The organism is Haloferax sp. Q22, assembly GCF_001482285.1.
In the GTDB taxonomy this organism is placed as follows: Archaea; Halobacteriota; Halobacteria; order Halobacteriales; family Haloferacaceae; genus Haloferax.
On the sequence record NZ_LOEP01000022.1, the window covers coordinates 1 to 53,306 of the forward strand.

At 68.0% G+C, this 53,306-nt stretch carries 59 protein-coding genes and 1 pseudogene (1 of these 60 running past the window's edge); 21 read left to right on the forward strand and 39 right to left on the reverse strand.

Annotation, left to right across the window (positions count from 1 at the left end; all coding sequences use genetic code 11):
- The 5 genes and pseudogenes from AM590_RS09510 to AM590_RS09530 form a co-directional block, all read right to left on the reverse strand.
- Window positions 1-289 (reverse strand): annotated as a pseudogene (locus tag AM590_RS09510) (o-succinylbenzoate synthase); the annotation flags it as partial.
- Between the two features lie 2 nt (window positions 290-291).
- Window positions 292-1,230 carry a 1,4-dihydroxy-2-naphthoate polyprenyltransferase gene (locus AM590_RS09515; protein WP_058827277.1) on the reverse strand — a complete coding sequence of 313 codons (939 nt, stop codon included), beginning with the start codon at window positions 1,228-1,230 and terminating at the stop codon, window positions 292-294.
- 179 nt (window positions 1,231-1,409) lie between these two features.
- A complete protein-coding gene (locus AM590_RS09520) occupies window positions 1,410-2,405 on the reverse strand; it encodes an NAD(P)/FAD-dependent oxidoreductase (RefSeq protein ID WP_058827278.1) in 996 nt (331 codons plus the stop codon).
- A 1-nt stretch (window position 2,406) separates the two neighbouring features.
- Window positions 2,407-3,624, reverse strand: coding sequence for an ABC transporter substrate-binding protein (locus AM590_RS09525; RefSeq protein WP_058827279.1), 1,218 nt, complete (start codon window positions 3,622-3,624; stop codon window positions 2,407-2,409).
- 126 nt (window positions 3,625-3,750) lie between these two features.
- Entirely contained in the window at window positions 3,751-4,668 is a 918-nt protein-coding gene (locus AM590_RS09530; RefSeq protein ID WP_058827280.1) for a 1,4-dihydroxy-2-naphthoyl-CoA synthase, read from the reverse strand.
- 120 nt (window positions 4,669-4,788) lie between these two features.
- Here AM590_RS09530 and AM590_RS09535 point away from each other — a divergent pair, with 120 nt between their 5' ends.
- Window positions 4,789-5,253 carry a hypothetical protein gene (locus AM590_RS09535; protein WP_058827384.1) on the forward strand — a complete coding sequence of 155 codons (465 nt, stop codon included), beginning with the start codon at window positions 4,789-4,791 and terminating at the stop codon, window positions 5,251-5,253.
- The gene (locus AM590_RS09540) at window positions 5,246-5,764 is read left to right on the forward strand and encodes a hypothetical protein (protein ID WP_058827281.1); all 519 of its coding nucleotides are present in this window, start codon (window positions 5,246-5,248) and stop codon (window positions 5,762-5,764) included. Before AM590_RS09535 ends, AM590_RS09540 begins: the two co-directional genes overlap by 8 nt.
- A gap of 21 nt (window positions 5,765-5,785) precedes the next feature.
- Here AM590_RS09540 and AM590_RS09545 read toward each other — a convergent pair whose 3' ends face one another.
- The 4 genes from AM590_RS09545 to AM590_RS09560 all read right to left on the reverse strand — a co-directional run bounded on the left by AM590_RS09545 (window position 5,786) and on the right by AM590_RS09560 (window position 10,254).
- Window positions 5,786-6,310 carry a hypothetical protein gene (locus AM590_RS09545; RefSeq protein WP_058827282.1) on the reverse strand — a complete coding sequence of 175 codons (525 nt, stop codon included), beginning with the start codon at window positions 6,308-6,310 and terminating at the stop codon, window positions 5,786-5,788.
- A gap of 38 nt (window positions 6,311-6,348) precedes the next feature.
- Complete coding sequence (gene menD / locus AM590_RS09550) at window positions 6,349-8,097, reverse strand: 2-succinyl-5-enolpyruvyl-6-hydroxy-3-cyclohexene-1-carboxylic-acid synthase (protein WP_058827283.1); 1,749 nt, start codon at window positions 8,095-8,097, stop codon at window positions 6,349-6,351.
- A gap of 77 nt (window positions 8,098-8,174) precedes the next feature.
- Window positions 8,175-9,506: an isochorismate synthase MenF gene (locus AM590_RS09555; RefSeq protein WP_058827284.1), complete on the reverse strand. Its 1,332-nt coding sequence runs from the start codon at window positions 9,504-9,506 to the stop codon at window positions 8,175-8,177.
- Window positions 9,507-9,660: 154 nt separating this feature from the next.
- On the reverse strand, window positions 9,661-10,254 hold the full coding sequence (locus AM590_RS09560) for a sulfite oxidase-like oxidoreductase (protein ID WP_058827285.1): 594 nt from the start codon (window positions 10,252-10,254) through the stop codon (window positions 9,661-9,663).
- A 182-nt stretch (window positions 10,255-10,436) separates the two neighbouring features.
- Between AM590_RS09560 and AM590_RS09565 the strand changes: the two genes are divergently transcribed.
- From AM590_RS09565 to AM590_RS09575, 3 genes are all read left to right on the forward strand, one after another.
- A complete protein-coding gene (locus AM590_RS09565) occupies window positions 10,437-10,649 on the forward strand; it encodes a ribbon-helix-helix domain-containing protein (protein ID WP_004043463.1) in 213 nt (70 codons plus the stop codon).
- Between the two features lie 58 nt (window positions 10,650-10,707).
- Window positions 10,708-10,986 (forward strand): UPF0058 family protein, encoded by a 279-nt coding sequence (locus AM590_RS09570; RefSeq protein ID WP_004969989.1) that lies wholly within the window; start codon window positions 10,708-10,710, stop codon window positions 10,984-10,986.
- 144 nt (window positions 10,987-11,130) lie between these two features.
- Entirely contained in the window at window positions 11,131-12,783 is a 1,653-nt protein-coding gene (locus AM590_RS09575) for a rhomboid family intramembrane serine protease (RefSeq protein ID WP_058827286.1), read from the forward strand.
- Between the two features lie 51 nt (window positions 12,784-12,834).
- Here the strand turns inward: AM590_RS09575 and AM590_RS09580 are convergent, their stop codons facing one another.
- From AM590_RS09580 to AM590_RS09590, 3 genes are all read right to left on the reverse strand, one after another.
- Entirely contained in the window at window positions 12,835-13,461 is a 627-nt protein-coding gene (locus tag AM590_RS09580; RefSeq protein WP_004977029.1) for an METTL5 family protein, read from the reverse strand.
- Window positions 13,461-13,856 carry a hypothetical protein gene (locus AM590_RS09585; protein WP_058827287.1) on the reverse strand — a complete coding sequence of 132 codons (396 nt, stop codon included), beginning with the start codon at window positions 13,854-13,856 and terminating at the stop codon, window positions 13,461-13,463. The genes AM590_RS09580 and AM590_RS09585 overlap by 1 nt, the downstream gene beginning before the upstream one ends.
- 222 nt (window positions 13,857-14,078) lie before the next feature.
- Complete coding sequence (locus AM590_RS09590; protein ID WP_058827288.1) at window positions 14,079-15,062, reverse strand: lamin tail domain-containing protein; 984 nt, start codon at window positions 15,060-15,062, stop codon at window positions 14,079-14,081.
- 141 nt (window positions 15,063-15,203) lie between these two features.
- On the opposite strand from AM590_RS09590, the gene AM590_RS09595 reads away from it, so the two are divergent.
- Window positions 15,204-16,157: a transcription initiation factor IIB family protein gene (locus tag AM590_RS09595; RefSeq protein ID WP_004043457.1), complete on the forward strand. Its 954-nt coding sequence runs from the start codon at window positions 15,204-15,206 to the stop codon at window positions 16,155-16,157.
- A gap of 71 nt (window positions 16,158-16,228) precedes the next feature.
- On the opposite strand, the gene AM590_RS09600 is transcribed toward AM590_RS09595, so the two are convergent.
- Window positions 16,229-17,872, reverse strand: coding sequence for a flippase activity-associated protein Agl23 (locus AM590_RS09600; protein WP_058827289.1), 1,644 nt, complete (start codon window positions 17,870-17,872; stop codon window positions 16,229-16,231).
- Between the two features lie 101 nt (window positions 17,873-17,973).
- Between AM590_RS09600 and AM590_RS09605 the strand changes: the two genes are divergently transcribed.
- The 3 genes from AM590_RS09605 (at window position 17,974) to AM590_RS09615 (ending at window position 19,238) form a co-directional block, all read left to right on the forward strand.
- Window positions 17,974-18,261, forward strand: coding sequence for a hypothetical protein (locus AM590_RS09605; RefSeq protein ID WP_058827290.1), 288 nt, complete (start codon window positions 17,974-17,976; stop codon window positions 18,259-18,261).
- A 34-nt stretch (window positions 18,262-18,295) separates the two neighbouring features.
- A complete protein-coding gene (locus AM590_RS09610) occupies window positions 18,296-18,778 on the forward strand; it encodes a universal stress protein (RefSeq protein ID WP_058827291.1) in 483 nt (160 codons plus the stop codon).
- A gap of 133 nt (window positions 18,779-18,911) precedes the next feature.
- The gene (locus AM590_RS09615; RefSeq protein WP_004969999.1) at window positions 18,912-19,238 is read left to right on the forward strand and encodes a 2Fe-2S iron-sulfur cluster-binding protein; all 327 of its coding nucleotides are present in this window, start codon (window positions 18,912-18,914) and stop codon (window positions 19,236-19,238) included.
- Window positions 19,239-19,358: 120 nt separating this feature from the next.
- On the opposite strand, the gene AM590_RS09620 is transcribed toward AM590_RS09615, so the two are convergent.
- Together AM590_RS09620 and AM590_RS09625 are read right to left on the reverse strand one after the other, a co-directional pair.
- Window positions 19,359-20,513: an MBL fold metallo-hydrolase gene (locus tag AM590_RS09620; protein WP_058827292.1), complete on the reverse strand. Its 1,155-nt coding sequence runs from the start codon at window positions 20,511-20,513 to the stop codon at window positions 19,359-19,361.
- A 63-nt stretch (window positions 20,514-20,576) separates the two neighbouring features.
- A complete protein-coding gene (locus AM590_RS09625) occupies window positions 20,577-22,325 on the reverse strand; it encodes a globin-coupled sensor protein (RefSeq protein WP_058827293.1) in 1,749 nt (582 codons plus the stop codon).
- A 137-nt stretch (window positions 22,326-22,462) separates the two neighbouring features.
- Between AM590_RS09625 and AM590_RS09630 the strand changes: the two genes are divergently transcribed.
- From AM590_RS09630 to galK, 3 genes are all read left to right on the forward strand, one after another.
- Window positions 22,463-23,098 carry a hypothetical protein gene (locus tag AM590_RS09630; protein WP_058827294.1) on the forward strand — a complete coding sequence of 212 codons (636 nt, stop codon included), beginning with the start codon at window positions 22,463-22,465 and terminating at the stop codon, window positions 23,096-23,098.
- Between the two features lie 76 nt (window positions 23,099-23,174).
- Window positions 23,175-23,756: an MOSC domain-containing protein gene (locus tag AM590_RS09635; RefSeq protein WP_058827295.1), complete on the forward strand. Its 582-nt coding sequence runs from the start codon at window positions 23,175-23,177 to the stop codon at window positions 23,754-23,756.
- Window positions 23,753-24,988: a galactokinase gene (galK, locus tag AM590_RS09640; protein ID WP_058827296.1), complete on the forward strand. Its 1,236-nt coding sequence runs from the start codon at window positions 23,753-23,755 to the stop codon at window positions 24,986-24,988. The genes AM590_RS09635 and galK overlap by 4 nt, the downstream gene beginning before the upstream one ends.
- A 119-nt stretch (window positions 24,989-25,107) precedes the next feature.
- Here the strand turns inward: galK and AM590_RS09645 are convergent, their stop codons facing one another.
- Window positions 25,108-26,346 (reverse strand): mandelate racemase/muconate lactonizing enzyme family protein, encoded by a 1,239-nt coding sequence (locus AM590_RS09645; protein ID WP_058827297.1) that lies wholly within the window; start codon window positions 26,344-26,346, stop codon window positions 25,108-25,110.
- A gap of 77 nt (window positions 26,347-26,423) precedes the next feature.
- On the reverse strand, window positions 26,424-26,870 hold the full coding sequence (locus AM590_RS09650; RefSeq protein WP_058827298.1) for a luciferase family protein: 447 nt from the start codon (window positions 26,868-26,870) through the stop codon (window positions 26,424-26,426).
- Window positions 26,871-27,276: 406 nt separating this feature from the next.
- Between AM590_RS09650 and AM590_RS09655 the strand changes: the two genes are divergently transcribed.
- Window positions 27,277-27,831: a hypothetical protein gene (locus AM590_RS09655; protein WP_058827299.1), complete on the forward strand. Its 555-nt coding sequence runs from the start codon at window positions 27,277-27,279 to the stop codon at window positions 27,829-27,831.
- A 29-nt stretch (window positions 27,832-27,860) separates the two neighbouring features.
- Here AM590_RS09655 and AM590_RS09660 read toward each other — a convergent pair whose 3' ends face one another.
- Window positions 27,861-29,084 carry an HAD family hydrolase gene (locus AM590_RS09660; protein WP_058827300.1) on the reverse strand — a complete coding sequence of 408 codons (1,224 nt, stop codon included), beginning with the start codon at window positions 29,082-29,084 and terminating at the stop codon, window positions 27,861-27,863.
- 142 nt (window positions 29,085-29,226) lie between these two features.
- Here AM590_RS09660 and AM590_RS09665 point away from each other — a divergent pair, with 142 nt between their 5' ends.
- Together AM590_RS09665 and AM590_RS21270 are read left to right on the forward strand one after the other, a co-directional pair.
- Entirely contained in the window at window positions 29,227-29,673 is a 447-nt protein-coding gene (locus AM590_RS09665) for a DUF5799 family protein (RefSeq protein WP_058827301.1), read from the forward strand.
- Between the two features lie 107 nt (window positions 29,674-29,780).
- On the forward strand, window positions 29,781-29,906 hold the full coding sequence (locus AM590_RS21270) for a hypothetical protein (RefSeq protein WP_256364940.1): 126 nt from the start codon (window positions 29,781-29,783) through the stop codon (window positions 29,904-29,906).
- Window positions 29,907-29,957: 51 nt separating this feature from the next.
- Here AM590_RS21270 and AM590_RS20840 read toward each other — a convergent pair whose 3' ends face one another.
- From AM590_RS20840 to AM590_RS09745, 17 genes are all read right to left on the reverse strand, one after another.
- Complete coding sequence (locus AM590_RS20840) at window positions 29,958-30,107, reverse strand: hypothetical protein (protein ID WP_004043442.1); 150 nt, start codon at window positions 30,105-30,107, stop codon at window positions 29,958-29,960.
- A gap of 203 nt (window positions 30,108-30,310) precedes the next feature.
- Window positions 30,311-31,303: a class II fructose-bisphosphate aldolase gene (gene fba / locus AM590_RS09670; RefSeq protein ID WP_058827302.1), complete on the reverse strand. Its 993-nt coding sequence runs from the start codon at window positions 31,301-31,303 to the stop codon at window positions 30,311-30,313.
- A gap of 164 nt (window positions 31,304-31,467) precedes the next feature.
- Window positions 31,468-31,944, reverse strand: a complete 477-nt coding sequence (gene ptfB / locus AM590_RS09675) for a fructose PTS transporter subunit IIB (RefSeq protein WP_058827303.1) — start codon at window positions 31,942-31,944, stop codon at window positions 31,468-31,470.
- Complete coding sequence (ptsP, locus tag AM590_RS09680; RefSeq protein WP_058827304.1) at window positions 31,941-33,638, reverse strand: phosphoenolpyruvate--protein phosphotransferase; 1,698 nt, start codon at window positions 33,636-33,638, stop codon at window positions 31,941-31,943. The genes ptfB and ptsP overlap by 4 nt, the downstream gene beginning before the upstream one ends.
- A gap of 3 nt (window positions 33,639-33,641) precedes the next feature.
- A complete protein-coding gene (ptsH1, locus tag AM590_RS09685) occupies window positions 33,642-33,911 on the reverse strand; it encodes a phosphocarrier protein HPr (protein WP_058827305.1) in 270 nt (89 codons plus the stop codon).
- A complete protein-coding gene (ptfA, locus tag AM590_RS09690; RefSeq protein ID WP_004970773.1) occupies window positions 33,911-34,375 on the reverse strand; it encodes a fructose PTS transporter subunit IIA in 465 nt (154 codons plus the stop codon). Before ptfA ends, ptsH1 begins: the two co-directional genes overlap by 1 nt.
- Window positions 34,376-34,419: 44 nt before the next feature.
- Window positions 34,420-35,547 carry a fructose PTS transporter subunit IIC gene (gene ptfC / locus AM590_RS09695; RefSeq protein WP_004977002.1) on the reverse strand — a complete coding sequence of 376 codons (1,128 nt, stop codon included), beginning with the start codon at window positions 35,545-35,547 and terminating at the stop codon, window positions 34,420-34,422.
- A 105-nt stretch (window positions 35,548-35,652) separates the two neighbouring features.
- Window positions 35,653-36,570: a 1-phosphofructokinase gene (gene pfkB / locus AM590_RS09700; RefSeq protein ID WP_058827306.1), complete on the reverse strand. Its 918-nt coding sequence runs from the start codon at window positions 36,568-36,570 to the stop codon at window positions 35,653-35,655.
- Window positions 36,567-37,334 carry an HTH-type transcriptional regulator GlpR gene (glpR, locus tag AM590_RS09705; protein ID WP_058827307.1) on the reverse strand — a complete coding sequence of 256 codons (768 nt, stop codon included), beginning with the start codon at window positions 37,332-37,334 and terminating at the stop codon, window positions 36,567-36,569. Before glpR ends, pfkB begins: the two co-directional genes overlap by 4 nt.
- 203 nt (window positions 37,335-37,537) lie before the next feature.
- The gene (leuB, locus tag AM590_RS09710) at window positions 37,538-38,512 is read right to left on the reverse strand and encodes a 3-isopropylmalate dehydrogenase (protein WP_058827308.1); all 975 of its coding nucleotides are present in this window, start codon (window positions 38,510-38,512) and stop codon (window positions 37,538-37,540) included.
- Complete coding sequence (gene leuD, locus AM590_RS09715; RefSeq protein ID WP_042664515.1) at window positions 38,505-39,113, reverse strand: 3-isopropylmalate dehydratase small subunit; 609 nt, start codon at window positions 39,111-39,113, stop codon at window positions 38,505-38,507. Before leuD ends, leuB begins: the two co-directional genes overlap by 8 nt.
- Window positions 39,110-40,531, reverse strand: a complete 1,422-nt coding sequence (gene leuC / locus AM590_RS09720; protein ID WP_058827309.1) for a 3-isopropylmalate dehydratase large subunit — start codon at window positions 40,529-40,531, stop codon at window positions 39,110-39,112. The genes leuD and leuC overlap by 4 nt, the downstream gene beginning before the upstream one ends.
- A complete protein-coding gene (locus AM590_RS09725) occupies window positions 40,524-40,790 on the reverse strand; it encodes a hypothetical protein (RefSeq protein WP_042664520.1) in 267 nt (88 codons plus the stop codon). The genes leuC and AM590_RS09725 overlap by 8 nt, the downstream gene beginning before the upstream one ends.
- Before the next feature lie 11 nt (window positions 40,791-40,801).
- Complete coding sequence (gene ilvC / locus AM590_RS09730) at window positions 40,802-41,848, reverse strand: ketol-acid reductoisomerase (RefSeq protein WP_058827310.1); 1,047 nt, start codon at window positions 41,846-41,848, stop codon at window positions 40,802-40,804.
- Window positions 41,845-42,501 (reverse strand): acetolactate synthase small subunit, encoded by a 657-nt coding sequence (gene ilvN / locus AM590_RS09735; protein ID WP_008093383.1) that lies wholly within the window; start codon window positions 42,499-42,501, stop codon window positions 41,845-41,847. Before ilvN ends, ilvC begins: the two co-directional genes overlap by 4 nt.
- A complete protein-coding gene (ilvB, locus tag AM590_RS09740; RefSeq protein ID WP_058827311.1) occupies window positions 42,498-44,261 on the reverse strand; it encodes a biosynthetic-type acetolactate synthase large subunit in 1,764 nt (587 codons plus the stop codon). The genes ilvN and ilvB overlap by 4 nt, the downstream gene beginning before the upstream one ends.
- A gap of 364 nt (window positions 44,262-44,625) precedes the next feature.
- Entirely contained in the window at window positions 44,626-45,870 is a 1,245-nt protein-coding gene (locus AM590_RS09745; RefSeq protein WP_241768238.1) for a LeuA family protein, read from the reverse strand.
- A 357-nt stretch (window positions 45,871-46,227) separates the two neighbouring features.
- Between AM590_RS09745 and AM590_RS09750 the strand changes: the two genes are divergently transcribed.
- The 3 genes from AM590_RS09750 (at window position 46,228) to AM590_RS09760 (ending at window position 47,824) form a co-directional block, all read left to right on the forward strand.
- Window positions 46,228-46,515: a DUF5779 family protein gene (locus tag AM590_RS09750; protein ID WP_058827312.1), complete on the forward strand. Its 288-nt coding sequence runs from the start codon at window positions 46,228-46,230 to the stop codon at window positions 46,513-46,515.
- 107 nt (window positions 46,516-46,622) lie between these two features.
- Window positions 46,623-47,309 carry a hypothetical protein gene (locus tag AM590_RS09755; RefSeq protein WP_058827313.1) on the forward strand — a complete coding sequence of 229 codons (687 nt, stop codon included), beginning with the start codon at window positions 46,623-46,625 and terminating at the stop codon, window positions 47,307-47,309.
- The gene (locus AM590_RS09760; protein WP_058827314.1) at window positions 47,309-47,824 is read left to right on the forward strand and encodes a hypothetical protein; all 516 of its coding nucleotides are present in this window, start codon (window positions 47,309-47,311) and stop codon (window positions 47,822-47,824) included. Before AM590_RS09755 ends, AM590_RS09760 begins: the two co-directional genes overlap by 1 nt.
- A 63-nt stretch (window positions 47,825-47,887) precedes the next feature.
- On the opposite strand, the gene AM590_RS09765 is transcribed toward AM590_RS09760, so the two are convergent.
- Entirely contained in the window at window positions 47,888-48,100 is a 213-nt protein-coding gene (locus AM590_RS09765; protein WP_004976972.1) for a ribbon-helix-helix domain-containing protein, read from the reverse strand.
- A 138-nt stretch (window positions 48,101-48,238) separates the two neighbouring features.
- On the opposite strand from AM590_RS09765, the gene AM590_RS09770 reads away from it, so the two are divergent.
- Complete coding sequence (locus AM590_RS09770) at window positions 48,239-48,565, forward strand: hypothetical protein (protein ID WP_008093396.1); 327 nt, start codon at window positions 48,239-48,241, stop codon at window positions 48,563-48,565.
- Between the two features lie 70 nt (window positions 48,566-48,635).
- Here the strand turns inward: AM590_RS09770 and aglJ are convergent, their stop codons facing one another.
- Complete coding sequence (gene aglJ, locus AM590_RS09775) at window positions 48,636-49,544, reverse strand: S-layer glycoprotein N-glycosyltransferase AglJ (protein WP_058827315.1); 909 nt, start codon at window positions 49,542-49,544, stop codon at window positions 48,636-48,638.
- 111 nt (window positions 49,545-49,655) lie between these two features.
- Between aglJ and AM590_RS09780 the strand changes: the two genes are divergently transcribed.
- Window positions 49,656-50,810 (forward strand): glycosyltransferase, encoded by a 1,155-nt coding sequence (locus tag AM590_RS09780; protein ID WP_058827316.1) that lies wholly within the window; start codon window positions 49,656-49,658, stop codon window positions 50,808-50,810.
- The gene (locus AM590_RS09785) at window positions 50,807-51,871 is read left to right on the forward strand and encodes a glycosyltransferase family 4 protein (protein ID WP_058827317.1); all 1,065 of its coding nucleotides are present in this window, start codon (window positions 50,807-50,809) and stop codon (window positions 51,869-51,871) included. The genes AM590_RS09780 and AM590_RS09785 overlap by 4 nt, the downstream gene beginning before the upstream one ends.
- A 12-nt stretch (window positions 51,872-51,883) precedes the next feature.
- Here the strand turns inward: AM590_RS09785 and AM590_RS09790 are convergent, their stop codons facing one another.
- The gene (locus AM590_RS09790; protein ID WP_058827318.1) at window positions 51,884-52,795 is read right to left on the reverse strand and encodes a glycosyltransferase family A protein; all 912 of its coding nucleotides are present in this window, start codon (window positions 52,793-52,795) and stop codon (window positions 51,884-51,886) included.
- 2 nt (window positions 52,796-52,797) lie between these two features.
- A protein-coding gene (locus tag AM590_RS09795) for a hypothetical protein (protein WP_058827319.1) crosses the window boundary here: on the reverse strand, window positions 52,798-53,306 show its 3' portion. The gene runs 457 nt beyond the window's last position; only the last 509 of its 966 coding nucleotides appear in the window; the start codon falls outside the window, past its right edge — the gene reads right to left on this strand; its stop codon occupies window positions 52,798-52,800.

Sequence of the window (53,306 nt, forward strand, 5' to 3'; positions counted from 1 at the left end):
CGACGGCGAGCGAGGCGGCGTGTCTCGCCGCGGGCGCGTCCGCGAGCGTCCCGTCCCCGAGCGCGGATTCGGGGTCCGTCTCGCCCGCGGCGTCGCCTTCGGCGAGGCCGACAAGCGCGTCGCGGCAGTCGGCGAGCGACTCGGTCCAGCCCGGAAGCGGCGTCGCCTCGCCGACGCCCGTCTCGCCCGCGACGTCGACCGCGACGAGGAGCCCTTCGCGGCGCTCGATATCGCCGCTGGCGGTCGAAAGCGGCGTTCGGAGGTCGACGGCGAACTCGCGGAGGCGCATCGTCACGCGAGGACGAGGCCGACCGAGAAGAGGACGGCGTAGAGCGCGAGGAGTTTGCCCGTGTCTTCGAGCGCCGGGTTGAGCTTCTCGCCTTTCGTCTCGGTCACGACCGTCCGCGCGATGCGGGCCGCGACGGGCATCGAGAACATGGGGAGAAGGACGAACCAGTCGAAGCCGGCGCGAGTCCAGAGGTAGGCGGGGACGACGTAGGCGAGCGCGAGCATGGCGATGTACTCGGCGCGGGCGAAGCCGTAGCCGAACCGGACCGCGAGCGTCCGCTTGCCCGTGGTCGCGTCTTCCTCCTTGTCGCGGACGTTGTTCACGACGAGGATGTTCGTGGAGATGGCCGCGATGGGGAGACTGGCGAGGACGGCGACGACGGTGACGGTCCCCTCCGGAATCCCGACGGTGAGCGGGGCCGCGAGGACGCTCGCGGCCTGCACGTAGAAGGTTCCGACGACGGCGATGAGGCCGAAGAAGACGAAGACGAACAGGTCTCCGAGGCCGTGGTAGCCGAGGGGGTACGGGCCGCCGGTGTAGGCGATGCCCGAGGCGACAGAGAGCAGGCCGATGACGAGGATGGGCACGCCGCCGACGTAGACGAGGTAGGTGCCGAGGAGGATGGCGGCGGCGAAGGTGAGGTACATCGCCCGCTTGACCTCGGCCGGCGGGATGAGTCCGCCCGCGGTGACGCGGGTGAAGCCCTCGCGGGCTTCGGTGTCCGCGCCCTGCACCGCGTCGTAGTAGTCGTTGGCGAAGTTGGTCCCGACCTGGATGAGAAGCGCGCCCACGAGCGCCGCGAGCGCGGGCAGCGGGGCGAACAGGTCGGCGTGGACGGCGACCGCGGTGCCGACGACGACCGGCGCGGCGGCCGCCGGGAGCGTCTGCGGCCGCGACGCCATCACCCACGCCCGCCTGCGAGAGATGTCCTGCGTGCTCATTGTCTGCATACGAGGGCCGAAGCAGTGAGTAAGTTCCTATCCGAAAGCGCGCGACGCCGAGGCGGTGGGTGGGAGAACACGGTGGCCCGGCGCGCGCGTCGGTCCTGACGAGACAGTCGCGCCCGACGTCGGCGACGACGTGGTCATCGCCGTCACCGACCGACTGGGGCGGTGCCTCGCTATTCGGAATCGGAGCCGGAATCCGAATCGGAGACGGGGGCGGAATCGGCGTCGACACCGAGATGGTCGGCGAGCCGCTCGCGACCCCGCTCGGCCCGGGTTTCGACCGTCTCCTCGGAGACGTACATCCCGCGTTGGCGCTCCACGTCGGCCTCGCGGAGTTCGCGGAGTCGTTCCTCGGGGAGGTCGCAGTCGTCGGGGACGCGGCTATCGAACCGCTCGCGCCAGTCGTCGCGGGCGGTCTCCTCGTCGGCGAGTTCCGCTTCGGGACGTATCCAGTCCCAGTGGCGCGCGAGGTCCTCGGGATAGCCCCGTTCGAGACGGTGGTCGGTGATGACCGACCGCCCGACTCGCGCGCCCTGCCCGGCCGACATGATTGCCTGCACGTTGACCTCGCTCACCGGCGCGGCGACGTACAAGCCGTCGATTGGTGTTCGGCCCTCGATGTCGGCGTAGTCGCGGTCGAACTTCGTCCGCGTCTCGCCGTCGTACTCGTAGGTGACGAACATCTCGTCGTCGCCGAGCGGTTCGAGGAAGTCACCGCCGTAGCGGGCGGCCGCGACGACCCGCCTCGCGGTGACGGTCTCGCCATCCTGCGTCGTGACCTCGAAGCCCGGCCCGGCGGCGTCCGCGTCGTCGGTGTCCGCCGTCTCGGTCCCGGCCGCGTCGCCCCCGACGGGTTCGACCGCCTCGACGAGGTCCGGAACGAGGTCACAGCCGGCCTCCTCGACGTGGTCGTGGATGAGTTCGTAGAACGTCTCGATGTCGACGCCGCCGGGGAAGCCGAGGTAGTTCTCCAGATAGGCACAGCGCTGGAGCGACGACCGGCCGCGGTCGAAGACGACGGTGTCGAGGCCGTACCGGCCGGTGAAGACGCCCGCCGAGCAGCCCGTCGGCCCGCCGCCGACGATGGCCACGTCGTAGTCGAACGCCACGGCATCGGGGCCTGTCGCGGTCTCCGTCGCCGTCTCTCCCGAGCGCTCGGCGTCCGCCATCTCAGAACTCCCCGTTGACGATGTCGGCGACGCGCTGGCGGTCGAACAGCTCGGCGTCGCCCGTCACGTCGCCGAACACGTCGGGGTACAGCTGCTTCGCGGCGCGCTCGGTCAGGAACAGGTTGTGAATCGGTCCCTGGAACAGGTAGCCGCCGCGGTAGACCCGGCCGTTCTGGACGGCCGCCAGTTCGCCGCCGACGGGGTGGTCTTCCATGTACGCGAGGACGGTGTCGCGGAACTCCGCGGGCGTCTTGCGCTCGTGGCCGCGGACGAGAATCACGTCGGGGTCGATTTCGAGGAGGTTCTCGTAGTCGAGTTCACCGCGGTTGGTCGTGCTGAGGTTCTCGATGTCGGTCCCCGAGAGCGCGTCGGTGACGCCGAGGTCGTTCCACTGCTTTTTGCTCGTCCCCTTGTCGTTGAGGCGGTACGGCGAGAACATCTCGGGTTCGGTCGTCCCCTCGAAGGTGAGAAAGACGTTCGGGCGCTCGTCCGCCGGCGGCAGTTCCGCCTGTATCTCCGCGATGAACTCGTCGTGGAGCGCCTCGAACGCCTCGTAGCGATCCTCGCGCTGGAACACCTGCGCTACCTTCTCGAACGCCTCGTAGAGCGTGTAGTAGCGGTAGTCGTGCCAGCCGTCCGAGCGGCGGAAGACGAGGTTGCCGACGAACGGGGCGACGTTCTCCGCGATTTCGTCCACGTCCGCCTGGTCCCAGTCGAACCAGTTGATGAGCATATTCGGGTCGTAGAGGTGGACGTCGTTGTCGAGTTCGTAGAACTCCTCTTTCGTCCGGACCTCGGGGTACGCCTCGACCTGCTCGCGGTCGACGCTCACGCCGGGGAGTTCGTCGTAGACGTAGGTGTAGTACCGCCCCGCGCCGCCGACCCCCGTCAGCCCGTCACCGACGCCGAGCGCGACGGCCATGTCGGCGTAGCCGCCGTCGTAGGCGGCCCACGACTCGGGGACCGAGTCGAACGTGACCTCGCCCATCGGCTCCATCGTCACCGAGTACGAGGAGTCCGCCTCGGTGGTCTGAGTCTCCGTCTCGGCGCTCGTTTCGGTGGCTACCTCGGTCGTCGTCTCGGCCGCGGTGGTCGTCTCGTCGCTCCCCGACGAGTCCGACGTACAGCCGGCCAGCATCCCGGCCCCGAGAGCCGTGCCGCCGTACCGAATGTAGTTGCGTCGCGTGAGTCCCTCCCGCCCGGTGGATTTCTCGTCCATGGGGTTTAGGCTAACCTAAATGTATAAGAGCGTTCCTATTTTTCGGCGTGCCTAAACCATGACACCCCAACGAGTTCCGGCCCGGTGGCGCGGCTGTGGCCCGATAGCGTCGGTTCCGTCAGGCCCTCAGTAGTGCCATGGGTAGTCGCGGAAGCGCGGTTCGCGCTTTTCGAGGAAAGCGTCGCGGCCCTCCTGTGCCTCTTCGGTCATGTAGGCGAGTCGGGTCGCCTCGCCGGCGAACACCTGCTGGCCGACCATGCCGTCGTCGGTCATGTTGAAGGCGTACTTGAGCATGCGCATGGCCGTCGGCGACTTCTTCGTCATCTCGTCGGCCCACTCCAGCGCCACGTCTTCGAGGTCCTCGTGGGGAATCGCCTCGTTCGCCATGCCCATGTCCACGGCCTCCTCGGCGGAGTAGGTCTTCCCCATGAAGAACACCTCGCGGGCCTTCTTCTGGCCGACCTGTTTGGCGAGGTACGCGGAGCCGAAGCCGCCGTCGAAGGAGGCCACGTCGGGGTCGGTCTGGAGGAACTTCGCGTGCTCGTCGGACGCGAGCGTCATGTCGCAGACGACGTGCAGGGAGTGGCCGCCGCCGACGGCCCACCCCGGCACGACGGCGACGACGGGTTTGGGCATGAAGCGGATGAGCCGCTGGACTTCGAGGATGTGCAGGCGACCGGCCTTCGCCTCGCGGACGAGCGGATCGTCGGAGGCGTCGGCCTCGTCGTCGTCGCGGTACTCGTAGCCCGAGCCGCCGCGGACCGACTGGTCGCCGCCGGAACAGAACGCCCAGCCGCCGTCCTTCTCGGAGGGGCCGTTGCCAGTCAGGAGGACGCAACCCACGTTCGCGCGCTTTCGGGCGTCGTCGAGCGCGGCGTAGAGTTCGTCCACGGTTCCCGGTCGGAAGGCGTTTCGGACCTCGGGGCGGTCGAACGCGATGCGGACCGCCGGCACGTCGACGGCGCGGTGGTAGGTGATGTCGTCGAACTCGTCGGACCCCGGGACGGGCTCCCAGCGGTCGGGGTCGAAAATCTCCGAGACCATACCGAGAGGCGGCGCGGGCGGCGCAAAAAGATTCGCTTGCGGCCGCGGTTCGGGGTCGAACCCCGCCGCGTTCTCCGCTCGGCCCGGAACTATTTGTCAATGCGCGAACGACTCTCGCGCATGTCGGCCGCAACTACCCTGCTCGTCAGATTCGTCCACGTCGTCGGGATGTCCCTCGTCTTCGGCGGCGCGGCGTTCGCGTGGGGCGCGCTCAGAGCACCCGATTCTGGGAGCGAGGACGCGGGTGGCTCGGCTGCGGTCGTCGGCGACCCGACCCCGCTCGCGGCCACCTATGAGTGGGTCTTCTGGGCGGTGATGGGCGCGATGGTCGTCACCGGCGTCGGCAACCTCGGCGCGCTCGGCCCGCCCGGACCGTCCGGGCGCTGGGGGACGCTCCTGACCGCGAAGCTCCTCGCGGTGACCGCGTTCGTCCTCGGGTCGTTCGTCCGCACGCTCGCCGTGTTCAGGCTCCGACGAGACCACCCGGCGGGTGCCGGGCGCTCACTCCTCGCGAAGAGCTACGGGGCGACCGCCGCCGCGCTCCTCGTCCTCGTCGCGCTCGCGGAGGTGTTGGCGCATGGCTGAGGCCGCCGCCGGCCGCTCCGAGGCGTGGATCGTCTCGTCGTTCAACCTCGTCGCCCTGAGTCTCGTCGGGCTCCTCCCGGCGCACGCGAGCGGCGCGCTCGAAGGCGAACTCGCCGGCTTCGGGACGGCTCAGGGCGTCGCCGTCTTCGCCTATCTGTGGCTCCTCACCGCGGCCGCGACCCGGTGGGCGCTGGCGGACGGCGGGCTGGAAGACCTACGAAACGGCCTCCGCGGACTGTGGCGACTCGTCCTCCGCGGGTTCGCGGCGGGCGCGCTCATCGGGGCCGCGTTCCTCTTCGGACTGCTCCTCGTCGGCGCGGTTCTGAACGGCGCGACACTCGTGTCGCTGGCGTTCATCGCGCTCATCGGCGTCGCGGCCGCGAGCGTCGTCGGGGGCGTCATCGGTGGCCTGTCGGTCGTCCTCGACGCCGGCTGTTACTGGGCGGCCGGTCGGCTCGTCGGGCGGTGGACGGAGTCGGACACCTCGGGGCGAGCCGCCGACGTGGAGTGAGTGAGTAAGTGAGTCAGCCAGTTAGTCAGCCAGTCTGCCCCGAAGCGGGCCGCGCGGACTCGTCAGCCACGACGCTAGCCCGACGAGTATCGCGCCCGCGATGCCGACGAGAAAGGCGGTCGCCCCGGCAAGCGACCCGTACGCGACGAGTCCGGTCCCAACGAAGGCGGTGGCGAGCGACCGACGGCGACCCATCGACTCGGGGTAGCCGACGGCCTTGAACCGCGCGAGTCCCCACACGGCCACCGCGACGAGCGGCGCGAGACCGACGCCGGTCAGGGGGCGCTGGACGACGAACCAGAAGACGGGAAAGACGACCACGACTGCAACGAGCGCGAGCGTTCCGCGGCGGCCGAGCGCCGAGGGGTAGCCGCGCTCGGCGAGGTCCGAGAGAAGCACCACGCCGAAGACGACGGTCGCACCGGCGAGAACCCCGGCGAGCGGTTCGTTCGTGACGACGGCCGCGTAGGCGAACACGAGGACGCCGAGGAACCCGGCCACGGCGTAGACGCTGCCGCGGTACTGGCGAAAGAGAGCGGAGGGCACATCGCCACGATTCGGAGCGCGGGAGAAAAGTCAGTCGGTCAGTCGGACAGTTGCTCGACGGCGCGCTCGGCGATGCGCTCGCGCACGCGGTGCGAGGACTCGGCGTCGGTGCGGGCCTCGATGACATCGGTGCCGTCGGTGGCGACCGACTCGGCGTAGGCGTCGCGGAAGCCATCCGGGTCGACCGACGCGAACGAGAGGTCGTAGAGGTCCTCGGTGGCTTCGAAGTCGAGGCCGTGGGGTGTCTTGAACTGGTCCGTAAAGGGCGGCTCGTACTCCTCGATGGGGAGCATGTGGAAGATGCCGCCGCCGTCGTTGTTGACGAGGACGATAGTCGCGTCCACGCCGAGGCGACCGAGCGCGAGCAGGCCGTTCATGTCGTGGTAGTACGCGAGGTCGCCGGTCAGAAGCGTCAGGTGGTCGGTCGCCGCGGAGCCGGCTCCGAGCGCCGAGGAAACGACGCCGTCGATGCCGGACGCGCCGCGGTTGCCGAGGACCGTCCGGGACTTCGTCGAGGGGCGCGCGAAGCGGTCGAGGTCGCGGACAGGCATAGAGTTCGAGACGAACAGCGTCGACGGCTCGGGCGCGAGGTCGGCCACGTCGGCCGCGAGCCGCCCCTCGAAGGCGTCGGTCTCGTCGTCAACAAGGCTCCAGTAGGCGTCCTCCGCATCGGTCCACAGCGCGTTCCACGACTCGTCGGGACGGTTGCGGATGAGTTGCGAGAGCCGCCACGCGAGCACCGAGGGCTCGGCCTCCACGAGGTCGGTCGCGCCGAACTCGGCCTCACGCCAGCGGCCCGTCGGGTCGACGAGATACTGTCGGGCATCGGTGCGCGCGAGGTACTTCCGGAGCGCCTTCGAGGTCGGCGACGCGCCGATGCGGACGACGACCTCCGGGTCGGGCCAGTCGGCGGTGACGCGCTCGTCGAGGTAGGCGTCGTAGCCGCCGAGGACAGTCGTCGTCCGGGTGTGGCCGCCGAATCGGAGCCCCGAAAGCGGGTCGGCGACGACCGGGAAGCCGGTCGCGTGGGCGAACGCCGCGACGGCCTCGGCGTTGAATCCCGGCGGGTCGGCAGGGCCGGCGACGATGAGTCCGCGGTCGGCCGCGAGGTCGTCGGCCAGCTTTCGGAGGTGGTCCTCGGAGAGTTCCGGCGCGCCCGCGGTCGTCTTGACGTAGGGTCGGCTCCCGCTCCGACCGTCGAGCGCCTCGGGGTCGAGGTCGGCGGGCACGTCGCCCTCGACGTACGTCGGTTCGAGCGGCTTTCTGAAGGGGAAGTTGAGGTGGACGGGGCCGGCGTCGACGCCGGTCGCCTCGGAGACGGCGCGGGCGGCGGTCGTCCGGAGGCTCCGGAGTTTCCTGTCTGTGGCCTCCGGTTCGGGCATGTCCTTGTACCAGCGGACAGCATCGCCGTAGAGCTTCTCCTGGTCGACGGTCTGGTTGGCTCCGCTGTCGCGGAGTTCCGGCGGGCGGTCGGCCGTGAGGACGAGCATCGGCACGCGGGCCTGCGACGCCTCGATGACCGCGGGGTGGAAGTTGGCCGCGGCGGTGCCCGAGGTGCAGACGATGGGCGTCACCTCGCCCGTGCGCCGGGCGCGACCGAGCGCGAAGTAGGCCGCCGAGCGCTCGTCGAGGTGCGAGAACGTCTCGATGTCGTCGTGGCGGTCGAACGCCTCCGTGAGGGGCGTCGAGCGACTGCCGGGTGCGATGCACACCGCGTCGATGCCGGTGCGTGCCAGTTCGTCGGCGAAGGTCCGTGCCCAGAGGGCGTTTCGGTTCGGTGCTGTCATCTCGTCTATGTCGTCAAATCGGATTGAATCGAATCAACGTCGGTCGTCGGCTCCGACGCCGGTCGTCGGTCCCGAACTCAGCCGTCGCGTTCGAGTTCGTCGAGGATGGGGCGGTACTTCAGTTGCACCTCGTCCCACTCGGCGTCGGGGTCCGAGTCGGCGACGAGGCCGACGCCCGCAAAGAGCGTCGCCAGCGTCTCCTCGACGATTGCCGAGCGGAGAGCGACCGCGAAACTGCCGTCGCCGTCGGCGTCGAACCAGCCGACCGGTGCGGCGTACCAGCCGCGGTCGAACGGCTCGGTGTCGCGAATCACGTCGAGGGCGGCCTCCGGCGGGAGGCCGCCGACCGCGGGCGTCGGGTGGAGCGCGTCCACGAGCGAGAGGACGTGTTCGTCGCGTTCGAGCGTCGCGTCGATGGGCGTCCAGAGGTGCTGGACGGTCGCGAGCTTCCGAATCCCGCGGTCGCCGACGCGAATGTCGGCCGACAGGGGCGCGAGCTGTTCCCGAATCGTCTCCGCGACGAGTTCGTGTTCGTGGTTGTCCTTCTCGCTTCCGAGCAGTTCGTTCGCCAGCCACTCGTCTTCGTCTTCGGTGTCGCCGCGGCCGGTCGTCCCGGCGAGCGCGCCGGTCTCCACCTCGCGGCCGCGGAGCGAGACGAGTCGCTCGGGCGTCGCGCCGAGGAAGCTCGCCCCGCCGTTCGGCTCGACAAGGAAGCGGTGGCAGTCGGGGTACGTCCGGCCGAGGCGGGCGAGCAGGTCGGGCGCGGCGGCGGGGCGGTCGAGTTCGACTTCGAGCGCCTGCGCGAGGACGACCTTCTGGAGGTCGCCGGCGCGGATGCGAGAGACCGCGGCATCGACGCTCTCGTGCCACGCCTCCACCGAGGTCGTTCGGTGACGGTCCGCGACGCCCGGCGGCCCCTCGGAGGGTTCGTCGTCGAGCGATTCGAGCGTCTCGCGGACCTCGTCGAGCCGGTCGCCGACGATCTCCGGATCGGCGTCCGCGCCGACGGCGGTGACCGTGAGCCACGCGTCGTCGCCGTCGAAGGCGACTTGCACCTCGGGGACGACGAAGCGCGCGGCCGGGAAGTCGGCCCACGGGTCGCGGCCGGTCGCCTCCTCGTGGAAGGCGAGGCCGCCGAAGAATCGCGGGCGGGCGGCGTCGGAGGCGTCAACGTCAGCGCCGTCGAACAGCGCCGTGGCCGACTCTCGAATGCGCGCGAGTCGCTCAGGGCCGTCGGCCTCGACGGCCACGGCGACGCCGCCACCGACGACTGTCGGCTCGTCGGGGGCGGTCCACAGCGCCCGCGGGCGGCGCATCGTCGCGAGCGACGCCGAGACGGGCGGCGCAGACAGTCGAACCGACCTGCTGACGAGATGGGTCCCCATCTCGTCTGTCCGCAACGGTTCCATCGACCGTGGGTCAGGACCGGGGACGCTTGAAACTCTCCCTTCTGTCCCGCCCGTCGCCCCGGAGGGAGACAGTGAGACGCGCACATCTGTCCACCGAACGACAACGCTGGTGGCTCGGACGCGAAGCGACCGCCGAAAACGCTGAAAAATCAGCTCAGCTGTACCGCTCTTCGTTCCACGGGTTCGCCGTGTTCGAGTACCCGCGTTTCTCCCAGTAGCCGCGTTCGGGCTCGGTGAGGAATTCGACGCCCGAGACCCACTTCGCGCCCTTGTAGGCGTACTTGTGCGGGGTGACGACCCGAAGGGGGCCGCCATGGTCGGCGGGCAGGTCCTCGCCGTCGTAGCCCCAGACGAACATGACCTCGTCGCGCATGCACTGGTCGAGAGGCAGGTTCGTCGTGTAGCCGTCCATGGCGTGGAACATCACGTGGACCGCGTCGTCGTCGACGCCGACCGCGTCTGCGAGCGTCGGGAACGTGACGCCCTCGAACTCGCAGTCGAACTTGCTCCAGCCGGTGACGCAGTGGAAGTCCTGTACCTGCATCTCGGCGGGGAGGTCGCGGAACTCGTCGAACGAGAGGTCGAGTTCGGTCTCGACCGCGCCCCACGCCTCGAACGACCACGTCTCGGGGTCCCACGAGGGCGTGCCGCTCTTGGAGAGCACGGGGAACCGCTGGGTCTCGCGTTGGCCCGGCGGGAGTCGGTCGTCGCCGAACTCCTCGTAGAGGTGGGTCACGTCGTTGGCCATGGTCGAATCTTCGGCCCGACGCACCTATCACTAACGACTCCGGACACCCGTCGACGACCGGGGGGACGGCCACACTAACCGAAGGTAAGCGGAGCTTCGCGTTCGCCGGAACGACCTTCGGAAAACCCGATTATTCCCCCGGTAGAGTTATATACGGCCCTTCCAAAGCGACGGACGTTCAGATGCCCAAAGTAGAGATTACCGTGCCGGAACACCTGGAGATGCAGATCGTCCAACTCGTCGAACAGGGCGAGTTCGTCAACCGCGACGAGGCTATCGAGGACCTGCTGTCGACCGGTATCCGCGCGTACAAGACCAGCGGTCCGATGTCCGACGAGGACCGCGCGTACGAAGACGACGGGATGATGGGTCACGAAGACGAGTACGTCTTCTGAGCCGAGTGACAGTATCCCCCAATAACGCTTAAACCGCCCTCGCGCCTAACCAACGCTCATGCACAAGGACGAACTGCTGGAGCTGCACGAACAGATGGTTATCATCAAGGACCACTTCTCGGCCCGCGAGCACGTCGATTCGAGCTTGTTCGACCCCTACGACGAGCTTGCCGTCGAGCCCTCCCACGTCCACAAATCGAAAAGCGAGCACAAACACGCCGTGTTCGTGCTCGGAAACGCCCTCGCGACTGCGATGAGCGACGACGAGTTCTCCAGCGCGGGCCGCGTCGGCAAGCGCATGGAGGAACTGGCCGACGACGCCGAAGGAAAAATCTGAGCGCCCGTCCGCCGCAGCGCGCCCCGCGACCGACCCCCCGGCGCTGAGCCGTCACTCGCCGTCGGATTCGTGTCGCTCGCTAGCACCTCTCAAGCAGTTCTCCGCGGGTTTCTTTATCACCCATTCGTACGACACAGGTAGCTAATGCTAGAGATACCGGGCTGGATACCGTTCCAGCGGTTGGCCGCGCTCCTCGCGCTCCTCGCGGCCGCCGTCGCGCTCGCCGTCGTCGACAGACCGACTCGGTTCTCGGCGGCGCTCCGGCGGCGCTTCCTGTTCGGTCTCCCGCTCGGAACGCTCGTCAGCGCCGGCGGCGTCCTCCTCGTCTATCTCGTCGTGCAGGACGGCTGGTCGTCGTGGTACCGGCCCATCGTCATCCCGTTCCGGGCGTGGTCGTACTTCTACCCGACCGGGATGCTGACCGCCGCGTTCGCTCACTCCAGCGCCGGCCACCTCGTCGGCAACCTCGTCGGCACGCTCACGCTCGCGCCGGTCGCGGAGTACGCGTGGGGACACTATCCGACGCGTCGGGGGTCCACGTCGTTCGGGTCGGCCCGCGAGAATCCCTACGTCCGGTCGCTGGTCGTCTTCCCCGCGGTCGTCGTCGGCGTGGGGCTTCTGACCTCCGTCTTCGCGCTCGGCCCGGTCGTCGGCTTCTCCGGCGTCGTGTTCGCGTTCGCCGGCTTCGCGCTCGTCTTCCGGCCGCTGACGACTATCTTGGCGTTCGTCTCGGGGCGCGTCGTCAGCCTGTTTTACAACGCGATGCTCTCGCCCGAAGTCGTCTCGTCGGCCCGTCCTATCTTCTCGACGCCGTGGTGGTCGCAAATCGCCATTCAGGGCCACGCAATCGGCTTCCTGTTCGGCGTCCTCCTCGGCGTGTGGCTCAGCCACCGCCGCGAGGGGTCGAACCCGCCCGCCCTCCGGAGCTTCGCCGGCATCCTCCTGTTTTCCGTGAGCGAGTCGCTGTGGGCGGTCTACTGGTACCGCGGCGGCGAGACCTACGTGCTGTTTCGCGCCGTCGGCTTCGCGCTCGTCGTCGCGCTCGCGACCATCGTCGCGCTGACGGTCGCGGCCTCCGACAAGCCGCTCCGAGAGTACGCGCCCGACAACTCGCTGTTTTCGGCCCGCCGCTGGCAGGTCGGCGTCGCCGTTCTCCTCGTCGTCGTCGCGGCCCTGTCGGGACCGGCGATGCTGTACAACACGTTCACCGCGAGCGGCGACGACCTGCCGGGCGAGAGCGTCTCGGTCAGGGACTACGACGTGACTTACGCCGAGGACGTGCCGAACGGGCTGACCGCCGTCTTCGACATCGAACTGTTCGGCGAGTCGACGACGACCAACACCTCCGGGGTCATCGTCAGAAGCGAGCGGCGCGGCATCTGGACCACCGCCGTCTCGACGAGTCGGCTGGCGTTCGACGGCGAGTCGACGGTTAGGCTCGGCGGCCTCGGCTGGCGCGAACGGGTGACGGCGGTCCGCGACGGCTACGTCGTCACGGGCGCGGGAACCGCCTACCGGGTGTTCCTCGTCGCCGACGGCGAGGCGCGGTTGGCCTACCAGACCGGTCCGGTCCGGGCCGAACCGGTGGTCTCCCGGCGGAACATCTCAGTCGTGCCGACGGCGACGGGCTACGACATACAGGTGTCGTCGGACAGCGGGACCGTCAGGGGGCCGATGCCGACCGAGAACGCGAGCACGACGCTCGACGGCATTCGGTTCGTCCGAGAGAAGTCGTTCGTCTTCGCCGAGTCGCGGGGGACGAAAGTCCGGGTCGCGCGACAGGAAACGTACAATTAGGTCAGGTCCGCGGTCGACGCGGGCGCTGACGACGGCGCGGTCACGACCGCCTCACCACTCGATGCGGAACACTTCGGCGTCGAGTTGTCGGCGGTCCTCGTCGTGGAAGTCGAACTGGCGGTCGAGGTCGAACGTCGCCCGGAAGGCGTCCGTGAGGTCGCCGCCGGCGTCGGCGACGAACGACTCGACGAACTCCTTGCTTCCCTCGTTGTGAACCGAGTAGGACACGTCGGCGACCGACGCGACCGATTCGAGGAAGGCGCGGTCGGCGTGTTCGTTGCCCCGCTGCGCGCCGAACGGCGGGTTCATGAGCACCGTGACCTGCCGGTCGTCGGGGAGACAAAGCGGCAGGCGGGTCGCGTCGGCGCGAATCCAGTCGATGGGGGCGCTCGCGCCGACGCGGCGGGCGTTATCGGTCGCGGTTTCGAGCGCCGCGTCGTCGAGTTCGACGCCGACGACGCGGGCGGGCGAGCGGAGCGCCGCGCCGAGTCCGAGCATGCCGGTTCCGGAGCCCAAATCGAGGACCGTCGCACCCTCGATATCGCCGCGGAGGTCCGCGAGGTGGACGAGGTGCGCGGCGAGGTCCGGCGGCGTCGGATACTGTTCGAGCGAGACCTTCGGGTTCTCGAAGCCGGCGACCACCGCCAACTGCGCTTCCAGCGCGGCCTTGGTTGCCATCAGCCGTCGATGGAACCTCGAAGCTCAAAAGCGACACCCTCGCGCCGGGCGCGCTCGCCGAGCGCGGCGAGCGCCGACTCGGCGTCGTCGGGGCGACAGCACTCCGCGACGTCGACGGCGACGCGCCCGACGCCGAGGAACGCGGCGGCGCGGACGTACTCGCGGAGGCGCTCGGACTCCGACTGCACCGCGAGGGGGTCGTCCTCGCTGAAACAGGCCTCCACGGTGAGTTCCGCCGGAAGGTAGCCCTCCTCGGCGAGTTCGGCCTTCAGGTCGCGGAGGTGCGAGGGGGCAGTCGACTCCAGCCCCGCGGCATCGAGGACGACAGGGGTCAGGTCAGCGGGACGGCCGGCGACGAGTGCGGCTTCGACGGACGAGGATTCGAGCGTGCTCATGTTGCACACACATTTCCTTTGGTTATGTATATATCTTTGTAAATGCGCAGTAGTAATCCGTCGGGGCGGGAAACAGCCGATGACGCGCGGATTCATCGCGCAGATATGACAGTCTAGAGAATGATGCCGATTGGTACCGTACTGCTCGTGGGGGCACACGCTCCACCCCCATTCCCCCTGACCCCGCGCGGGCAATTCCCGCAGTCGCCGACTTCTCGATCTCTACCCGTACGTGTACGCGAGCACTTCGACACCGGTGGCGTTCCGAATCGTGACCGTGTCGCCGCCGTTGTTCCACACCGCGCCGCCGCGGCCCCAGTAGACGTCCTCGTCGGTGTCGGTTCCCGACCCCGTGTGGAGCGTCAGCGACGCGCCGGGGCTGAGTTCGGTCCCCTCGGCGAACGTATAGGTCGCGCCCGCCGCGTCGGCGACGGTCCATCCCGAGAGGTCGATCGTCGCGTCGCCGTCGTTCCGGAGCGTGACGTACTCCTCGTTCAGGTTGTCGTTGTCGTTGCCGGGCGCGTCGGCGACGACCGAGACCGAGAGGCCGTCGTCGGTGGTCGCGTCCGCGCCTCCCGCGGCCGACCCCTCGGTCGCACAGGACCAGAGGCCGACCCCGCGCTCTCTAGCGTCGCGCTCGGCGCGCTCGTAGCGCTCGCGGTCCTCGAACGAACTCTCGTAGAACCGGGCGTGGCCCTCGGCGATGAGGTCGTAGTTGAACTCCGCGCCGTCGACGACGACGTACGCGAGGAGCCGACCGTAGTAGCCGCGCTCACCGGCTTTCTCGTCGTAGCGGAGCTCGACGGTTCGGTTGGCGAGCCGGGACTTCGCGTAGGCGCTCGCGTTCTCGCCGGCCGCCCGGAGGCAGGTCCGGCCGGCCTCGGTCTCGGGGACGCCCTCGAACTCGTCGGGCGTGTTCTCGGCGTGGACCTCGGGAGTGTCGACGCCGAGGAGCCGAACCGTCTCGCGCGCGCCGTCCGGCATGACGACTTTGATGGTGTCGCCGTCGACCACCTCGACCACCTCGACTGTCACGTCGCCCGCGGCGGTTGCGGCCGTCGGCGACCCCGACTGCGCCGTCGGCGACGCCGTCTCCGTCGCGGTCGATTCGACCGTCGCCGGCGCGTCCACGCCGCCCCCGCCGAGACAGCCCGCGAGAACCGCGAGAACGACGACAACGAGTGTCGTGGTAGCACGTCTGACCATTCGATTCACCGTTAGTCAGGGAACCGTATAAGTAGATGCGTCCCAATTGCCCGAATCCGAACTCGTCGAATCGCCAGACTGCGGCCTTTATCATATTTCTGTTACAAAGGTTTAAATTCACGCTCCACCAGAAACCTTTTAATGGAACGTCCGAGCCGGCAGCGTCAGCGAGAGGAGGAGGCAACGGCACAAGAGGACGAGCAAGTCAACTGTCCGGAGTGTGGGTCTGACCAGATCGTCACGGACGCGGACCAGGGGGAGCTGGTGTGTGACGACTGTGGTCTCGTCCTCGATGAGCGACAAATCGACCGCGGCCCGGAGTGGCGGGCGTTCAACCACTCCGAGCGGCAGTCGAAGTCGCGCGTCGGTGCGCCCATCACGGAGACGATGCACGACCGGGGGCTGACGACGACCATCGACTGGAAGGACAAAGACGCCTACGGTCGCTCGCTTTCGTCCGAGAAACGCTCGCAGATGCACCGTCTGCGCAAGTGGCAAGAGCGCATCCGGACGAAAGACGCCGGCGAACGCAACCTCCAGTTCGCCCTCAGCGAAATCGACCGCATGGCCTCGGCGCTTGGCGTCCCGCGGTCGGTCCGCGAGGTCGCCTCGGTCATCTATCGACGGGCGCTCAACGAAGACCTGATTCGCGGGCGCTCCATCGAGGGCGTCGCCACGTCGGCGCTCTACGCCGCCTGCCGTCAGGAGGGAATCCCACGGTCGCTCGACGAGGTCGCGGAGGTATCGCGCGTCCCGCAGAAGGAAATCGGCCGCACGTACCGCTACATCTCCCAGGAACTCGGTCTCGAACTCAAGCCCGTCGACCCCAAGCAGTTCGTCCCGCGGTTCGCCTCCGCGCTCGACCTCTCCGAAGAGGTACAGGCCAAGGCGACCGAGATTATCGACGTGTCCGCCGAACAGGGCCTGCTGTCGGGTAAGTCGCCGACTGGCTTCGCCGCCGCCGCAATCTACGCCGCATCGCTTCTCTGCAACGAAAAGAAGACCCAACGCGAGGTCGCGGACGTGGCGCAGGTGACGGAAGTCACCATCCGGAACCGCTACCAAGAACAGATCGAAGCGATGGGCTTCCGCTGAGCGTCGGCCCGCCAACCCGACCGACGACCCGGCTCACCGTCACCGACTGACGACGTCGGCGACACTCAGTTTCAGCTTTTCACGAACACCACGACCGACCGGCCCCAGAGGCCGGTGTCGTACTGGTGTGCGACGTACCCGTCGAGGAGCGGCGCGACCGTCCCGCGCTCGTCGGCGGGCGCGATGACCACCGGCGGCACCGACGACCGGGCTTCGAGCGCCTCGGGCGTCGCCGCCGCCGTCGAGTCGGCGCCGATTCGCTCGACGTACCACGCCATCGGGAGCTGTTCGCCCCACGCGTCGGGGACCGGCGGGTAGTCGGCCGCGCCGTCGGCGACGTACATCGAACTCCCGTAGTAGAGCACCTCTGGCCCCTCGTCGTCGGTCGGCCCGACCCACGCGGAGAGATTGTCGCGGAACGACGAGAACTCGCTGGACGGCTGTGCGAAGTGTGCGAGTTCGGTGTCGCGATCGCTCGGACCGTACACCTCGGTCGTCGCCACCGCGCCGGTCTGGGCGACGAGCGCGAGCAGGACGATGACCGCGGCCGCGACGCGGGGCACGTCCCGCGAGTCGAACGCGCTGCGACCCCAGCGGACGAGCGCCGCGAGGCCGATACCCGCCGGGAGCGCGAGCGGGACGACGACGTAGACGCCGAGCCACGACGCGGACACCTCGGTCAGCATGGGGACGAACACCAGCGACGCGCCGGCCCAGTAGACCGCCGCCGACACCTCCGACCGCGGCCCGCCGGCCGTGTAGCGGTCGACGAGGAAGACCGCCGCACCGAGGAGGACGACCGGGAGCGCCGCGAGCGCGAGCGCGCCGAGGAGGTCGCCGAAGTACGGGAGGTACTCGTGGGTCCCCTCCGGATAGCGGTCGACGACGCGGACGCCGACGAAGCGGCGAACCGAGCCGAACAGCGCCGCATCGATTGCGCCGAGAATCGTCCCCGGCGTGTAGAGACCCGCGCCGTCGGTGCCGCCCGCCCGCGGGGCGAACGCGAAGACGTAGAATGCGACGAAGACGAGGAGCGCGCGGGCCGCGGGGGTCGCCGCACCGCGGAGTCGGGCGGCGTACTCGCCGAGGCGCATCGCGGCCGGGCGCGCCGACGTGAGGAGCGCCGCGTGGTCGAACACCAAGAACCCGGCGACGGCGAGACAGCCGAGCGCGACGATGCCGAGCCCTGACGAGGCGACGGCGAGCGCGACGGCCGCGGCGAGTCCGTAGGCGTTGCGCCGCCCCGCGCCGTCGACGAGGCGGAGCGCGAAGCCGAAGGCGACGAGCGCGAAGCCGACCGCGAGCACGTCGCCGCGGGCGAACCGGCCGTAGTAGACGAGAATCGGGTTCGCTGCGAGGACGGCCGCGAACCCGACGGTCTCGTCGGCGGCGAGGCGGCCGCGGAAGAGGAGCGCCGCGAGCGGGAGGGCCGCGCCAAAGAGCGCGAACGGGAGGCGGAGCGCGAAGTCGGTCGCGCCGAACAGCGCGAGCGACGGTCGCGAGAAGTGATAGACGAGCGGGCCGCCGGCGACGGGGCGGTACGAGAAGAAGCCGGTTTCGAGCGACCGGAGGCTCCAGTAGCCGACGCGGGCCTCGTCCCAGTGGAGCGGTCGGTCGCCGAGGCCGACGAGGCGGACGACGAGTGCCGCGGCGGCGAGCGCGACGACGGCGAGCGTCGTTCGGTCGGGCCGCCGACCGACGCGGGAGGGAGTCATGAGGTGACGTGGCGCGCCGGACGGCAGAAAGGTTACGACTTGGAAGGCCGGCGGCCCGCCCCTTCGAAAGCGTCATCCCCGCCGACCGGTAGCACTCGGATATGTCGCTCATCGAGTCGCTACCCGCTCGCCCCCTCGAACCGCAGGAGTTGACCTCGCTGAACCGCGCCGACGCGTTCGAACTCGTCGTCGCCGTCGAGGACGACGGCCCCGCCCGCAGCCTGCTCGTCGCCACCGAGGGGTGGGTCAAGGCTATCGCCTACGAGGACGACGCCGGCTGGTCGGTTGTCGAGACGGTCGAACTCGACGAGGAGACCCAGCGAATCGACGGACTGCAGACGTGCGAGGAGGCCGTCCTGTCGTTCCGAGACGACGGGAACGAGGAGTAGTATTAACCGCGTTCCGAACTAAGTACAATTCGTCATGTACAGCGAAATCCTCGTCCCGACCGACGGAAGCAGGGCCGCCGAACGCGCCATCGACCACGCCCTCGACCTCGCGAAGACCTACGACGCGCGGATTCACGCGCTGTACGTCGTCGACACCAGCATCTACACCTCGCTCGACGCCGGCGCGGACGTGGTCATCGACGCCCTCGAACGGGAGGGCGACGCCGCGACCCGACACGTTCTCGCGGCCGCAGAGGAGGCCGGTATCGACGCGCAGGCCGAGGTCGTCACCGGGACCGCCTACCGCTCCATCCGGGAGTACATCGACGATCACGACATCGACCTCGTCGTCATGGGCACGCACGGTCGCACGGGGCTGAGCCACTATCTCCTCGGGAGCGTCACCGAGCGCGTCGTCCGCACCTCGCCGGTGCCGGTGCTCACCATCCGGTTGGACGACGAAGAAGACGAGGCAGACGCCGTGGACGAAGAGACGGACGCCGAAGCCGAGGAGTAGTCCGGACTCGGGCGCGAGTCGCGCGTTCGCGTGTTCGCGCCGCGCTCGGCAGCCTGCTTCGACCGCACGGTCGGCGGCGAGGTCGCCGCGGGTTTGATAAACAGTTTTGGTGCGGTCGCTCATACGCCGCGGTATGACCGAGTACACCGTCGAGTTCGTCGGCACGGGCGAGACTATCACCGTCTCCGACAAGCAGACTATTCTCAAGGCCTGCATCGAGGAGGGCATCGCACAGGAGTACTCCTGCCGCGTCGGGATGTGCCTCGCCTGCTCCGCCGAAATTCTCGAAGGCGACGTCACTCAGCCCGCCGCCCGCGGGCTGACCGACGAGGAAGCAGAGCGCTTCGCGCTCACCTGTATGGCCCGGCCGCAGAGCGACCTCAAACTCGACCGCGGCGTCTACCCGCCGAGTATCGAGGGTGACGCCGCGGCCGCCGGCACCGCCGCGGACGACGACTGACGACGGGTACTCTCCGGGGCCGGACCGCCGGCCCGCGTTCTCCGCTTTGCATCGCGCCACCGAGCCGATGCGCCGGCCCGACACAGGCGCTCGGCCCGCGGTCTCCCCGCAGACCGCGTCTCACGCCGTGCTCTCGCCTTCACTCGTCGCCGCGCAGTTGTTCGGCCCCAACTCGACTTCGAACGCCTCCTCGTCCGACAGCAAGTCGCGCCCGAGGTTCGTCTCGATGATTCGCTCGTAGTTGGCCGGTCGCGGCGGCATGTCCGAACAGACGAACGAGACGAACGCCGCCTCCTCCATCGAGAGCGCCCCAAGTCGCTTCCGGAGCGTCCCGAGCTCGGCGACGTACGCGCCGTTTTCGGTCGGAACCTCCCGTGGGCCGCGGTGGGCGGGCGCGACCAGCGTGTCGTCCGCGAACTCGCCGTACCGCTCCGTGAGCGTCGCGTAGAGCCGCCTCGCGGCCTCAGGTGCGCCCTCGTCGCCGTCTTCGAGGTCCGGTCGGGCGACGCTCTGTAAAAAGAGGCTGTCGCCGGCGAGAAGCAGGTCACCGAGGCGGAACGCGGTCATCTCGGTCGTGTGTCCCGGCGCGTGGACGACGACGAGTTCCGCGTCGCCGACGCTGACGGCCTCGCCGTCCGCGACGAGTCGCGCGTCGAAGTCGAGGCCGCGGTCGGTCGCGCCCGCCGGGAGGACGGCGGTCGCGCCGGTTCGCTCCGCGACAGCTCTGACGCCGCTGACGTGGTCGGCGTGGACGTGCGTGTCGACGGCGGCGACGACCTCCGCACCGCGCTCGCGGGCGTCTTCGACGTATCGGTCCGCGAACGCCCGAAGGGGGTCGACGACGACCGCCTCGTCGCCGGCGACGACGAGATAGGCGAGACAGCCACTGGAGGGGCGGTCGTACTGGAGGACCGTCGCGTCCGCGTCGCCGATGGGGAGTTCGCGGGCGCGGTAGACGCGCGCCCAGCCGTCCATGCCAGTTTCGAGATTCTCCGCGGGGACGCCGGCCTCGGAGAGTAGGTCGGCGACGTGGGCGCTCGACCGGCCCTCCGCGCAGACGACGACCACCGGCGAGGGGGCGTCTCGGAACTCGGCCGCGAGTTCGTCGACCGTCCCGCGAATCTCGGCCTGCGTGAATCGAATCGCCGGAATCTGCGTCGCGGTCACGGACGCGCCGTCGACGCGCCACGCCTCGAACTCGTCGCGGTTGCGTACGTCGAGCACCGCCGTCGGGTCGCCGCGGGCGAGTCGGCTCGCGAGTTCCTCGGGAGTCATACGGACACCATACGCGCGCCGGCCGCAAGAACGCTACGCGGACCGAAACGAGGAGAGCGTCCGCTACTCCGACGTTCCGCCGTCGTTGCTCAGGCGGTTCGAGGGCGGTTCGTCGAAACCGGATTCGTCGAGGACGCCGGCCGGCGGACCGTCAACACCGCCGGTTGTCGTGGTGTCGGAGTTCGATTCGAGGGGCGTGCCCACCGCGCCAGCGCCGCCCGTCTCGCCGCCGCCGAGTCGCGCGGCCGCGTCGCGAATCGAGAGCACCTGTTCGGTCTGCGAGCGGTTGGCGTCGGCGATGTCGCCGATTTGGTCCGAGACGGTGGTCGCGCGGGCGGTCGCGTCGTCGACCATGCGGGCGATTTGCTCGGCACTCTCGGCTTGGTCGTCGGTCGCCGAGGCGACTTCGCCGACGCCGACAGTTGCCTGTTCGACCGCCGCCGAGATGTCCGAGAGGCTCCCCATCACGTCCTCGCCGCGGTCGATGCCGTCGTAGAGTCGCCCGGTCGTCTGCGAGAGACTCTCGATGGTCTCCTGCGCCTCGGTCTGGATTTGGTCAACCGTGCCTTCGACCTCGGCGGCGCGGGCCTGCGACTCCTCTGCGAGGTTCTTCACCTCGCTGGCGACGACGGCGAACCCCTCGCCCGCGTCGCCGGCGCGGGCGGCCTCGATGGAGGCGTTGAGCGCGAGCAGGTTCGTCTGCTCCGCGATGTCGTTGATGGCGTCGAGCACCTCGTCTATCTCCGCGATTTGGTCGTGCAGTTGCTGGACGTCCTCGGAGGCCGTCTCGGCGGCCTCGCTCACGTCGCGCATCACGTCGATGGCCTCGTCGGCAGCGTCCTCGCCCTCGGCGGCGCGCATGGCGGCGTCGGCGCTGGTCCGCTCGACCTCCTCCGCGGTCGCCGCGATTTCCTCGACGGTCGCGCTCATATCCGACACCTCGGCGGCGACCGTCGCCATGTCGTCGGCCTGCGCCTGCGCCGTGGTCTCGATGTCGTCGGTCCGCTCGGTGACTTCCTCGGAGGTCTGCAGGAGCGACTCGACCGGTTCGCTCACGTCGGCTTCGACCTCGTTTGCGAGGGCGCGCCGACGCTCGGCGGCTTCCCGCGCGGCCCGGCTGTACGAGTGGATGTACGTCTCCATCGCCACCTGCTGGTCGAGAGACAGGAGCTTCAACACGGGGAGGATGCGCGCGACGACCTCGTCGACGGCGTCTTCGACCTGGTCGTCACCGCCGCGGAGACCGCTGGGGACGCCGGACGCGCTACCGAGAAGTCCCGAAAGGAGGCCGTCGGCGTCGTCGTCATCGGCACCGATATCGGCGTCGCTTCCGGCCGTGTCGCCGCCGGTGAACTCGGCTTTCACCTCGTCCGCGACAGCACCGAGAATGCCCTCGTAGTAGACCGAGTACGCCCCGAGGTAGAACTTCGGCCCGAGGCCTATCATATCGTGTAATTTCCCGATTCGCGCCCGCTTCGCGAAGTAGTCCTCGCCGTACTCGCCGCGGCCGAGTTCGCGGAGGTACGCCGCCTGGTCGGCCTGCAGCATCTCCGTGTTCTTCGTCGAGCGACCGAAGAACTTCGTCGTCGCGTGCTCGCCGAGGTGGTCGTAAAACTCCGCCGCGAACTCGTCCGCAAACTCGTCCAAGAGCGGTTCGAGGTCGCGCAGGCGACGTTCGTCTCCCTCCGAGAGGCGAACGAACGATTTCCGGCGGTCGATTTCCGCCGCGTCGATATCCAACTGCGAGAGCAGCGCATTCCCGTCGACGCGCGCTCGTGCGCTGGCGTCGACCGGTCCCGAGGAGTCCGTCATATACCGTTCTCAACAGACACCAGTATTTCAACCCTCTCCGCTCGATATCACGAATGATACCAGAACGGATTGCCATGAAAAGCCCACACTCGTGGACCGGTCCGAATGTTCAGGTGACTGGCGGACCGATGAACGGTATGGACGCCGATTCGTTCCGCGAGTCAGTCGAGACGGCGAAGCGCACGCAACTCGACCGACTCGGCTCGTCGAAGCTCCTGTTGGCGCTGACCGATGCAGACCTCTCCGAGCCGGCGGTGCTCCGCGCCGCCGCGTACTCCGAGCACGCGGCCCGCGGGACGTTCGAAGCGTGGGCCGCCGACGAGACGGACGCGGAAGCGAGAGCCGCCTTCGAGGCCACTGCGGCCCAAGAGGCCGAACACCTCGACCGCGTCCTCGACGCGCTCGGCGAGGAGGTCGACCTCCCGGATGAACCGGGCGTGATGCACGCGTACCTCCGCGGGCGCGAGGACACGGTCGAACGAGCCGCCGCCGGGATGGTCGGCCGCGGCCTCGTCTCGATTCGCACACACACGCAGGTCATCGGCTTCTTCGTCAACGAGGCGGACGAGCCCCGCGCCGACCTCTTTCGCGACCTGAAAGCCGAGACCGAGGAGACGCTTGCGACCGGTCTCGACCTCTTGGCCGACCGCTGTGAGACCGACGAGGACTGGGAGCGCGCCCGGATGGTCGCCGAGTACGTCGTCCAACTGGCCTACGACGACTACGCCGACGGCCTCGCCGAACTCGGCGTCGACCCGAAGCCGCTCTGCTGAGTCGAGCCGAGGACGCCCGGAACCGCCCCGCGTCGCCGACCCAACCTATTCGTGTCCCCGAGTGGTAGCCGGAGGTATGACTTCCGAGGTTCGCGGGCGCGTCGAAGCGCTGTACACCGCGCCGTCGAAGGGGGAGCCGATGGTCTCCCACGAGACCGTCGCGGTCGCCGAGGGCGGTATCGAAGGCGACCGCTACGCCGACGGCGACGGCTTCTACTCGGCGACCGACGGCTGTCAGGTGACGCTCGTCGACGCCGCGGTGCTGGACGACGCGAAGCACGAGTACGACCTCGACCTCGCTGACGGCCAACACCGACGGAACGTCGTCGTCCGCGGCGTCGACCTCGCCGACCTGCTCGATGCGACGTTCGAACTCGGCGGGGCCGAACTCCGCGGGACGAAGCTCAGGCCGCCCTGCGCGTACCTCGCGGACCTCGTCGGCGACGACGACGTGGGCGAGGCCCTCCGCGAGTCCCGCGGCGGCATCTGCGCGGACGTGCTCGCGCCCGGCCGGGTCGCCGTCGGCGACGACCTCCGCGTGACCGAGGCGAACCCGCGTGAACTGGGCCGGCAGATAGCCCAGCGACTCGGCGGTGAGCGAGTCGCGGACGATGAAGCCGCGACGAGCCACGAGGAACACGGAGACGGCCACGAATGACGAATGACGACGTTCTCGACGACGTGGTGGGCGACGACGACGGAAGCCCGGTGGAACGCGCGAAGGCCGCGCTCGCGTCGCTCCGGGACGAAGGCGACACCTCGGCGTCGGCCGTAGACTCGCCCGTGAGCGCGGCCCCAACGATCGCCGTCGCTCCCGGCCGCGTGAACCTCGTCGGCGGCCACACTGACTACAACGACGGCCTCTGCCTCCCGATGGCCGTCGACCGCCACGTCGCTGTCGCGGCCCGCCCCCGAAGCGACGACCTGCTTCGCGTCCGCGCCGCCGACTTCGGCGAGACGGCCGAACTCGCACCCGACGACGACCCCGACGGATGGGCGGCCTACGTTGCCGCGGTCGCGCGCGTCCTCCGCGAGGACGACCCGGTTGGCGGCGCGGATCTCGCCATCGCCTCGGACGTGCCCACGGGCGCGGGGCTCTCTTCGTCGGCCGCGCTCGAACTCTCTGTCGGCCGCGCGCTCCTCGCGGTCTCCGGGCGCGACCTCCCTACCGCCGACCTCGCGCTGGCGTGCTGGCGGGCCGAACGCGAGGGCGTCGGCGTCGAATGCGGCATCCTCGACCAGTTCTCCGCGGCGCTGTGCGAAGCCGACTCGGCGCTCTTTCTCGACTGCCGGAGCCGCGAGTTCGAGTCGGTGCCCGTCGGTGCCGGTGTCGGTGTCCTCGTCATCGACACCGGCGTCTCCCACGAACTGACCGAATCGGGCTACAACGACCGCGTCCGCGAGTGCGCGGCGGCGCTCGACCGACTCCGCGAGGTCGCCGACCGCGAACTCGACTCCCTGCGCGACGTGGACCGTGACCTCCTCGACGCCCACGCCGACGCGCTGGACCCGATGCACCGCCGCCGGGTTCGACACGTCGTGACCGAAAACGAGCGCGTCCGTCGCGCCCGCGACGCGCTTGTCGCCGGCGACCTCGACCGCGTCGGCGACGCGATGCTCACGGCCCACGAGAGCCTGCGCGACGACTACGAGGTGAGCTGTCCCGAACTCGACGCGGCGGTCGAACTCGCCGCCGAGACGCCGGGCGTCTACGGCGCGCGGATGACCGGCGGCGGCTTCGGCGGGAGCGCGGTCGCGCTGGTCGACGGCGACGCGCTCGACCGGGTGGCGCGGGCGATTCGAGACGCCGCTCCCGAGCGCGTCGGTCCCGACGCCGACGTGTTCGCCTGCCGCCCGTCGGCCGGCGTTCGGCTGGTCGGCGAGGAGTAAGCGCAAGCCGACGGCTCCGCGTGGAGTCTCGGAAAAATCGGAACGCGGGTCCGTGAGTTCGACTTCGGCTTACGCCTCGTCAAACAGCGCAGCACTCCGTGCTGCTGGCTCGACGAAGCTTACGCTTCGTCGAACAGCGTCTCGCCGTCGACCATGTGCGCTTCGACGGTGTCCATGTCCAGCGTCACGCCGAGGCCCGGCTTCTCCGGAATCTCGATGTAGCCGTCCTCGATGACCGTCTCCTCGACGAGGTCGCCCCACCAGCCCAGCTCGTAGGAGTGGTATTCGACCGCCAGCGAGTTCGGAATCGCCGTGCCGACGTGTGCGGAGGCCATCGTCGCCACCGGCGACGAGACGTTGTGCATCGCGACCGGCACGTAGTACTGGTTCGCCACGTCCGCGATCTTCTGCGTCTCGCGCATTCCGCCGACCTTCGGCATGTCCGGCGCGACGATGTCCACGGCCTGCTTTTCGATGAGGCGGCGCAGTTCCGTCACGCGGTAGCGGTTCTCGCCGACCGTGATGGGCGTGAGCGTGGACTTCGTGACCTCCTCCTGCACGTCGAGGTTCTCCGGCGGGACGGGGTCTTCGAGCCACCACACGTCGTAGTCTTCGAGCGCGGCCGCGAGCCGCTTTGCGCTGCCGCCCGAGAACGTCCAGTGGCAGTCGAACGCCACGTCCGCCTTGTCCTTGACGCGCTCTGTGACCTTCTCGACGATTTCGGCCTTGTGCCGAATCTCACCGGGTCGCAGGTGGCGGTTCGCGCGGTCCTTCTCGAAGCCCGACGGCACGTCGAGGTCGAATTTGAGGGCGTCGTAGCCGAGTTCGTCGACCACACGCTCTGCCTCGTCAGCGCACGCTTCGGGGTCGGCCTCCTCTTCGGTGTGGCAGTCGCAGTAGACCCGCACCTTGTCGCGGTACTTCCCGCCGAGAAGCTGATAGGCGGGGATGTCGAGAATCTTGCCCGCGAGGTCGTGCAGCGCGATTTCGATGCCCGCGATGGCGGTGACCGTGACGCCCTCGACGGAACCCTCACCGGACATCTTCTGGACGAGGTGCTCGTACAGACGGTCGATGTCGAGGGGGTTCTCGCCGATGACGAACGGCTTCATGCGCTCGATGAGTTCGGGGACGCCCGCGCCCCAGTAGGCCTCACCGGTGCCGACGATACCGGCGTCGGTGTAGATGCGGACGAGCGTCCACGGGAAGTTGCCGTCGACCATCGTCGTCTGCACGTCGGTGATTTCGACGTCGCGACCGCCGCCGCGCTTGGCCGTCACGCCCATCGTCTCCGCCGACAGCTCCCGCATCGTGTACTCCGCGTTCGGATCGTGCAACTCCGCGTAGTTCTTACCCATGCAGAGTGGTTTACTCGGACGTTAGTAAAGTTTTTCCGACCGAGACATGTCCTCGATCGGGGCTCGCCTAAGAGCGGTCAGACCGGCGCGCGTCGGTCGAGAGAGTCGCGGAACGTCTCTCGGACGAGCGCGTCGAGGTCGTCGGGGAGGCCGAGTCGGCGGAGGTCGGTGTCGGGGTCCGTCGCCGGGTTGAGGTCGACGCCCCGGCGGCGGAGCGCGAGAAGTCGCCAGAGATACGCGAGTCTGAGCAGGCGCATCGCGCCCGGCACGTCGGCGTCGCTCCGGACGCGATAGGTCACCCACGCCGAGTCGGGGAGCACGTGGTGCGGGTCCGCGAGGCCGTCGGTGAGGAGCACGTCGCGGACGCGCTTCGTGAGCGCGAGATCGACGACGCCGGCGTCGTGGACGTGGCCGATTTCCCTGCCGGCGACGAGGAACTCCGTTCCGCCGAAGCGGTGTGGCGCGGTCTCGACGCCGGGCCAGCGCGAGACGCGCGCAACGATTCTGTCGATGGAGGCAGTCATTCACCGAATATACGCGTTCCGAGGACATAACTGCAGAGTCGAATCAGCGCGAAGGCCGGCGCTTGACTCCCCGAGTTCGACACCGCGTAGTCGAGCGATAACCACAGGATTTCCGGACATTCAGTTCACGGTGAGTGTCCGCCGAAAATAGACACTCAGACGGGCGCGGTATTCGCGGATTAACACGGGTTAGGAACGCGAATTTTCGTGTCCCGCGACGACTTCGCGTCGGGGCCCCGTCGCGGGACGCGCTCTCCGACTGACGGAATCCCGAACTGTGGCGGTGTCCGGGGTAGACGATTCGTAACGAAACCCTCGGGACGCAAATAACGGGACGAACCATGTCTCTGACTGCCACCGATGTACCGACACAGGGTCCCGACTTCGACTCCCGGGAGGCCGCGCGATGAACCTCGGCCAACTCGGCGTCGGTGCCGTCGTCCTCGTCATCGTCGTGTTCGCCCTCCTCTCCGGCGGCGTGAATACGCCCGAGACGCCCGACCCCGCCGACGACGCCGACAGAAGTATCGGCGCCGACGTGACCGACCCCGGCGCTGACGACGCGCCGGACGAGGAATCTGAAATCCAAGAAGAGCCCGTCGTCGGTGACGACTCGGGTGACGCCGACGATACCGACGGCAGTTCGTCCGCGGACGACTCCGAGAACGCGACCGGCACGTTCGAGACGGTCGAAACCGACGCTGCCGACGACGACACCGACTCGACGACGAAGAAGTCCTCGAAGAAGCGCAGCAGTTCGAGCTCGAACGACGACAGCGACGACTCGTCTTCCGATGACTCGTCTGACGACACTTCGACCGATGAGAACTCGTCCGACGATTCGAGCGACGACAGTACGGACGACGCCACGAACGACGGTTCGACCACCGACGACTCGGGTGACGGTGACGGCGATACCGGTGATGGCTCGGGTGACGACATCGGGGTGTGCACGGTGTAGTCACCAGACGCCGGTACGGCGCGGCCACCTCAGTCGACTAAGAGATTGAGGGCGTAGGCGGTCCGGAGCACCGAGGCGGCGTCGCCGCGGGGAAACACCAGCTCGTCGGTCTCGCGGACGTGTTCGAGCACACCCGGAGAGGAGTGCTCGGGGGCGGCCGCGAGCCCACACTCGTTTTCGTCGGCCCACGTCATCACGTCGAGGTCGGACTTCGAGTCGCCCATCACGAGGACGAACGGGTCGTCCACCCCGAGCACGTCGAGCGCGGCGCGGACGCCCGCCGCCTTGTTCAGGTCGACCGCGGAGAGCTCCGCGGCGTCGGCGTGGTAGTACGCGACCGTCACGCGCTCCAGCGTCCGCCGCGCGTCCTCGGGAATCTCCGCCGCCTCCGAGTCGGGAAGCGCGTCGCGGTCGTCGAGCACGCCCGCTATCTCCGGGTCGCGCTCCGCGAAGTACGCCCGCGCCCAGTCGGGGCCGGCGGGGTCGTCGGTGAGCGCCTCGCCGAGGAGGTCCAACAGGTAGACGAGCGCGCCGTCGATGACTTCCTCGGCGTCGTCGCTGCCGGTCTCGAAGTTCGGTTTGAGCGTGACGTTGAACTCGTTGCCCTGCAGGTGAACGCCACCGCGGAGCGCGTCGGGGAGGTCGCTGATGACGCGCCCGCGAACCGACTCGAAGACCGACTGCACCGGGTCGTCGAGCGTCTCGTAGAGGAGCCGCTTCGTGTCGGAGCCGTGGCCGGGCGTGAAGACGCCGGTGCCCGCCTCGTAGACGATGCTCACGTTCCCTGAGTGGACGAGTTCGTTGCCCAATCCCTGGATGGCGAAGCCCTTGACGTTCTCCAGGGTCTGGCCGGTGCAGATGACGATGGGGACGCCCTCCTCGTGGAACTGCGTGAGGAGGTGCAGCACCTCGCGCGGAATCTCGTTGTCGGTCTGCCCCGCAGAGCGCAGCGTCTCGTCCACGTCCAAGACGAGCGCGTTCACCGCCCGGCCGTACTTCGTGTAGAGGTCGAGGGCGGTGAACGCCTGGTCCCGCGTCGCACGCGCGGCGAGTTCGGCGTAGCGGTCGCCGTCGGAGAGCGCCCGACGGATGCGGTCTTTCTTCGCCGTGAGTTCGTCGTCGACCGCCTGCCAGTGCGACAGTGCCACCTGCGAGCCGAGCGGCGGCAAGAGGTCGACGAAGTCCTGTGCGTCCCGGACCGCGTCCGCGTCGAAGTTCCCGTACAGTCTGTACAGGAGGTCGTACCGCTCCATGATTCGGGGTCGTCACCCAACCGCATTAAACCCGCGTGGGAGGCAATTCGCCCCGGCGTCTCGTCGGCTGGCTGGGACGCGGTCGCCGCCGTCGGCGGTCGGCCCCGCAACTCTGATACCGACCGGCCGACGACGTGTGCACATGGCACATTGGACCGACAGCATCGTCGGCGACCGAATGACGGTGGACCGCGAGTTCAACGACCAGGTGATGAACTCCCGGTTCAACAGTCAGGAGTGGGGTCTCATCATGACGGCGACCGAGTTCGAAATCGAGAACGCGGACGACCCCGAGGAGGCGCGCATCGTCGCCGACACGGAGAAAGTCCCGCAGATTATCCCCGAACTCGACAACATCCGCAGCCAGATGGGCGCGATGGGCGGCGGAGGAGGTGACTCGTCGTCGGGCGGCGGCGGTATCGTCGACTCCATCAAGGGCGCGCTCGGTATGGGCGGCGGCGGCAAGAAGGGAGAACAGGAGAAACTGGAGGACGCGGAGCGACTCACCCAGGAGTACGCCGACGCGCTCCAAGACCACCTCGAAAAGAAGGGCAAGTGGGATCAGGTCCGCGTCAGCTACCTCGAATAGCGGGGCAACCGGCCGGCGGTGGCGACGCGCTCACTTGGTGGCCAAAGACGACATTCCGTTCGAGGGCCACAATTAGTAACCGGCTCCGGACGCGACGTCCTCGCCAGATGAAACCGTCAACGCTGGTCTTCGCGTTCGGTGGACTCCTGTTCGTGCTACCGATTCCCGGCACGTTTATCGCCGGCGCACTGGTGCTCCTCGCGGGAGCCCTCGCGCGGTGGCTCGGATTGTAACGACCCACCACGAATCAGTCGCACGGCTGACGGAGCGTCGGGGGCGACGGCTCAGTACTCGTCGCCGGCGTGGAACAGCGTCCGCTCACTCGCCTCGTAGATGTTCATCAGTTCGTTGATGAGGTCGTCGTACTCCTCGTCGTCCTCGCGGAGCGCGTCGAGTCGGGCGACCGTCTCGTCGTCGAGGTGAATCTGCGGCATACCTACACCCACGCCGCGTGACACCTTAAGCGACGTGGGGCGGCGGATTCGACCGCTGTCGAGCATCGAGAGCGCCGCCGCTGGGCGGGAGACGTATCGAAACGAAGAGCCGGCGGAGTGCCGGGTAGAGACGACAACCGGTTCCGGTCCGCCGTGCGGACGCGGTGAACGCTCGACGGTGAACGAATCACCGCCCGCGCGGGTTACTTGAACAGGGACTGGCCGGCGCTGCCGGAGACCTCGGTCAGCCCGGCGTGCACGTCGGCGATGCGCTCGCGGATGTCGCGACCGACAACGCGGGGGTCGAACACGTCCTTGTTCGGCGACCACTCGGTCTCGTTGAAGAACGTGTCGCGGGCGTCCTCGACGCCCTCTGGCGGGACGATGGCGTTGGGGTCCTCGCTGTAGAGGTCGTAGGCGGTGCGCGTGTACTCGTACTGGTAGCGGGTGTCCTTGTTGACCTTGCAGATGCCGTGTTTGAGCATCTCCTGCAGTTGGTCGGGCTGGACGCCCGAAGAGCCGTGGAGGACGAGCGGCGTGTCGAGGCCGTGGTCGCGCAGGGCCTGCCGGATGTCCTGGGCGAGGTCCGGGCGGAGTTCGAGGTCCTTGCCCTTGGCGACGCCGTGCTGCGTGCCGACGGAGATGGCGAGCAGGTCCGCGCCCGTCTTGTCGACGAACTCGACGGCCTGTTCGGGGTCCGTGTAGAACGCCTCTTCGGCCTCGATTTCGTCCTCGACGCCCTTGATCTGGCCGAGTTCGGCCTCGATGAGCACGTCGGAGCCCGCGGCCTCGACCATCTCGACGACCTCGCGGCTCGTCGCGACGTTCTCGTCGAACGGCTCGTGGGAGGCGTCGATCATGATGGACGACGGGATGTCGAGTTCGATCTGCTGCTCGATGAACTCGAGGTCCGTCTGGTGGTCCATGTTGAGGAAGACGCCGATGTCGTACCGCTCGGCGATGGTCTCGATGTAGTTCCCCATGGCTTTCAGGCCCGCAACGGCGTCGCCGTCACCGGCGAACCGGCAGGCACCACCGCTCATCTGCAACAGGAGGTCCGAGTCCATCCGGTCGGCTCCCTCCATGAGACCCATCATAATGTTCGGCTCCGCGATGTTACTCGCGATGAGGCCGAATCCTTCGTCGAGCGCCTCGTCGTACACTGTGGCGAGTTCCTCCCCGCCGTAGAACGGCATTATGCGTTCACCTCGGTTTCGTCAACGACTGCGAGACTAATAATGTATGGGAAGCGAGTTTCGATTCTGCACGTTTTCGTTTGTTCGCGTTCGAGTTAATTTTCGTCTCCGAGAGAGAGCCGCCGCTGGGGATGAGCGAAAAACGGGAAAAACGCCGGTGAGCGTTACGAGAACAGCTTCTTCAGGCGGGCGAACAGTCCCTTCTCGGGGTCGCCGCCGCGGCGCACGGGTTCGTCCGATTCCGTGTCGTCGCTGGACGAGTCGTCGGAACCGGCGTCGGTGTCGGCGTCCTCGCCGTCGTCGCCGCTTCCGAACGTGACCGAACCGGTCTTGCCGGCCTCGGCGAGTTCGACCGCCTTCTTCACGACGGCCTCGGCGTTGTTGACGCCGTCTTTGACCGTCCCCTTGAGGACGAGTTTGCCGTCGAAGCGGTCGCGGCTGACCGAGGTATCCGAGGTGATGATGACCGCGTCGGCCTCGGCGATGGCGTCCGAGGACAGTTCGTCCTGCGTGCCCATCGCGCCCTGGACCTCGACGTCGATGTCGTGGCCGAGGCGCTCGCCGGCCTGCAGGAGGTTCTCGGCCGCCATCTGGCTGTGTGCGATTCCGGTCGGACAGGATGTGACTGCGACGAGTTTCATTGGTCTAGTGTAAGGATTTCCGCGACTTCAGCCTTGGTGTCGGCCTGCAGGACGCGTTCCGCGAGTTCGCGGGCGTCCGCGGTGTCGGTCTCCGCGACGGCCGCCTTGACCTGCGGCACCGTCACGGCGCTCATGCTCAGTTCGTCGAGGCCGAGCCCGACGAGCAGTTCGGTGAGGTCCGGGTCGCCGGCCATCTCGCCGCACATGCCGACCCAGCAGTCCTCGCCCTCGGTCGCCGAGACGGTGGCGTCGATGGCGCGGAGGACCGCCGGCTGTCGGTAGTCGCCGAGGTCCGAGACGCGCTCGTTGCCGCGCTCGGCGGCCATCACGTACTGCGCGAGGTCGTTCGTCCCGATGCTGAAGAAGTCGACGTGCGGCGCGAACTGGTCGGCCATGAACGCCGCGGCGGGCGTCTCGACCATGATGCCGAACTCGGGCAGTTCGTTTTCGACGCCCTCGGCGTCGAGGTCGGCCGCAATCGACTCGAACCGCTCTCGGCCGGCGCGAAGCTCCTCGACCGTCGAGACGAGCGGGAGCATCACCGACAGGTTCGCCCCGTCGGCGCTGGCCGCCGCGCGCAGCAGTGCGCGCACCTGCGTCTCGAAGAGGTCCGCGTCCGGGCCGAGCGACCGGCGGATGCCGCGCTCGCCGAGGAACGGGTTCTCCTCGTCGGGCAGGTCGAGGTACGGGACCGGCTTGTCGCCGCCGATGTCGAGCGTCCGGACGACGACGCGCCCGCCGTCGAAGGATTCGAGCGCCTCGACGTACGCTTCGTACTGCTCGTCTTCGTCCGGCGGCGACTCGCGGTCGAGGAAGAGGAATTCGGTGCGGAACAGGCCGACGCCGTCGGCCCCACGGTCGACGGCCGGCCCGAGGTCCGCCAGCGTACCGATGTTGGCGGCGATCTCGATTTCGACGCCGTCTGCGGTCTCGACCGACTCGTGTCGGATGTCCACGTCGGCGGCGGCCGCGGCGGCCTCTTTCCGCTCGTCGCTCGGGTCGACCACGAAGTCGCCCGACTCGCCGTCGACGACGACTTCCGCGCCGTCCTCGACGGACTGGAGTTCCTCGCCCACGCCGACGATGGCCGGCAGGGCGAGCGAGCGCGCGAAGATGGCCGCGTGGGAGGTGCGGCCGCCCGTCACCGTGACGAAGCCGGCGACGCGCTCGGGGTCGAGCTGCGCCGTGTCGCTCGGCGTGAGGCGCTCGGCGACGACGACGCTCCCCTCCGGCAGCGACGAGAGGTCGACCCGCTCGCCGTCCGAGAGGACGCGCACGAGCCGGTCGCGCACGTCGCGGAGGTCGTCGGCGCGCTCGCCCATGCGACCGCCCATGTTCTCGAACTGCTCAACGAACTCGGAGAACGTCTCCTGCACGGCGTGTTCGGCCGGGAGCCCGCCCTCGATGGCGTCGGTGACGCCGTCGGTTATCTGCGGGTCGTTGAGGAACTGGACGTGCGCGTCGAACACCGCGGCCTCCTCCTCGCCGACGCGCTCGGCGGTCCGCTCGCGCTCGGCTTCGAGTTCGTCCTCGGCGGCCGCGCGGGCGTCCTCGAAGCGCGCGAGTTCGGCCTCCGCGTCCACGTCTTCGGCGGCCGGCGGTTCGGGGAGGTCGGCGTCCGGTCGGTACCAGACGACGGTGCCGACGCCCGAAAGCGGTGTCACGCCGATGCCGGAGAGGGTTCGTTCGGTCATGGCTTACTGTTTGGCTTCAGGCGTCGAAAGGATGTCCTCTAGGGCGTCGAGTGCCGCTTCCGCGTCGTCACCCTCGGCGGCGAGGCGCACGGACTCGTCGTGGCCGACGCCGAGACCGGTGACGGCGAGCATGCTGGCGGCGGGGACGAGGTCGTCCTCGTCGGCGCGGCCGAGCTGGATGTCGGCGTCGAAGGAGTTCGCGGTCTCGACGAACTGCGAGGCCGGGCGGGCGTGAAGCCCGTCTTCGGGGACGACCGTGACGGTCCGCTCCATCACTCGACCACCTCGGCGAGCACGTCCTGGACGGTCTGCTTGCTCTCGGCTTCGAGGAGCTTCTCGCGTACGTCCTCGTGCATGAGCGACCGCGAGAGGGCGCTCAGAATCTGCAGGTGGTCCTCGCCGCCCGCCGCGGGGACGAGAATCATGAACAGGAGCTTCGCCGGCTTGTCGTCCATGGCGTCGAAGTCGATGCCTTCGGTCGAGCGCGCGAACGCGACCGTCGGCTTCGAGACGGCGTCGGTCTTCGCGTGGGGGATGCCGATGCCGAAGCCGACGCCGGTCGTCGCCTCCTCCTCGCGTTCGAGGAGGGCGTCGAGCGCGGCGTCGCGGTCGTCGACGCGCCCGGCGTCGACGGCGAGGTCGAGGAGGAACTCGATGGCCCCCTCCTTCGTCGCCGGCGGCTCTTCGAGCGAGATCAGTTCGAGCGGTGTGATGGTGCTGATGTCAGTGACGTCCATTGTATTGTACTTCGTTCGAGTCTGGAAAGATTAGTTCGGTGTGGTCAGTCGTCGGAGCTCTGGGCCGCGACCTTGGCGTCGAAGTTCGGCTTGATAGCCGTCGCGATGACGGCGGTCACGATGGAGCCCAGTAGGATGCACGCGATGAACATGAACGGCTGGTTCGACAGCGGAACCACGAAGATGCCGCCGTGCGGTGCCGGCATGTTCACGCCGAGCGCCATCGAGGCCGCGCCGGCGACGGCGCTGCCGGCGACGACGCTCGGGATGACGCGGGCGGGGTCGGCCGCCGCGTACGGAATCGCGCCCTCAGTAATGAACGAGAAGCCGAGGAGCACGCCGCTCTTGGCGTTCTCGTACATCTCGGCCGCGTACTTCTGCGGTGCGATGAAGTTCGACAGCGCGAGGCCGATCGGCGGGACCATACCCGCGATCATGACCGCGGCCATCGGCGCGGTGACGCCCTCGGAGATGAGGCCGACGGAGAACACGTAGGCGACCTTGTTGATGGGGCCACCCATGTCGGCCGCCATCATCGCCCCGAGGATGCCCCCGAGGAGAATCGCCTGTCCGCCGCCCTGCATATTGCTCAGGAAGTTCGTGAGTCCCGCGTTCGCGATGGAAATCGGGACGCCCAGCACGAACAGCATGATGGGCGTGAGCACCGCGGTCGTCGCGACCGGGATGAGGAGCACGGGCATCATCGGTGCGATGAACTCGGGCACGTCGCGCTGCTTGAACCAGCGCGCGACGATACCGGCGAGGAACCCGGCGACGATAGCGCCGAGGTAGCCCGCGCCGGCGGAGCCACCCTGAAGGCCGATGACGTCCCCGGCCGCCTGCAGGACGTTGCCCTGCTGGATGATGTACGACAGGATGAAGCCCGGTGCGAGGCCCGGACGGTCGGCGATAGCGTACGCGATGTACGCGCCGAGCACCGGAACCATCAGCGTCAGCCCAGCGACGCCGATCTGCGCGAGGAACCAGCCGGCGGTCCCCGTGCTGTTGAATACGTCTTGTACGTTGTTCGAAAGCGAGGCTACCGCGTAGCCCAGCGCCAGGAAGATTCCGCCGATAGTCACGAACGGAATCATGAACGATACCCCAGTCATCAGGTCCTCCTTCACCGAAGTGAGGTAGGACCGAACTGCGTCTTCTGCGTCGTTTGCCATAGTGTTGCCACCCCTACGAAAGAACGTACGCAAATGTGCTCAAAAACCCTTTCGAATATGAACGTTACTGAGCGTTTTGATCGTTAACAAACGTTCATCTGAGAATCACCGGCTCCGAACGGTCGTCACCTCGACGTGCGTTTCGTTCGTCAGCACGTCTTCGAGGTTCGGAGCGCGGGTGCCAGCAACCCCGACGACGCGGGACGCGGTCAACACGCCCATTCGGAGGGCATCGGCGTCCGACAGTCCGTGTTCGCGTGCGGCGAGGAACCCGGACATGACGGCGTCGCCCGCGCCGACTGTGTCCACGACCTCAACGTCGAGCGCAGGCGCAGAGAGGACCTCGCTGTCGGTGACGAGGAGCGCGCCGTCCGCGCCGAGCGAGGCTAACACGTACTCGAACCCGCGCGCGTGAAGTTCCTCGGCGGCCTCGATGGCGTCGGCTTCGGTCTCGACAGTTCGACCCGTCGCCGCCGCGAGTTCCGAGCGATTGGGTTTGCAGACGTAGTAGTCGGCCTCCAGTTCGGCGAGGTACTCCCCGCCCATGTCCACCGCTATCTGCCAGTCGCCCGCGCGGGCGAGTCTATCGACATCGGCGAGAGACATCCCCGGTGGGAGGCTACCGCCGACGAGGAGCGTGTCGGGCTCGTTCGCCTGCGCGGTTTCGACGAGTTCGTCCACGTCGGCTGCACGAATCTGCGGGCCGTTGTGATTGAGTTTGTACTCGCCGTCCTCCGCGAGCACGGTCGTGTTCAGGCGCGTGTCCGCGTCGACGGTGACGAAGTCTGAGGCGATGCCGTCGGCGTCGAGTCGATCGCGGACGAACTTCCCGAAATGGCCGCCGAGAAAGCCCGAGGCGGTCACGTCGGCATCGAGCGCCGAGACGTACTTGGCGACGTTGATACCCTTGCCGCCCGCGGTAAACACCGCGTCGTCGGTCCGGTGGACGACGCCGGGCTGAAGCGGTTCGTCGAAGTGAATCGTGTGGTCTACTGCTGGGTTCGGGGTGACTGTGAGAATCATCGTGCAACTCCGTCGACGACGGTGACGCCCGCGCTCTCAATCTCCTCGCGAGAGTCGTCGTCGAGCGTTCCGTCGGTGATAATCAGGTCGATATCTTCGAGCGATGCGAACTGGACGAAGCTCCGGCGGCCGAGCTTCGAGAGATCAGCGACGAGGACGACTTTCGCGGCCTTTTCCACCATCAGCTCCTTCATCCGCGCCTCGTCCTCGTTCGGGGTCGTGAGGCCGGACTCCACGTCCAGCCCGTTCGTGCCGAGGAACAGCAGGTCGAAGTTCGTCCGCTCCATGAACGACTCCGCGGTCGGTCCCACGAGCGCCTTCGTCCGCCGGCGGAGCGTCCCGCCCGTGAGTTTGACCTCGTTTTCCTCTTCGTTCAGTTCGATGGCAAGCCGCGGCGAGTTGGTGACGCCGAGTATCGTCCCGTCCTTGGGGACCTTCCGCGCCACCTCCATCGTGGTCGTCCCGGCGTCGAAGAACACGACCTGTCCCTCGGCCAGTTCCTCGACCGCGCGGTCGGCGATCGCGCGTTTCCCTTCGAGATTCTGTACTTCCTTCTGCCCGTAGGTCTGCTCGCGCCCGACGGAGGTCACGGGGACGGCTCCGCCGTGCGACCGCTCGATGAGCCCACGGTCTTCGAGTTCGCGCAGGTCACGTCGTATCGTCGCCTTCGAATAGCCGAGGTGGTCGGACAGCGACTCGACCGACCGGCCGTCCGAGTCGGAAACGAGTTCGACGATGCGGCGTTTGCGCTCTGCTGGTAACATCGGTAGCGATTCCTCGTTAGGTGGAAGGTAAGTCGGGGAGTAGTGTTAATTGTTTATGTTGGATTCCGCCCGTATTTGCTCGAAACAGCCGTATCTCACACAAGAACGAAAACGGCGTGTTCGTTGGTGAGAAAACGATCAAAAACGAAAACGAGAACGCTCGAAACGAACGTCGAACCGCCGATTCGGTGGGTTGCCGACGCTCAGAGTCGGTCGAGAATCGCGGCGGTCACGTCCTCCGTGGAGGCGTCGCCGCCGAGGTCGGGCGTGCGCGGCCCGTCAGCGAGGACGCCTTCGACGGCCGACCGGACGCGGTCGGCTTCGTCCTCGTAGTCGAGGTAGTCGAGCAGCATCGCCGCGGACAGAATCGTCGCCGCGGGGTTGGCGATGCCCTCGCCGGCGATGTCCGGCGCGGAGCCGTGAACCGGCTCGAACAGCGCGGCGTCCGGGCCGATGTTCGCCGAGGGGAGCAGTCCGAGACCGCCGACGAGGCCGGCGGCGAGGTCGGACAGCACGTCGCCCGCGAGGTTCGGGCAGACGATGGTGTCGAACTGCGTGGGGTCGAGACAGACGCGCGTCGCGAAGGCGTCCATCAGGACCTCCTCTGCCTCGACGCCGCGCTCGTCGGCGACGGAGACGACGGCGTCGCGGAAGCGACCGTCCGTCTCGCGCATCACGTTCGCCTTGTGGGCGACCTGGAAACTGCCGCCCTCGCCGCCGACGTAGTCGCAGGCGTACTCGGCGAGTCGCTCGGACGCCGAGGTGGTGACGACGCGCGTGAGCGTCGAGAGGTCGTCAGAGAGCCGGTCTTCGTGGCCGGCGTAGACGCCTTCCGTGTTCTCCCGGAGGAAGACGAGGTCCGTCTCCGGTCGGAGCGCGTCGACGCCGGGGTAGGCCTTCGCCGGGCGGACGTTGACAAAGGAGTCCACCGCAGTCCGAAGCGGCAGGATAACGTCCGCCGCGGTCTCGCCGGCCGCGCCGAACAGCGTCGCGTCGGCCTCGGCGGCGAGGTCGTACGTCTCCTGCGGGAGCGCCTCGCCGGTCTCTTCTTTCACGTGGTCGCCGGCGTCGGCCTCGACGAACTCGAAGTCGCCGACGGCCTTCAGCACGTCAACCGCCGCCGGGATGACCTCCGCGCCGATGCCATCGCCGGGGATGACGACGATTTCCTCAGTCATCGACGTAGGGCAGGGAAGCGGCTTTCTCGGCGACCGCGTCGGCGTTCGACTTCATGAGCGCCGTCGTGTCCCAGACGCCCTCGGTGAGCGCCTTCCGTTGTGCGTCGTCGACGGTCACGTCCACGGTCTTCTCGCCGTAGGTGACCGTCTCGTTTTCCACGTCCACGTCGATGTCTGCATCCGGGTGCTCGTCGACCCAGTCCTGCAGTTCGGTGATGGTGTCGTGGTCGGCGGTGACCGTCGGGATACCGAGCGCGAGGCAGTTGCCCGCGAAAATCTCGGCGAACGACTCACCGATGATGGCGTCGATGCCCCAGCGCATGAGCGCCTGCGGGGCGTGCTCCCGAGAGGAGCCACAGCCGAAGTTGGCGTTGACGACCATGATGGAGGCGTCCTGGAACTGCGGCTCGTTCATCGGGTGGTCCTTCGGTTCGTCGTTCTCGTCGTAGCGCTGGTCGAAGAACGCGAACTCGCCGAGGCCGTCGAACGTGACGACCTTCATGAATCGCGCCGGGATGATCTGGTCCGTGTCGATGTCGTTGCCGCGGATGGGAACGCCGGAGCCGGACGCGGAGTCGATTTCGGGAATCTCGTCGGTCATGCGACGCTCACCTCCTTCAGTTCGCGCACGTCAGTCACGTGCCCGGTGACGGCCGCGGCGGCGACCATGCGCGGGTTCATCAGGACGGTGCGGCCGTCTTTCGACCCCTGCCGACCGATGAAGTTGCGGTTCGACGAGGACGCGGAGGCCTCGTCGCCCTCCAGTTGGTCCTCGTTCATGCCGAGACACATCGAACAGCCCGCCTCCCGCCACTCGAAGCCGGCTTCCGTGAATATCTCGTCGAGACCCTCCGCCTCCGCGGCGGCCTTGACGCGCTGGCTGCCGGGGACGACCATCGCACGGACGCTGTCCGCGACCTGTCGCCCCTTCACGACCCCCGCCGCGCGGCGGAGGTCGGGCATCCGGGCATTCGTACACGAACCGAGGAACGCCACGTCGATTTCGTAGCCTTCCATCGTCTCGCCGGGCGTGACGCCCATGTGCTCCTGCGCCATCCGGGCGGTGTCCTGCTTCTCCTCGGGCAGGTCTTCGGGGGCCGGAATGGGCTGGGTGATACCGACGCCCTGTCCGGGCGTGGTCCCCCACGTGACGACGGGCTCGAGTTCGGAGCCGTCGATGGTGACGACGTCGTCGTACTCGGCGTCCTCGTCGGAGCGGATGGACTCCCAGTACGGCTTGAGTTCGTCGAACCGCTCGGGGTTCTCTTGGAAGTACTCGGTGTCTTTCAGCCAGTCGTAGGTGGTCTCGTCGGGGTTGACGTAGCCCGCACGAGCGCCGCCTTCGATGGACATGTTACAGATGCTCATCCGGCCTTCCATATCGAGGTTCTCGATGGCCTCGCCGGCGTACTCGTAGACGTAGCCGACGCCGCCTTCGGTCCCGAGACGACGGATGATTTCGAGGATGACGTCCTTGGCCTCGACGCCGGGGCCGAGTTCGCCCGTGACCTCGATCTTCCGAACCTTCTTTTTCTCCATCGCGACCGTTTGGGTCGCCAGCACGTCGCGAATCTGGCTCGTGCCGATACCGAACGCGAGCGCCCCGAACGCGCCGTGGGTCGACGTGTGGCTGTCGCCGCAGACGATAGTCATGCCGGGTTGGGTGAGTCCCTTCTCGGGCCCGATGACGTGGACGATACCCTGTTCGCCCGAGGTCGGGTCCGAGAAGTTGATGCCGGCGTCGCGGACGTTCTGTTCGAGTTCGGCCATCATCTCCTCTGCGGCGTCGTCGCGGAACGGCCGCGACTGGTCCGACGTGGGGACGATGTGGTCGACCGTCGCGTGCGTCCGGTTCGGGTAGGCGACTTCGAGGTCGCGCTCCTGCAGCATGCCGAACGCCTGCGGGCTCGTCACCTCGTGGATGAGGTGCAGGCCGCAGAACAACTGCGTCTGGCCGGTCGGAAGCTCCGAGACCGTGTGTTCCTCCCAGACCTTGTCGTACAGTGTTCCCTCACTCATGTCCGTCACCCGGTACGACGCGGTCGTCGTGGCCACGTTCCCAGACCTGGTTCGCACCCTCGCCGTTGCGGGGCGTGTGGTCCACGTCGCCCATCGTCTCGGTCTCGGTCGCGTCCGTGTCCGTCGCGGGCGTCGCGTCGCTCTGACCGCCGTCGGTGACGGCCGGGCCGCGCTCGTAGACCGTGGTGAACGTCTCGCCCGTATAGGGGTTCGTGTGGCTGATGTCTCGCATTCGGTCGGTCGTGTCGTCGCGTGTCATTGGTGTCGTGTTCAGTCGTCCGCCGGTGCTTCGGCTTTCTCCGCGTCCGCTTCTTCTTCGTCGTCGGCCCACGCGAACAGGTCGCGCAGCGGCGCGCCGACCTGTTCGATGTGGTGGTTCTCTTCTGCGTCCTTGAGCTGGGAGTACGACGGGCGGCCCGCCTGGTTCTCCAGAATCCACTCGCGGGCGAAGGTACCGTCTTGGACCTCCTCCAGAATCTCCTCCATGTTCTCGCGGGCGTGCTCGTCGACGACGCGGTCGCCGCGGGTCAGCCCGCCGAACTCGGCCGTGTCGGAGACCGAGTCCCACATCTCGCCGAGCCCGCCTTCGTACATCAGGTCGACGATGAGCTTCAGTTCGTTCAGGCATTCGAAGTACGCCATCTCGGGGGAGTAGCCCGCGTCGACGAGCGTCTCGTAGCCCTGCTTGACCAGCGAGGTGACGCCGCCGCAGAGGACGGCCTGCTCGCCGAACAGGTCGGTCTCGGTCTCTTCCTGGAACGTCGTCTCGATGACGCCCGCGCGGGTGCAGCCGAGGCCGTGCGCGTAGGCCAGCGCTTCTTCCTTGGCGTCGCCCGTCACGTCTTGGTAGACCGCGATGAGACCCGGCGTCCCCTCGTTCGCCTCGTAGTTGCGGCGGACGAGGTGGCCCGGCGACTTCGGCGCGACCATCGTCACGTCGACGTCTTCCGGGGGCCGAATCTGGTTGTAGTGGATGTTGAAGCCGTGGGCGAACTGGAGCGTGTCGCCGGCGTCGAGGGAGTCTCGAATCTCCTCGAACACCGCCGGCTGGACGGTGTCGGGGACGAGAATCGAGACGATGTCGCCCTCGGCGGCCGCCTCTGCCGGCTCCTTGACGCGGAGGCCGTCGGCTTCCGCGGCGGCGCGGGACGAAGAGCTGGCGCGGAGGCCGACAACCACGTCGACCCCGCTGTCGGCGAGGTTCTGCGCGTGGGCGTGGCCCTGGCTGCCGTAGCCGATGACGGCTACGGTCTTGTCGTCGATTTGGGAGCGGTCGGCGTCGTCGTCGTAGTAAACTTCCGTGGTGAGTTCTGTCATTGCGTGTTTGTGTTGGGTTTGGTGGGTTCGCCGGAGGTTCCGGGTTCCTCTCCGGGGACGGTCTTCTTCGAGCCGTGGGCGAGCGCGGTCTGGCCGGTCCGGGCGATTTCGATGATGCCGAACCGCCGGAACGCGTCCACGGCGTCGTCTATCTTCCGCTCGTCGCCGCTGAGTTGGACCGTGATGGTCTCTGGGCCGGCGTCGAGGGTGCGGCCGTCGTACATCTCCGTGATGGCGTGGACTTTGTCGGGGTCCTCGCCGCGGACCTTCAGGAGGACGAGTTCCGCGCGAACGGCGTCGTCGTCCAACTCGCCGACGGAGATGACGGGCTTGAGCTTCGCGAGCTGTTTTTCTATCTGGTCGATGCCCGGTTCGGGCTCCTCTACGACCATCGTGATGCGGGAGTGCCCCTCGACGGTCGTGGGACCCACGGTGAGGCTCTCGATGTTGAACTGGCGGCGGGCGGCGAGGCCGGCGACGCGCGAGAGCACGCCGGGTTCGTCCTCGACGATGGCCGAAAAGACCGTTCGCCGCGGTTCGTGTTCCGATTCCGCTTCGGGGTCGATGCGGATACCCTGCGCGTTGCGTCGGCCGTCGGGGTGTGGCCGCTCGTCGGGCGCGGGGCCTTGCAGTCCTGTCCGATTGTCGCTCATAGCTGGTCCTCCGAGAGTGCGAATTTGCCGTTCGCGCCGCCCGAGGAGACCATCGGGTAGACGTTCTCCGCCGGGTCGACGTGGAAGTCGATGACCGAGGGGCCGTCGTACGCGAGCGCTTCCTCGATGGCGTCGGGGACCTCCTCGTAGGAGTCGACGGTCCAACCGCGCGCGCCGAACGCCTCGGCGAGCTTGTCGAACTGGGGACACCACTCGTAGCCGGCGGCCATGCGTCGGCCCTCGAAGAAGGCGTCCTGCCACTGGCGGACCATCCCGATGTACTCGTTGTTCAGGATGGCGACGGTGATGTCGAGGTTCTCGCGGACGGCGACCGACAGCTCCTGAATCGTCATCAGGAACGAGGCGTCGCCGTCGACGCAGACGACCGTCTCGTCGTCGTCGGCCGCGACCCGCGCGCCGATTGCGGCGGGCAGGCCGTAGCCCATCGTGCCGAGGCCGTGGGACGAAACCCACCGCCGCGGCTCGGTGAACGTCCAGTACTGGGCGGCCCACATCTGGTGTTGGCCGACGCCGCTCGTGACGATGGTCTCGTCGGGCGTGGCCTCGTCGAGCGCCTCGACGACAAACTGCGGCTTCAGCGGCTCGTTGTCCGGGGCCGCGTAGTCCATCGGGTACTCGTCTTTCCACGTGAGGCACTGGTCGACCCACTCGCGGGCGTCAGGGCCCTCGTCGAGTTCGGCGTCGACGCGCTCGATGGCGCGGCCGGCGTCGCCGACGACCGGGTAGTCCGCGTGGACGTTCTTCGAGATTTCCGCCGGGTCGATGTCGATGTGGACGACCTCGGCCTCGGGCGCGAACGTGTCGATACCGCCGGTCAGGCGGTCGTCGAACCGCGTACCGACCGCGATGAGGCAGTCGGTGTGCGTGATGGCCATGTTGGCGTAGCCGGTGCCGTGCATCCCCGCCCACGACAGGCAGAGTTCGTGGTCCTCCGGCATCGCGCCGATTCCGGGCATCGTGGTGACGACCGGAATCCGGTGCTCGGTCGCGAACTGCCGGGCGACCTCGGCTGCGTCGGCCTTGACGACGCCGCCACCGAACAGCAGGAGGGGCTTCTCCGCGCGCTCGATTGCGCGCGCTGCGGCCTCGACCTGCGAGTCGGCCGGGTCGGTGCGCGCGCGACACGTTTCGGGTGCCTGCGCCGGACCGGGTTCGCGGTCGGTCTCGTTGAGCGAGACGTCCTTCGGGAGGTCGACGAGCGTCGGGCCGGGTCGGCCTTCCGCGGCGAGCGCGAACGCTTCGCCGACGGTGTCGCCGACGGTGTCGGGCGACGAGGCGAAGTAGTTGTGCTTCGTGATGGGCGCGGTGACGCCCGTGGTGTCGGTCTCCTGGAACGCGTCGGAGCCGACCATGTCGGACGGGACCTGCCCCGTGAGCGCGAGCACCGCGTCGGAGTCCATGTTCGCGTCGGCGATGCCAGTCACGAGGTTGGTCGCGCCCGGACCGGACGTGGCGAGACAGACGCCGGGGTCGCCGCGAACGACGCCGTACGCGTCGGCCGCGTGCGCCGCGCCCTGCTCGTGGGCCATCGTCACGTGACGGATGTCAGAGTGGTACAGCGCGTCGTAAATGGGCATTATCGCCCCGCCCTGCACGCCGAACGCGGTCTCGACGCCGGCGTTTTCGAGGGCGCGGACGACTGACGTCGAACCCGAGGTGATCTCAGTCGGTGTCTCGGTCGAATCGTCTGCCCCGTCGGTCGCGTCGGGGTCGGTCGTGGCTGCGGTTCGTTCGCTCATGTGTGGGCTCCGTGGTGTGTAGTCGGTCGTCGATGCGGACTGTCTGGTGACTGCGTGTGGTGCTGGTGCGCCATTGTGGGGACTGCGGACGTGTCTGAAAACGGTGCGAATACGCGGGACGGAGAGATGGTGTGGTAGGGGGCTATGCCCCTACAATAATGAGCGACCGAATCGCACCGACGGCGGCGGCGCTGGCCCCGGCTTCCGGGGTCGCGCGAACCGCGTGTTCGTCGTGCGAGGTCATCGTATGCCACACGTCCGTCCCGGCCGTAATAATGCTTTCGCGGCGGGCAACGATTGCACGCCGCGCGGGAGGTCGGACGCGAGCAGGGCGGTCGCCCCGTAGGGCCACAGCCCGGCGCCATCAGGCGCGGACCTCCTCCTCCGTGTCGTCCTCGTGGGTGATACCCACGTCGCGGGCGAACACCTCGAGCGTCGAGTCGTCGACGCGTTCTTTCTCCGCGCCGTGGTCTTTGACGCGGCGGGTTACCTCCCGGACCTCGGCGTCCGAGGGCTCGAACCCGATATCTGCGAGGCGCTTGCGTACCGAGTGCGTCCCCGTGTGCTTGCCGAGTACGAACTCGCGGGTCGCGCCGACCATCTCCGGGGTCATGACGCCCGGTTCGAAGGTGTCAGCGTTCTCGATGACGCCGGCGGCGTGGATGCCGCTCTCGTGAGAGAAGGCGTTGCGGCCGACGACCGGCTTATTCGCCGGGACCGGGATGTCGGACGCCGCCTCGACGACGCGAGCCAGCTCGGTTATCTTCGTCGTGTCGATGCCGGTGTCGACGCCGTAGAGGGATTCGGCGGCCATGACGACCTCCTCGTAGGCGGCGTTCCCGGCGCGTTCGCCGATGCCGTTGACCGACACCTGCGCCTGTGCCGCGCCGGCCTCGAAGCCGGCCATCGCGTTCGCCGACGCCAGTCCGAAGTCGTCGTGCGCGTGCACGTCGATTCTCGCGTCGGTGTGCTCTCTGACCGTCGCCACCATGCGGGCGAAGCGAGTCGGCGTCGCCACGCCGCAGGTGTCGGGCAGGTTGATCCAATCGACGCCTGCCTCGGAGACGGCCTCGACGACTTCGATGAGGAAGTCCTCGTCCGTTCGGGTGGCGTCCATCGGTGAGAACATTACTTCAACGCCCGCGTCGCGGACGTGTTCGACACTGCGGACGGCCCGCTCGACGGCTTCTTCGCGGGAAGCGTGCATCGAGTCGGCCAACTGGACGTCGCTGGTGCTCACGAACGTGTGCACCATGTCCACGCCGGAATCCAGCGCGGCTTCGATATCCTTGTCGACGACGCGGGCCAACCCGCACGTCGTCGCGTCCGTCGAAGCAGCGATATCTGCGACTGCTTCGAACTCCGCTTCCGAGTTCACCGGGAACCCGGCCTCGATGACGTGGGTACCCATGTCGTCGAGGGTTTCGGCGATGTCGCGCTTTTCCTCGTAACTGAACGAGGTTCGCGGTGACTGTTCGCCGTCGCGGAGTGTCGTGTCGAAGATTCGTACGTCTTCGATTTCAGATTGTTGGGCTAATGTGCCCTGGAAGAACTCGACCCGCCGGGGAACCCGACGAATCCTCCGTGTCGTTGTGAGACATCGTGTCAGTCACGTGCCCGAACTCATATTTAAATGTTTCTCCCCGACAGTATCACGAACGTTCAGCGAGTGTTGCGTGACAACCACTCTCGGGGCTAATCGCTGTACCTAAACGTCCTTATACGATATCATGACATATGTTGACTTGATATGTTCGCTCGGCGTTCGATAGCTCAGGAACGATAATATAACTAAATAGAATTTAGAAACAAAATTTAGCACCCGGTGCGCGCACTTGCGACTGGACAAACGTGGAGCAAACTGCGACTGTCGTGTGAAACGTGATACCAATGAGCGTGTTTTTGCCGTCGAGGCCGTTCCCGACTCGACCGAACCCTTTTCTCGTCGCTCGACAACCGGGCGGGTATGGGCGATTTCAATCTCAACTTGCAGACGGCCGAAGAACACCTCGACGAGGACGACGCCGAGGGTGACGTGGTCCTCGGCGTCCTCGACGGGTCGACCCCGCCCGAGGAGTGGGTCCAGTCCATCGCCCGCGGAAACGTCCTCTTTCTCGCTATCGAGGGCGACCTCAACAAGCTCGCGTCGGGATTCGCACGCGACATCAAGGATATGGGCGGCCAGCTGATGCACTTCCGGAAGTTCCTCGTCGTCTCTCCCCCGGGCGTGGACATCAACACGGACGACCTCTGACCGGGCGGCTCGTCTGTTGCTCCGGCGAGCGCCGACGCGGGAGGCGAGAACCGGGCGCATCGGCCGCGGGGAGAGTCCTTATGCGCCGCGCGCCCCACGATACTGGCATGCCGATGAAAGGTCGCGGCACGTCCGACCTCCGCGAAATCGACCGATGGGATCACGGCGTCGGCTGGCTCGCATACCCCGACGAGACGATGCAGCGGGCCAGTCACGCCGTCGAAGTCGACGGCGACGTGTGGCTGTTCGACCCCGTCGATTCCCCCGGCGTCGACGACCTGTTCGCCGAGTTCGGCGACGTGGCCGGCGTCGTGGTCGGACTCGACCGACACAAACGCGACTCGGCGGCCATCGCCAACCGCCACGAAGTGCCGGTCTACGTCGCCTCGTGGATGACCGGCGTCGCCGACGAACTCGACGCGACCGTCGAACGCTTCGGGGCCGACCTCGCCGACTCCGGCTTCGAGGCGTTCCGTCTCGTCGACCGCTCCGTCCCGCCGTGGCAGGAGGTTGGCTTCTATCACGACGGGTACGACCTGCTCGTCATCCCCGAATCGGTCGGCACGGTCGGCTACTTCTGCGCCCGCGGCGAGCACCTCGGCGTCCATCCGATGCTCCGGCCGTTCCCGCCGCGGCGCGTGCTCTCTCGGTACGACCCCGAGCGGCTGCTCGTCGGCCACGGCGCGGGCGTACCCGTGAACGCGGGCGACGAGCTCCGGACCGCACTCGGCAACGCCCGACGAAACCTCCCGAGCGCCTACTTCCAGGCGTTCACCTCGATGCTCTCGAACTGATGTCCGACGACACAACGGCCGTGGGCGACGAAACCACGCCCGGCACCGAGGCTGAGCCTGACCGCGCGACCGACGGGGCGGCCGACGAGTCTGAGCGACAGCGAGTCCACGTCACGCGAGGGCTCGTCGACGTGCTGCTCGATATGGCCGAGGAGGCCGAGCCGACGTCGATGAACCTCGTCCTCGCGCCGACGCCCGCGGGCGAGTTCGACGAGGAGCTCGGTCTCGACCCGGAGACGCCGGTGCTCACCCACTTCTACATGGCCGAGGCCGGTCAGTCCGTGAGCGCCGTCTTCGGGATGGACCTCGGGACGCCCGCCGGACGCGGCCGCGCCCGCTTTCTCACCCACCCGCAGGGACCGTTCGAACTCACGGAGCGCGACGACCTCGCGGCCGTGGTGCTCCTCGCCGTTCCCCCGTGGGAACGACGGACGCTGGCCGCCTTCGACCGCGCCGGGCGGAAGTTGAAACTCGTCGTGCTCGACGCCGAACCGCCGCAGGAAGAACTCGACTGAGCCGACCCCGTTCGGCCGGCCGGCGCTGCCGGCCCGCACGCGGCGGCCGCTCGTCTCGGCCGACTACCGCAGATAGCCGAGGTCGGTCAGCTGTTCCGCTATCTCCTGGAACTCCGACTCAGAGAGGTCGCCGCCGGAGCGCTCGTGTTGGATGACGATGCTGCGCAGGAGGAACCGGACGAGGTCGCTCGTACTGGAGAACGTGGTTCCTTCGAGCGTGTCGTCGACGCGAGCGGCCAACTCCTTCGGTATCGAGACCGTCGTGTACTCGGTCATGGCTCGAACGTGGCTCCGGGTGGGGTTAACCCCAACGGTGGGTCGCGAACCAAACGTTTGTCGCGGTTTTTCGGCGCTTACCGGGAGTATCACCGAAGGTCGGGGGTTTTTCCATGCGGGACATCCTATACACGTTCGATGGCCGCGAGACCGCCCCAAAACGACACATCAGAGCCGGACTCAATCGAATTCGGTATCGCCGCGCTCGCCGCCGATGTCGACGCCGCAGACATCGACTACCCGGCAGACGCGAGAGAGATTGCGCGGGCGCTTGACGACGTCGCCGTGCCGATAGACGCCGCGGGCAACACGGTCGCGATAAGCGACGCCCTCGCCGCTGCGCCGAAAGACCGGTTCGACTCCCGCCGCGACCTCTTGGAGACGCTCCACCCCGTGTTCGAGGAGTTCCGCGCCAAGGCGTCGAAAAGTCTGATGGGTCGGCTCCGTTCGCTCGTCCCGTTCTGAAGGCGGTCTCGGTCGATTCACCCGGTTCCGACGGCCCGACGCGAGCCGACGCCGACACTGACGCTCACGCTCACTCCAGTTCTTCGATTTGTTTCATCTGCTCGCGGTGTAACGAGAGGATGAGGTCCGAGAGCACGCCGAACATCAGCAGTTGCACACCGAAGAGGATGCCCGCCGCGGAGACGACGGCGATGACCTCGTGGGAGATAGAGCGGATGAACCACTCGTAGGCGACGTAGCCGGCGAGGCCGACCCCGGTCGCGGTCGACGTGAGCCCGACGCTGCCGAAGTAGAAAAGCGGGTTGTTGGTCTTGGCGCGGCGGTACAGTTCGAGGAAGATGATACCGCCGTCACGGACCGGGTTGAGGTTCGTGTCCGAGCCGTTCGGCCGCGGGTAGTAGGTCGTGGGGACGACCGTCGTCTCGATGCCGCGTTTCGCGCACTCGACGGCCATCTCCGTCTCGATGCCGAAGCCGTCGGAGGTGAGCGTCATGTCGAGGAACGACTCGCGGGTGAACGCGCGGTAGCCGCTGAGGATGTCGCGGAAGTCCTGGCCGTGGATGAACGCGAACGCCCGGTTGATGATGCGGTTTCCGACCTTGTTCAGCCGCGTCATCGCGCCCGGCCGCATGTCGGCGAAGCGGTCGCCGATGACGTGGTCGTACCCCTCGGTGAGCGGTTCGAGCATCTTCGTCGCGTCGCCCGCCTCGTAGGTGCCGTCGCCGTCGAGCATCAAGACGTACGTCGCCTCGATGTGCTCTTCGACCGCCTCCCTGACCGCCTGTCCCTTCCCGCTCCCGCGCTGTACGACGACGTGCGCGCCGGCATCCTCGGCGAGCTCCCGCGTCCCGTCCGTGGAGTCACCGTCGATGACGAGGACGTTGTGGAACCCCTCGTCTCGGTAGCTGGCGACGACCTCGGCGATAGTCTCCGCCTCGTTGTAGGTCGGGACGAGGACGCAAACGTCCGCGTAGTCCATCAGCGGGACATCCAGCGGGCAGTATAAAAGGACTTCTGGATACGCCCCCGCGAATCCGCGGGGCGAGAGCAACCTACAGCACTTTTATTCTCGGTGGGAAAACCCCACACCATGCGCGCACGCCTCCGTCGCCTCCTCGCCGCGACGTTCGGACTCCTCTCTCTGACCGGGGTGCCCTACCTCGTCTATCTCACGTTGCTCCGGGTCGTCGACACCACGGGGTCGCCCGCCCGGAAGTGCCCGGACGAGCCGACCGTGAGCATCGTCCTTCCGACCTACAACGAGGCGAGCATCATCGAGGCGAAGCTCCAAGACATCCTCGCACTCGACTACCCGATGGAGAAAATCGAGGTGGTCGTCGCCGACGCGAGCGACGACGACACGCCCGCGGTCGTCCGCGACTTCTTCGCCGGCCGCGACGCCCCCGAACTGACGCTCCTCCACGACGACGAGCGCCGGGGGGTCGCACCCGCCCTTAACGAGGCGTTCGCGGCGGCGAGCAACGAACTGCTCTTCCGAACCGACGCCGATTCGAAGCTCGCCCCGGACGTGCTCCGGCAGGCGGCGGCGAACCTCTCGGACCCGACCATCGGCGCGGTGACGGGCCAACAGTCCGAAGTCCTCGGCGACAGCGAGGTCGAATCGGACTACCGCGGCATCCTCACGAAGATTCAGGGCCTCGAATCCCACCTCGACTCGACGTTCATCTTCCACGGCCCCTGCTTCGCGTTCCGCGCCGAGGACTTCGTACCCATCGACCCCGACTCCCTCGCCGACGACACCGAACTCGCGCTCCGCATCCGCCGGGCCGGCAAGCGCGTCGTAATGGACCCCGCGATGGCGTTCACCGAGTCCGGCGTCTCCGAGTTCTCGAAGCGCCGCCAGCGCAAGGACCGCCGGGCGATGGGCCTGCTCAAACTCCTCGTCCAGAACCGGGACATGCTCGGCCGCTACGGGTTCTACGGCACCGTCGTCCTCCCGTTCAACTGGTGGTTCATGGTCGTCTCGCCGTGGCTGCTCGCGGCGAGCGTCGCACTGGCGACTGTCGCCGGCGTCCTCCTCGCGGGGCCGCTCGGCCTCGCCGTTCCGGGCGCCGTCGCGGCCTTCGCGTGGGCCGGCCAGTCTGAACGCCTCGGTCCGCTCCAGCCGCTGTACGCCGTCTTCGACTCGCAGGTGTCGCTGCTCGTCGCCGCGGTCGAACTCCTCCGCGACGAGGGCGACGGCACGTGGGAACTCGACCGGGAGTCGAGGGAGTACTTCGAGTGAACGTTCTCTACGTCACGACGCGGTATCCTCCGCACACCGGCGGCGTCGAGACCCACGTCGCCGAGCTTGCGTCCCGGTTCGCCGCGGCGGGACACGACGTGACGGTCCTCACCGCCGACGCCGAGGGACTCACCCGCTCGGCGGAGTACCGGGAGGGCGTCCGCGTGATTCGACACCCCGGCGTCGCCCCCGGCGGCGCGTTCCACGTCGCCCCGGAGATTCTGGCGACCCTACGCCGTCTCGTCGGCGACGCCGACATCGTCCACGCCCACAACTACCACTCGCTTCCGCTCCTGTTCGCGGCGCTCGGTACCGACGCGGAGACGCCGTTTGTCGCCACCCCGCACTACCACGGCGGGAGCGCCTCCGCGCTCCGGGACAAACTGCTGTCCGTCTACCGGGTTCCGGGCCGCTGGGCGCTCTGCCGCGCCGACGCCCGCATCGCGGTCAGCGGCTGGGAGCGCCGGCAGCTCGAAGCCGACTTCGGCGTCGAGGCGACGGTGATTCCGAACGGCCTCGACGTGGCGCGGTTCGCCGAGGCGTCCCCCGGCCCCGAGTGGGCGGACCGCGACTACCTGCTTTCTGTCGGCCGGTTAGAGGAGTACAAAGGCGTCCAGCACGTGATTCGAGCCCTCCCCGACCTCGATTACGACCTCGCGGTCGCCGGAGCCGGCGACTACGGGTCGGAGCTGAAGCGACTCGCCCGCGAGGTCGGCGTCGAAGACCGCGTTCACTTCCTCGGCTTCGTCGCCGACGAGGACCTGCCGGGGCTGTACGCCGGTGCGGCGGCGTTCGTGACGATGTCGGAGTTCGAGGCTTACGGGATGACGGTCGCCGAGGCGCTCGCAGCGGGCACCCCGTGCGTCGTCCGCAACGCGGGAGCGCTCGTCGACTGGGCCGAGCGCCCCGACTGCGTCGGCGTCGACCCCGCGACCGTCGTCTCGGGCGTCGAGCGCGCCGTTGCCCTCGACGCGCCGGCCGAACCGCTCCCAACGTGGGAGGACGTGGTCGAACGGACGGCCGCCATCTACGACTCAGTCTGTCACGGCGGGTGGCGCTGAGGCCGGCTGTCGCTACGCGTCGCCGCGCCGTCCGAAGAACGCTGTTTCGCCGGCCTCGCCGAGCGATGACCGGTCCACCGTCACGCCGAGTCGGGACTCGTGCTCGGCCGCGGTCGCCTGCACGCGTCGGAGCCGCCTGTCGAACTCGGCGCGGTCCCGCATCGGCGTCGGCGTCGGGAACGACTCGCGGGACGCCGCGACGGGGTACGCGAGGAGGAACGTCAGGCAGTCGTAGCCGCGTTTCATCGCGTGCGTGAGCGGCGGGCGCGAGCGTTCGAGCGGACTAGTCGGCGCGGTCGCGGCCCACTTGAGACAGCTCGTCAGCGTGACGCCGCACTGGGCGTCGGCGACCTTCCCCGCGAAGTCCCGATAGCGCATCTCGTCGACGACCGACCGCTCGTAGCCGATGCTCTCGCGGACGGACCCGTGTTCGAGCCGGAGCATCGCGTCGTCGGCCAGCAACCGTCGCCAGAGGTCCCGGTCCTCCGAGGTCGGGAGGTTCCGGTAGGGAATCCGTTCGAGGAGCGACGCGGGCGCGATGTTGAGCCCCTGCCCGTTCAGGTACAGCGGGCCGTCGAACCCCGCTTCGAACGCGTGGTAGACGCTGACGAAGTCGCGGATGCAGTCGTCGTACACGTCGTCGGCGTCCAGTTGGGGCAACACGTAGTCGCCGCGGGCTCGCTCGACCGCGATCTGTCTGTCGCGGCCGAGATGGCGTTCGGGGTCCGCGTCGAGTTCGACGACGCGAAGCGTCTCGTGTCGCTCTTGGAGGTCGCGCAGCAGCGAGACGCTCCCGTCGTCGGAGCCGCCGTCGACGACGAGCACCTCGAACTCGGGCGTGAGCTGGCCGAGGATACTCTCCAGCGAGCGCTCGAGCGTCTCGGCCATGTTGTAGTTGCAGACGGCGACGGTGTACCGGACCATGCTCAGGCGTAGCCGAGGTCGCGGAGCCGGTCCTTCATCTCCTCGCGTTCCGAGGCGGACGCCGACTCCGCGTCGCCGGCGTGGACCCGCCGCCGGTCGTCGCCGTCCGCGACGGCCCACGGTACCTCGACGAGTTCCGGCGTGCGGATACCCTTCGGGTGGCCGTAGCCCCGAATCTGGGCGGGAAAGACGCGCTCGCCGAGTAAGTTTCCGTGGTCGCTCGTGACGACGAGCCGACCGGAAACGGCGGACCGAAGCTCCTCGACGGAGTCCATCACCAGCGAGAGGTTGTCCCCGTAGGCCTCCCACAGTTCGTCTCTCGAGACGGCACCCATCCAAAGCGCGTCCCACGGCGTTCGGGGTCGCCCGCCGGCCTCGCCGTCGCCCTCGCCGTGGGTCTCGCCCTCTATCTGCCACCCCGCGAACTGGAGAGTTCGTGCGCCGATAAACGGGTGGTGGGGCTGCATGTAGTGGACGACGACGCGCTTGTCGGGGTGCGCCTCGTGAGCTT

What these genes read in the sequence shown, in the direction of transcription:
- AM590_RS09515 (WP_058827277.1), bottom strand. Translation starts at nt 1,230, where the DNA reads ATGAGCACGCAGGACATCTCTCGCAGGCGGGCGTGGGTGATGGCGTCG.
- AM590_RS09520 (WP_058827278.1), bottom strand. Translation starts at nt 2,405, where the DNA reads ATGGCGGACGCCGAGCGCTCGGGAGAGACGGCGACGGAGACCGCGACA.
- AM590_RS09525 (WP_058827279.1), bottom strand. Translation starts at nt 3,624, where the DNA reads ATGGACGAGAAATCCACCGGGCGGGAGGGACTCACGCGACGCAACTAC.
- AM590_RS09530 (WP_058827280.1), bottom strand. Translation starts at nt 4,668, where the DNA reads ATGGTCTCGGAGATTTTCGACCCCGACCGCTGGGAGCCCGTCCCGGGG.
- AM590_RS09535 (WP_058827384.1), top strand. Translation starts at nt 4,789, where the DNA reads ATGTCGGCCGCAACTACCCTGCTCGTCAGATTCGTCCACGTCGTCGGG.
- AM590_RS09540 (WP_058827281.1), top strand. Translation starts at nt 5,246, where the DNA reads ATGGCTGAGGCCGCCGCCGGCCGCTCCGAGGCGTGGATCGTCTCGTCG.
- menD (WP_058827283.1), bottom strand. Translation starts at nt 8,097, where the DNA reads ATGACAGCACCGAACCGAAACGCCCTCTGGGCACGGACCTTCGCCGAC.
- AM590_RS09555 (WP_058827284.1), bottom strand. Translation starts at nt 9,506, where the DNA reads ATGGAACCGTTGCGGACAGACGAGATGGGGACCCATCTCGTCAGCAGG.
- AM590_RS09560 (WP_058827285.1), bottom strand. Translation starts at nt 10,254, where the DNA reads ATGGCCAACGACGTGACCCACCTCTACGAGGAGTTCGGCGACGACCGA.
- AM590_RS09565 (WP_004043463.1), top strand. Translation starts at nt 10,437, where the DNA reads ATGCCCAAAGTAGAGATTACCGTGCCGGAACACCTGGAGATGCAGATC.
- AM590_RS09570 (WP_004969989.1), top strand. Translation starts at nt 10,708, where the DNA reads ATGCACAAGGACGAACTGCTGGAGCTGCACGAACAGATGGTTATCATC.
- AM590_RS09575 (WP_058827286.1), top strand. Translation starts at nt 11,131, where the DNA reads ATGCTAGAGATACCGGGCTGGATACCGTTCCAGCGGTTGGCCGCGCTC.
- AM590_RS09580 (WP_004977029.1), bottom strand. Translation starts at nt 13,461, where the DNA reads ATGGCAACCAAGGCCGCGCTGGAAGCGCAGTTGGCGGTGGTCGCCGGC.
- AM590_RS09585 (WP_058827287.1), bottom strand. Translation starts at nt 13,856, where the DNA reads ATGAGCACGCTCGAATCCTCGTCCGTCGAAGCCGCACTCGTCGCCGGC.
- AM590_RS09590 (WP_058827288.1), bottom strand. Translation starts at nt 15,062, where the DNA reads ATGGTCAGACGTGCTACCACGACACTCGTTGTCGTCGTTCTCGCGGTT.
- AM590_RS09595 (WP_004043457.1), top strand. Translation starts at nt 15,204, where the DNA reads ATGGAACGTCCGAGCCGGCAGCGTCAGCGAGAGGAGGAGGCAACGGCA.
- AM590_RS09600 (WP_058827289.1), bottom strand. Translation starts at nt 17,872, where the DNA reads ATGACTCCCTCCCGCGTCGGTCGGCGGCCCGACCGAACGACGCTCGCC.
- AM590_RS09605 (WP_058827290.1), top strand. Translation starts at nt 17,974, where the DNA reads ATGTCGCTCATCGAGTCGCTACCCGCTCGCCCCCTCGAACCGCAGGAG.
- AM590_RS09610 (WP_058827291.1), top strand. Translation starts at nt 18,296, where the DNA reads ATGTACAGCGAAATCCTCGTCCCGACCGACGGAAGCAGGGCCGCCGAA.
- AM590_RS09615 (WP_004969999.1), top strand. Translation starts at nt 18,912, where the DNA reads ATGACCGAGTACACCGTCGAGTTCGTCGGCACGGGCGAGACTATCACC.
- AM590_RS09620 (WP_058827292.1), bottom strand. Translation starts at nt 20,513, where the DNA reads ATGACTCCCGAGGAACTCGCGAGCCGACTCGCCCGCGGCGACCCGACG.
- AM590_RS09625 (WP_058827293.1), bottom strand. Translation starts at nt 22,325, where the DNA reads ATGACGGACTCCTCGGGACCGGTCGACGCCAGCGCACGAGCGCGCGTC.
- AM590_RS09630 (WP_058827294.1), top strand. Translation starts at nt 22,463, where the DNA reads ATGGACGCCGATTCGTTCCGCGAGTCAGTCGAGACGGCGAAGCGCACG.
- AM590_RS09635 (WP_058827295.1), top strand. Translation starts at nt 23,175, where the DNA reads ATGACTTCCGAGGTTCGCGGGCGCGTCGAAGCGCTGTACACCGCGCCG.
- galK (WP_058827296.1), top strand. Translation starts at nt 23,753, where the DNA reads ATGACGAATGACGACGTTCTCGACGACGTGGTGGGCGACGACGACGGA.
- AM590_RS09645 (WP_058827297.1), bottom strand. Translation starts at nt 26,346, where the DNA reads ATGGGTAAGAACTACGCGGAGTTGCACGATCCGAACGCGGAGTACACG.
- AM590_RS09650 (WP_058827298.1), bottom strand. Translation starts at nt 26,870, where the DNA reads ATGACTGCCTCCATCGACAGAATCGTTGCGCGCGTCTCGCGCTGGCCC.
- AM590_RS09655 (WP_058827299.1), top strand. Translation starts at nt 27,277, where the DNA reads ATGAACCTCGGCCAACTCGGCGTCGGTGCCGTCGTCCTCGTCATCGTC.
- AM590_RS09660 (WP_058827300.1), bottom strand. Translation starts at nt 29,084, where the DNA reads ATGGAGCGGTACGACCTCCTGTACAGACTGTACGGGAACTTCGACGCG.
- AM590_RS09665 (WP_058827301.1), top strand. Translation starts at nt 29,227, where the DNA reads ATGGCACATTGGACCGACAGCATCGTCGGCGACCGAATGACGGTGGAC.
- AM590_RS21270 (WP_256364940.1), top strand. Translation starts at nt 29,781, where the DNA reads ATGAAACCGTCAACGCTGGTCTTCGCGTTCGGTGGACTCCTGTTCGTG.
- AM590_RS20840 (WP_004043442.1), bottom strand. Translation starts at nt 30,107, where the DNA reads ATGCCGCAGATTCACCTCGACGACGAGACGGTCGCCCGACTCGACGCG.
- fba (WP_058827302.1), bottom strand. Translation starts at nt 31,303, where the DNA reads ATGCCGTTCTACGGCGGGGAGGAACTCGCCACAGTGTACGACGAGGCG.
- ptfB (WP_058827303.1), bottom strand. Translation starts at nt 31,944, where the DNA reads ATGAAACTCGTCGCAGTCACATCCTGTCCGACCGGAATCGCACACAGC.
- ptsP (WP_058827304.1), bottom strand. Translation starts at nt 33,638, where the DNA reads ATGACCGAACGAACCCTCTCCGGCATCGGCGTGACACCGCTTTCGGGC.
- ptsH1 (WP_058827305.1), bottom strand. Translation starts at nt 33,911, where the DNA reads ATGGAGCGGACCGTCACGGTCGTCCCCGAAGACGGGCTTCACGCCCGC.
- ptfA (WP_004970773.1), bottom strand. Translation starts at nt 34,375, where the DNA reads ATGGACGTCACTGACATCAGCACCATCACACCGCTCGAACTGATCTCG.
- ptfC (WP_004977002.1), bottom strand. Translation starts at nt 35,547, where the DNA reads ATGGCAAACGACGCAGAAGACGCAGTTCGGTCCTACCTCACTTCGGTG.
- pfkB (WP_058827306.1), bottom strand. Translation starts at nt 36,570, where the DNA reads ATGATTCTCACAGTCACCCCGAACCCAGCAGTAGACCACACGATTCAC.
- glpR (WP_058827307.1), bottom strand. Translation starts at nt 37,334, where the DNA reads ATGTTACCAGCAGAGCGCAAACGCCGCATCGTCGAACTCGTTTCCGAC.
- leuB (WP_058827308.1), bottom strand. Translation starts at nt 38,512, where the DNA reads ATGACTGAGGAAATCGTCGTCATCCCCGGCGATGGCATCGGCGCGGAG.
- leuD (WP_042664515.1), bottom strand. Translation starts at nt 39,113, where the DNA reads ATGACCGACGAGATTCCCGAAATCGACTCCGCGTCCGGCTCCGGCGTT.
- leuC (WP_058827309.1), bottom strand. Translation starts at nt 40,531, where the DNA reads ATGAGTGAGGGAACACTGTACGACAAGGTCTGGGAGGAACACACGGTC.
- AM590_RS09725 (WP_042664520.1), bottom strand. Translation starts at nt 40,790, where the DNA reads ATGACACGCGACGACACGACCGACCGAATGCGAGACATCAGCCACACG.
- ilvC (WP_058827310.1), bottom strand. Translation starts at nt 41,848, where the DNA reads ATGACAGAACTCACCACGGAAGTTTACTACGACGACGACGCCGACCGC.
- ilvN (WP_008093383.1), bottom strand. Translation starts at nt 42,501, where the DNA reads ATGAGCGACAATCGGACAGGACTGCAAGGCCCCGCGCCCGACGAGCGG.
- ilvB (WP_058827311.1), bottom strand. Translation starts at nt 44,261, where the DNA reads ATGAGCGAACGAACCGCAGCCACGACCGACCCCGACGCGACCGACGGG.
- AM590_RS09750 (WP_058827312.1), top strand. Translation starts at nt 46,228, where the DNA reads ATGGGCGATTTCAATCTCAACTTGCAGACGGCCGAAGAACACCTCGAC.
- AM590_RS09755 (WP_058827313.1), top strand. Translation starts at nt 46,623, where the DNA reads ATGCCGATGAAAGGTCGCGGCACGTCCGACCTCCGCGAAATCGACCGA.
- AM590_RS09760 (WP_058827314.1), top strand. Translation starts at nt 47,309, where the DNA reads ATGTCCGACGACACAACGGCCGTGGGCGACGAAACCACGCCCGGCACC.
- AM590_RS09765 (WP_004976972.1), bottom strand. Translation starts at nt 48,100, where the DNA reads ATGACCGAGTACACGACGGTCTCGATACCGAAGGAGTTGGCCGCTCGC.
- AM590_RS09770 (WP_008093396.1), top strand. Translation starts at nt 48,239, where the DNA reads ATGGCCGCGAGACCGCCCCAAAACGACACATCAGAGCCGGACTCAATC.
- aglJ (WP_058827315.1), bottom strand. Translation starts at nt 49,544, where the DNA reads ATGGACTACGCGGACGTTTGCGTCCTCGTCCCGACCTACAACGAGGCG.
- AM590_RS09780 (WP_058827316.1), top strand. Translation starts at nt 49,656, where the DNA reads ATGCGCGCACGCCTCCGTCGCCTCCTCGCCGCGACGTTCGGACTCCTC.
- AM590_RS09790 (WP_058827318.1), bottom strand. Translation starts at nt 52,795, where the DNA reads ATGGTCCGGTACACCGTCGCCGTCTGCAACTACAACATGGCCGAGACG.